The organism is Paenibacillus sp. FSL R5-0345 (genome assembly GCF_000758585.1).
GTDB lineage: Bacteria > Bacillota > Bacilli > Paenibacillales > Paenibacillaceae > Paenibacillus_AQ.
In genome coordinates, this window is the sequence record NZ_CP009281.1 from 1,095,760 (window position 1) to 1,153,430 (window position 57,671).

The 57,671-nt window shown below is 40.3% G+C and carries 51 protein-coding genes and 1 pseudogene (2 of these 52 only partly in view); 44 read left to right on the forward strand and 8 right to left on the reverse strand.

Annotated features, from left to right (window positions below; all coding sequences use genetic code 11):
• From groL to R50345_RS04820, 8 genes are all read left to right on the forward strand, one after another.
• A protein-coding gene (gene groL / locus R50345_RS04785; RefSeq protein ID WP_042124534.1) for a chaperonin GroEL crosses the window boundary here: on the forward strand, positions 1-734 show its final stretch. Its footprint begins 895 nt before the window's first position; the window shows 734 of its 1,629 coding nt (coding positions 896-1,629); its start codon lies beyond the left edge, outside the window; the stop codon is at positions 732-734.
• Between the two features lie 134 nt (positions 735-868).
• Positions 869-1,780 carry a tyrosine-type recombinase/integrase gene (locus R50345_RS04790; protein WP_042124537.1) on the forward strand — a complete coding sequence of 304 codons (912 nt, stop codon included), beginning with the start codon at positions 869-871 and terminating at the stop codon, positions 1,778-1,780.
• Positions 1,781-2,534: 754 nt separating this feature from the next.
• Positions 2,535-2,723 (forward strand): hypothetical protein, encoded by a 189-nt coding sequence (locus tag R50345_RS04795; RefSeq protein ID WP_042124540.1) that lies wholly within the window; start codon positions 2,535-2,537, stop codon positions 2,721-2,723.
• A 1-nt stretch (position 2,724) separates the two neighbouring features.
• Positions 2,725-4,020: a DEAD/DEAH box helicase family protein gene (locus R50345_RS04800; protein ID WP_052414467.1), complete on the forward strand. Its 1,296-nt coding sequence runs from the start codon at positions 2,725-2,727 to the stop codon at positions 4,018-4,020.
• A gap of 676 nt (positions 4,021-4,696) precedes the next feature.
• Positions 4,697-5,146, forward strand: coding sequence for a hypothetical protein (locus R50345_RS04805; RefSeq protein WP_042124542.1), 450 nt, complete (start codon positions 4,697-4,699; stop codon positions 5,144-5,146).
• 78 nt (positions 5,147-5,224) lie between these two features.
• On the forward strand, positions 5,225-5,941 hold the full coding sequence (locus R50345_RS04810; protein ID WP_042124544.1) for a hypothetical protein: 717 nt from the start codon (positions 5,225-5,227) through the stop codon (positions 5,939-5,941).
• The gene (locus R50345_RS04815; RefSeq protein WP_042124546.1) at positions 5,941-6,246 is read left to right on the forward strand and encodes a hypothetical protein; all 306 of its coding nucleotides are present in this window, start codon (positions 5,941-5,943) and stop codon (positions 6,244-6,246) included. The genes R50345_RS04810 and R50345_RS04815 overlap by 1 nt, the downstream gene beginning before the upstream one ends.
• An 8-nt stretch (positions 6,247-6,254) precedes the next feature.
• Positions 6,255-6,725 (forward strand): DUF2442 domain-containing protein, encoded by a 471-nt coding sequence (locus tag R50345_RS04820; protein ID WP_042124549.1) that lies wholly within the window; start codon positions 6,255-6,257, stop codon positions 6,723-6,725.
• A gap of 111 nt (positions 6,726-6,836) precedes the next feature.
• On the opposite strand, the gene R50345_RS04825 is transcribed toward R50345_RS04820, so the two are convergent.
• A complete protein-coding gene (locus R50345_RS04825; protein ID WP_042124551.1) occupies positions 6,837-7,448 on the reverse strand; it encodes a recombinase family protein in 612 nt (203 codons plus the stop codon).
• A gap of 362 nt (positions 7,449-7,810) precedes the next feature.
• Here R50345_RS04825 and R50345_RS04830 point away from each other — a divergent pair, with 362 nt between their 5' ends.
• The 8 genes and pseudogenes from R50345_RS04830 (at position 7,811) to R50345_RS04860 (ending at position 15,726) form a co-directional block, all read left to right on the forward strand.
• A complete protein-coding gene (locus tag R50345_RS04830) occupies positions 7,811-8,425 on the forward strand; it encodes a hypothetical protein (protein ID WP_042124553.1) in 615 nt (204 codons plus the stop codon).
• A gap of 920 nt (positions 8,426-9,345) precedes the next feature.
• A complete protein-coding gene (locus tag R50345_RS04835) occupies positions 9,346-10,419 on the forward strand; it encodes a type II toxin-antitoxin system RnlA family toxin (protein ID WP_042124555.1) in 1,074 nt (357 codons plus the stop codon).
• Between the two features lie 24 nt (positions 10,420-10,443).
• Positions 10,444-10,803: a type II toxin-antitoxin system RnlB family antitoxin gene (locus tag R50345_RS04840; RefSeq protein ID WP_052414468.1), complete on the forward strand. Its 360-nt coding sequence runs from the start codon at positions 10,444-10,446 to the stop codon at positions 10,801-10,803.
• 282 nt (positions 10,804-11,085) lie between these two features.
• Positions 11,086-11,229 (forward strand): annotated as a pseudogene (locus R50345_RS30650) (TCP-1/cpn60 chaperonin family protein); the annotation flags it as partial.
• A gap of 305 nt (positions 11,230-11,534) precedes the next feature.
• Positions 11,535-12,665 carry an ROK family protein gene (locus tag R50345_RS04845; RefSeq protein ID WP_042124556.1) on the forward strand — a complete coding sequence of 377 codons (1,131 nt, stop codon included), beginning with the start codon at positions 11,535-11,537 and terminating at the stop codon, positions 12,663-12,665.
• Between the two features lie 20 nt (positions 12,666-12,685).
• Positions 12,686-13,408: a 6-phosphogluconolactonase gene (locus R50345_RS04850; protein ID WP_042124558.1), complete on the forward strand. Its 723-nt coding sequence runs from the start codon at positions 12,686-12,688 to the stop codon at positions 13,406-13,408.
• A 15-nt stretch (positions 13,409-13,423) separates the two neighbouring features.
• A complete protein-coding gene (locus R50345_RS04855) occupies positions 13,424-14,335 on the forward strand; it encodes an ROK family protein (protein ID WP_042124560.1) in 912 nt (303 codons plus the stop codon).
• A gap of 5 nt (positions 14,336-14,340) precedes the next feature.
• Positions 14,341-15,726 (forward strand): family 4 glycosyl hydrolase, encoded by a 1,386-nt coding sequence (locus tag R50345_RS04860; protein ID WP_042124563.1) that lies wholly within the window; start codon positions 14,341-14,343, stop codon positions 15,724-15,726.
• A gap of 70 nt (positions 15,727-15,796) precedes the next feature.
• Here R50345_RS04860 and R50345_RS04865 read toward each other — a convergent pair whose 3' ends face one another.
• Entirely contained in the window at positions 15,797-16,780 is a 984-nt protein-coding gene (locus R50345_RS04865) for a tRNA dihydrouridine synthase (protein WP_042131871.1), read from the reverse strand.
• A 182-nt stretch (positions 16,781-16,962) separates the two neighbouring features.
• A complete protein-coding gene (locus R50345_RS04870) occupies positions 16,963-17,940 on the reverse strand; it encodes a tRNA dihydrouridine synthase (RefSeq protein ID WP_042124565.1) in 978 nt (325 codons plus the stop codon).
• Positions 17,941-18,162: 222 nt separating this feature from the next.
• Here R50345_RS04870 and R50345_RS04875 point away from each other — a divergent pair, with 222 nt between their 5' ends.
• From R50345_RS04875 to R50345_RS04895, 5 genes are all read left to right on the forward strand, one after another.
• On the forward strand, positions 18,163-19,749 hold the full coding sequence (locus tag R50345_RS04875) for a PucR family transcriptional regulator (protein ID WP_042124567.1): 1,587 nt from the start codon (positions 18,163-18,165) through the stop codon (positions 19,747-19,749).
• A gap of 123 nt (positions 19,750-19,872) precedes the next feature.
• Positions 19,873-21,141 carry a cytosine permease gene (locus tag R50345_RS04880; protein ID WP_042124569.1) on the forward strand — a complete coding sequence of 423 codons (1,269 nt, stop codon included), beginning with the start codon at positions 19,873-19,875 and terminating at the stop codon, positions 21,139-21,141.
• Entirely contained in the window at positions 21,138-22,241 is a 1,104-nt protein-coding gene (locus R50345_RS04885) for an S-methyl thiohydantoin desulfurase family protein (RefSeq protein WP_042124571.1), read from the forward strand. Before R50345_RS04880 ends, R50345_RS04885 begins: the two co-directional genes overlap by 4 nt.
• A complete protein-coding gene (locus tag R50345_RS04890) occupies positions 22,234-23,784 on the forward strand; it encodes a hydantoinase/oxoprolinase N-terminal domain-containing protein (protein ID WP_042124573.1) in 1,551 nt (516 codons plus the stop codon). The genes R50345_RS04885 and R50345_RS04890 overlap by 8 nt, the downstream gene beginning before the upstream one ends.
• A gap of 169 nt (positions 23,785-23,953) precedes the next feature.
• A complete protein-coding gene (locus R50345_RS04895; protein WP_042131872.1) occupies positions 23,954-25,156 on the forward strand; it encodes an MFS transporter in 1,203 nt (400 codons plus the stop codon).
• Positions 25,157-25,303: 147 nt separating this feature from the next.
• Here the strand turns inward: R50345_RS04895 and R50345_RS04900 are convergent, their stop codons facing one another.
• Positions 25,304-26,146 carry an AraC family transcriptional regulator gene (locus R50345_RS04900; RefSeq protein ID WP_042124575.1) on the reverse strand — a complete coding sequence of 281 codons (843 nt, stop codon included), beginning with the start codon at positions 26,144-26,146 and terminating at the stop codon, positions 25,304-25,306.
• A 237-nt stretch (positions 26,147-26,383) separates the two neighbouring features.
• On the opposite strand from R50345_RS04900, the gene R50345_RS04905 reads away from it, so the two are divergent.
• The 6 genes from R50345_RS04905 to R50345_RS04925 all read left to right on the forward strand — a co-directional run bounded on the left by R50345_RS04905 (position 26,384) and on the right by R50345_RS04925 (position 33,454).
• Complete coding sequence (locus tag R50345_RS04905) at positions 26,384-27,751, forward strand: carbohydrate ABC transporter substrate-binding protein (protein WP_042124577.1); 1,368 nt, start codon at positions 26,384-26,386, stop codon at positions 27,749-27,751.
• A 95-nt stretch (positions 27,752-27,846) separates the two neighbouring features.
• Positions 27,847-28,740 carry a carbohydrate ABC transporter permease gene (locus tag R50345_RS04910; protein ID WP_042124579.1) on the forward strand — a complete coding sequence of 298 codons (894 nt, stop codon included), beginning with the start codon at positions 27,847-27,849 and terminating at the stop codon, positions 28,738-28,740.
• A 12-nt stretch (positions 28,741-28,752) separates the two neighbouring features.
• Entirely contained in the window at positions 28,753-29,646 is an 894-nt protein-coding gene (locus R50345_RS04915; RefSeq protein WP_042124581.1) for a carbohydrate ABC transporter permease, read from the forward strand.
• Between the two features lie 9 nt (positions 29,647-29,655).
• The gene (locus R50345_RS31575) at positions 29,656-29,823 is read left to right on the forward strand and encodes a DUF6903 family protein (RefSeq protein ID WP_170880250.1); all 168 of its coding nucleotides are present in this window, start codon (positions 29,656-29,658) and stop codon (positions 29,821-29,823) included.
• Between the two features lie 17 nt (positions 29,824-29,840).
• Complete coding sequence (gene gnpA / locus R50345_RS04920; RefSeq protein WP_042124583.1) at positions 29,841-32,009, forward strand: 1,3-beta-galactosyl-N-acetylhexosamine phosphorylase; 2,169 nt, start codon at positions 29,841-29,843, stop codon at positions 32,007-32,009.
• Between the two features lie 245 nt (positions 32,010-32,254).
• Positions 32,255-33,454 carry a CynX/NimT family MFS transporter gene (locus R50345_RS04925; protein WP_042124585.1) on the forward strand — a complete coding sequence of 400 codons (1,200 nt, stop codon included), beginning with the start codon at positions 32,255-32,257 and terminating at the stop codon, positions 33,452-33,454.
• Between the two features lie 164 nt (positions 33,455-33,618).
• Here the strand turns inward: R50345_RS04925 and R50345_RS04930 are convergent, their stop codons facing one another.
• A complete protein-coding gene (locus R50345_RS04930) occupies positions 33,619-35,313 on the reverse strand; it encodes a PucR family transcriptional regulator (protein ID WP_042124587.1) in 1,695 nt (564 codons plus the stop codon).
• Positions 35,314-35,575: 262 nt separating this feature from the next.
• Here R50345_RS04930 and R50345_RS04935 point away from each other — a divergent pair, with 262 nt between their 5' ends.
• From R50345_RS04935 to R50345_RS04965, 7 genes are all read left to right on the forward strand, one after another.
• Entirely contained in the window at positions 35,576-36,442 is an 867-nt protein-coding gene (locus tag R50345_RS04935; RefSeq protein ID WP_042124589.1) for an oxamate carbamoyltransferase subunit AllH family protein, read from the forward strand.
• Between the two features lie 15 nt (positions 36,443-36,457).
• Positions 36,458-38,005 carry an acyl-CoA synthetase FdrA gene (fdrA, locus tag R50345_RS04940; protein ID WP_042124590.1) on the forward strand — a complete coding sequence of 516 codons (1,548 nt, stop codon included), beginning with the start codon at positions 36,458-36,460 and terminating at the stop codon, positions 38,003-38,005.
• A 2-nt stretch (positions 38,006-38,007) separates the two neighbouring features.
• Positions 38,008-39,435, forward strand: a complete 1,428-nt coding sequence (locus R50345_RS04945) for a YlbE family protein (protein WP_042124592.1) — start codon at positions 38,008-38,010, stop codon at positions 39,433-39,435.
• An 84-nt stretch (positions 39,436-39,519) separates the two neighbouring features.
• Positions 39,520-40,680 carry an ankyrin repeat domain-containing protein gene (locus R50345_RS04950; RefSeq protein ID WP_042124594.1) on the forward strand — a complete coding sequence of 387 codons (1,161 nt, stop codon included), beginning with the start codon at positions 39,520-39,522 and terminating at the stop codon, positions 40,678-40,680.
• A 31-nt stretch (positions 40,681-40,711) separates the two neighbouring features.
• Positions 40,712-41,662, forward strand: coding sequence for a carbamate kinase (gene arcC / locus R50345_RS04955; RefSeq protein WP_042124596.1), 951 nt, complete (start codon positions 40,712-40,714; stop codon positions 41,660-41,662).
• Between the two features lie 72 nt (positions 41,663-41,734).
• Positions 41,735-43,189 carry a cytosine permease gene (locus R50345_RS04960; protein ID WP_042124598.1) on the forward strand — a complete coding sequence of 485 codons (1,455 nt, stop codon included), beginning with the start codon at positions 41,735-41,737 and terminating at the stop codon, positions 43,187-43,189.
• 15 nt (positions 43,190-43,204) lie between these two features.
• Positions 43,205-43,657: a nucleoside deaminase gene (locus R50345_RS04965; protein ID WP_042124600.1), complete on the forward strand. Its 453-nt coding sequence runs from the start codon at positions 43,205-43,207 to the stop codon at positions 43,655-43,657.
• Positions 43,658-43,722: 65 nt separating this feature from the next.
• Here R50345_RS04965 and R50345_RS04970 read toward each other — a convergent pair whose 3' ends face one another.
• Entirely contained in the window at positions 43,723-44,595 is an 873-nt protein-coding gene (locus R50345_RS04970) for an alpha/beta hydrolase (protein WP_042131873.1), read from the reverse strand.
• 121 nt (positions 44,596-44,716) lie between these two features.
• On the opposite strand from R50345_RS04970, the gene R50345_RS04975 reads away from it, so the two are divergent.
• The 7 genes from R50345_RS04975 (at position 44,717) to R50345_RS05005 (ending at position 51,690) form a co-directional block, all read left to right on the forward strand.
• Positions 44,717-45,958, forward strand: coding sequence for a M20 family metallo-hydrolase (locus tag R50345_RS04975; protein ID WP_042124602.1), 1,242 nt, complete (start codon positions 44,717-44,719; stop codon positions 45,956-45,958).
• Between the two features lie 321 nt (positions 45,959-46,279).
• Complete coding sequence (locus R50345_RS04980) at positions 46,280-47,257, forward strand: ring-cleaving dioxygenase (RefSeq protein ID WP_042124604.1); 978 nt, start codon at positions 46,280-46,282, stop codon at positions 47,255-47,257.
• Between the two features lie 17 nt (positions 47,258-47,274).
• On the forward strand, positions 47,275-47,880 hold the full coding sequence (locus R50345_RS04985; RefSeq protein ID WP_042124607.1) for a flavin reductase family protein: 606 nt from the start codon (positions 47,275-47,277) through the stop codon (positions 47,878-47,880).
• Positions 47,881-48,044: 164 nt separating this feature from the next.
• The gene (locus R50345_RS04990) at positions 48,045-48,620 is read left to right on the forward strand and encodes a TetR/AcrR family transcriptional regulator (protein ID WP_042124609.1); all 576 of its coding nucleotides are present in this window, start codon (positions 48,045-48,047) and stop codon (positions 48,618-48,620) included.
• A 69-nt stretch (positions 48,621-48,689) separates the two neighbouring features.
• Positions 48,690-49,559: an NAD(P)-dependent oxidoreductase gene (locus R50345_RS04995; RefSeq protein WP_042124611.1), complete on the forward strand. Its 870-nt coding sequence runs from the start codon at positions 48,690-48,692 to the stop codon at positions 49,557-49,559.
• Between the two features lie 70 nt (positions 49,560-49,629).
• Complete coding sequence (locus R50345_RS05000) at positions 49,630-50,682, forward strand: LLM class flavin-dependent oxidoreductase (protein WP_042124613.1); 1,053 nt, start codon at positions 49,630-49,632, stop codon at positions 50,680-50,682.
• A gap of 39 nt (positions 50,683-50,721) precedes the next feature.
• Entirely contained in the window at positions 50,722-51,690 is a 969-nt protein-coding gene (locus R50345_RS05005) for an alpha/beta hydrolase (protein ID WP_042124615.1), read from the forward strand.
• Between the two features lie 157 nt (positions 51,691-51,847).
• Here R50345_RS05005 and R50345_RS05010 read toward each other — a convergent pair whose 3' ends face one another.
• Positions 51,848-52,387, reverse strand: a complete 540-nt coding sequence (locus R50345_RS05010) for an NADPH-dependent FMN reductase (RefSeq protein WP_042124617.1) — start codon at positions 52,385-52,387, stop codon at positions 51,848-51,850.
• Between the two features lie 280 nt (positions 52,388-52,667).
• Here R50345_RS05010 and R50345_RS05015 point away from each other — a divergent pair, with 280 nt between their 5' ends.
• From R50345_RS05015 to R50345_RS05025, 3 genes are all read left to right on the forward strand, one after another.
• Positions 52,668-53,120, forward strand: a complete 453-nt coding sequence (locus tag R50345_RS05015; protein ID WP_042124619.1) for a MarR family winged helix-turn-helix transcriptional regulator — start codon at positions 52,668-52,670, stop codon at positions 53,118-53,120.
• A gap of 11 nt (positions 53,121-53,131) precedes the next feature.
• Complete coding sequence (locus tag R50345_RS05020; RefSeq protein WP_042124621.1) at positions 53,132-54,343, forward strand: MFS transporter; 1,212 nt, start codon at positions 53,132-53,134, stop codon at positions 54,341-54,343.
• 369 nt (positions 54,344-54,712) lie between these two features.
• Positions 54,713-56,482 carry a M3 family oligoendopeptidase gene (locus tag R50345_RS05025; protein ID WP_042124623.1) on the forward strand — a complete coding sequence of 590 codons (1,770 nt, stop codon included), beginning with the start codon at positions 54,713-54,715 and terminating at the stop codon, positions 56,480-56,482.
• Here the strand turns inward: R50345_RS05025 and R50345_RS05030 are convergent.
• On the reverse strand, positions 56,479-57,671 hold the 3' portion of the coding sequence (locus tag R50345_RS05030) for a bifunctional metallophosphatase/5'-nucleotidase (RefSeq protein WP_042124625.1). The gene runs 388 nt beyond the window's last position; only the last 1,193 of its 1,581 coding nucleotides appear in the window; the start codon falls outside the window, past its right edge; its stop codon occupies positions 56,479-56,481. The genes R50345_RS05025 and R50345_RS05030 overlap by 4 nt on opposite strands.

Here is a 57,671-nt window from a genome sequence, read left to right on the forward strand (position 1 = left end):
TCACTGAGAAGCTCGGTCTTGATCTGAAGAGCACTTCCATTGAACAACTGGGTAACGCACGTCAAGTACGCGTAACTAAAGAAAACACAACAATCGTAGACGGAAGCGGCGACAAAGCGGACATCAATGCTCGCGTAAGCCAAATTCGTGCTCAACTGGAAGAAACAACTTCCGAGTTCGACAAAGAGAAATTGCAAGAGCGTTTGGCTAAATTGGCTGGCGGCGTAGCCGTTGTCAAAGTTGGCGCTGCAACTGAAACTGAATTGAAAGAGCGTAAGCTTCGCATCGAAGACGCCCTGAACGCAACTCGCGCTGCGGTTGAAGAAGGTATCGTTTCTGGTGGTGGTACAGCTCTTGTGAACGTATATAGTGCTGTTGCTGCTGTAGATGTAACTGGCGACGAGAAAACAGGCGTTAACATCGTGCTTCGTGCGCTTGAAGAGCCAATTCGCACCATCGCAGCTAACGCTGGTCAAGAAGGTTCCGTAATCGTGGACCGCTTGAAAAAAGAAGCAGTAGGTATCGGCTACAACGCTGCTACTGGTGAATGGGTGAACATGTTCGAAGCAGGTATCGTTGACCCTGCTAAAGTAACTCGTTCTGCTCTTCAAAACGCTGCATCTGTAGCGGCTATGTTCTTGACTACTGAAGCAGTAATTGCTGACAAGCCAGAACCAGAAAAACCAGGTATGCCTGACATGGGCGGCATGGGTGGAATGGGCGGCATGATGTAATAAGGCTGATTAAGCCTGTAGCATCATCTGAGAAATAGTTAAGGCTATTTTTTGCTCAGTTTGAGAACTGGTCACGTTAAAAACTATTTTCTAAAGTATAGACTACTTCCTAAAAACAGGAGGTAGTCTTTTTTATGTTATTAAAATTTGCTTTTCAGGATTTTCTCGATGACAGACGGTTTAAGAATACAACGGAAAAGAATATAAGGAACTATCAAACTATGCTTGGCGAGTTTGTGGAGTATTGTAATCAGCACGAGGTTGTAAGTGTGGAGGACATAACATATAACCATGTGCGTCAACATCTTATGGAATGTCAGGAGCGGGGTAATAAGTCAGGTTCTATTAATACAAAACTTATGCGAATCAGAGCCTTTTTGAACTATATGGTGGAATGTGAAGTTATAGCGAAAAATCCAGCTAAAAGAGTCAAAATGCAAAAAGAAGATGTTAAGATTGATGTTTTCACAGATGAGCAAATACGTCAGATGCTTAACTTCTACAGACGTATTAAGCAACGGGAAAAGAGTTACTTTGCTTATCGGGATTATATGATGATAGTGACTATACTCGGAACAGGGATTAGAAGAGGTGAGATCATTAATCTAAAATGGACTGATATTGATTTAATTAATCAAAACATTGCGGTTTTCGGTAAAAGCAGAAGAAGAGATACACTTCCGATAACTGATAAGTTAACTAAGGAATTAGCAGCATATCGTACTTATTGCTCTCAGCATTGGGGAGATTTAAGTGACTATGTTTTTGTGAAAAGAGATAATACTCAAATGACTGAAAATGCATTGATGTTGATTTTTAAGTATCTAGGAAAAAAAATGAATTTTAAAGATGTTAGGGTATCTGCTCATACTTTTCGTCATACATTCTGTCATCGACTTGCAATGTCAGGAATGAGTGCCTTTGCCATTCAAAAGCTAATGCGTCACCAAAACATTACGGTTACGATGAGATATGTTGCTATGTGGGGTAATGAACTGAGGGAGCAGAATACGAGGTTCAATCCACTTAACGATTTGGATATATAAGCAGTTCAAGTGATGAAGAAGGAGAATAAAACCTTGTTCTTTTGACTCTTTCATTACAGCTACAAGCATCGTTAACGTACTGGGGTATTGTCTATGACCATAATCAGCAGTGAACAACTATAAAAAAGTTCTTTTCAATTACCGTGGGATTTTCGCTCCCAGTCATATAACTATATATAGAGTAAATGACAAGCATAAGTTTGAAAGTGAGGTGAAGGGGATAGGTTGAAAGATGATAAATTGATATGATCTTGTGTAATCGGCTATTCACATACCCGTAGAAACCCTTATTTAGTTTTTGACGAAACGAAAGGTACAACTGCTCTCAATTGTCATTATCAGAAGAATCGTCAGAGATGCTTATCTGATGCTTTAATGGTGTTTTTAAAAGAAATTTTAATCTCTCAACCTTTGAAAGCTTTAAAAGATTTTTAAACACTTTTAAACAATTTCAAAGATATTTGATGATTTGAGCGATGAATTTCTAAAAGACTATAAAAGACTTTAAAAGACTATAAAAGACTTTAAAAGACTTTAAAAGACTTTAAAAGACTTTAAAAGACTTTAAAAGACTTTAAAAGACTTTACAAGACTTATATAGCTTATCCGAATGTTTATGCACTGCCAAATTAGTAGAATCAACTTCCCGCTTATCACTATATGAAGTGAACCACCCTCCGAGAGATACTCGGAGGGTTTTATTTTTGCTGATTACATCACAGGTTCACAAACTCACGAAGGAGAGATGATGAGAATGAATGATAAGGAATTACGTGGAGAATTATTTGGATTACAGAAGAAATATGGAACGCCAACAGTTTTCATTGCAACAAAGTGTGGGGTTTCTAGGGAGCATTTATCGAGATGGCTACACAATGAGTCATATGTGATCTCAGATGAGCTAAAGACAAGACTTAAATTATTTTTCAAAGGGGAAATGTAGAATGACAAATGTTAACGTAGTAGATGCTCCCTGTGGTTATGGTAAAACATCATGGGCAATCCAATACATGAATGAAATGAGTATTGAATCCCATAGATTCATTTATGTCACTCCCTTTCTAGATGAAGTAAAAAGAGTCCAAGAAGCTGTGTATACTCGGAATTTCCATGAACCTATATCCATAAAGGGGGAAACAAAACTAGAGGACTTACATCGTCTATTGGGACAAGGGTATGACATTTGCACCACACATGCCTTATTTCAAATGGCAAACACAGAAACAAGGGAACTAATAAAAAGTAATAACTACACCCTGATTCTAGATGAGGTAATGAATGTAATTGAGCAAGTTCCTCTCAGAAAAAATGATTTAGATTTCTTGTTTGAAGCTGATGCCATTGAATTTGATGTTAGAGATAATCGATTGAAGTTCATTAAATGGAAAGTAGATAAAATCGGCTTAGACACAAAGTATAATGACATCAAAAAAATGGCATTAACAAACAATCTTATGTACTGTGATAATTCTGCTTTAATATGGAATCTCCCTTGTGAACTGTTTTTGTTGTTTAAGGACGTATTCATTCTAACGTATTTATTTAAAGGGCAATTTCAACGCTATTATTATGATTTGCACAAAATTAAATATAGATATTTATCTGTTGCTAAAGGACAACAGGGTTATAGCTTAGTTCCATATGTGAATAGGCAAATCCATGATAAGACAGTACTCAGTGAGAGAATATCTATTTATGAAGGGCAACTCAATACAGTCGGAGAGAAAAGGAATGCACTTTCAACAAGCTGGTTTGAGAAAATTGATAATAAGGATTTGATAATTACGTTAAAGAGAAATACTTATAACTATCTATCAAATATGTGCAAGGCAAACAAAGACACAGCCCTATGGACAACTGTTAAAGGGAACAACGATAAAATTATGAAAAAAGTAAAACCAAGAAGCTTTGCTAAATGCTTTATTCCAATGAATTTAAGAGCAACTAATACTTACAAAGATAGATTTCATCTCGCTTACTTGATTAATAGGTTTATGAATCCTATCGAGAAAAAATTTTTTGAACAATATGGTGTTACAGTTGACCAAGACGCTTGGGCATTGTCAGAACTTATACAGTGGGTTTGGAGAAGTCGTATTAGGGATGGGGAACCAATTGAGATTTACATTCCCAGTAGTCGAATGCGGGGACTATTTCAACGTTATTTAAGAACTGATGAATTTGAAAGTCTACCAGACAGCACTATTACTAATGAAGTACCTAGTGACTGGCATCTTTGATATTTAGGCAAACAGATTGCCTAAGTACATCGAATAAACCCAGTGAATATAAGGAATTTCAAAGTGTTTCCTTAAAGAAAAAGATTAAAAATATTAATATATTATTCATTCACTACTTGTGGGAGAAAAAAATATTACTTTTTGCCATCGCACAACTTCGTTGTGCAACGTCTTAAAAGTAACATTTTGTTTCCCCACTTTTCTAAATAAATAGTTGTGTTATGTAACAATCACTCACAGTAAAGATATTATTTTATGCAATGTAACCCAAACGATTCGAAAAGCAGAGCGTTCGAATCGTGGACAAGGACATGGAGCGAAGCGGTGTCCGCGTCAGGCACTTTGAATCCTAATTAGAATAATACTTTATTCGGCTTTCGTAAGTATAGCAACTAACAAATAGGTTGTGAAAATGAGCGGATCATGGTATCATACCAATATATATAATTCTCAACGAAAGAGATGATCCAATATGAATCTTCATAGGTATCAGATTCCCAAGACTAACTTAAACGTTTTTGACAAGCAGAGTGGCTACTAAGCTACTCTGCTTTTTTATTTTGAAAAATTGGTAGTGTACTTTATTTAGTACCTTTAAGGGAGGTGGTATGAATGTAGTTTACTGACCCAAAACGATATGAATAACACAATTTAATCAGAGAGGATTGGTTTAAGCATGAAAACCACAAGATCAATAGACAACAAGGGTGATAACTTCCCTGTTAGTGAGAATCAAATGTTTATAGGACAAATAGCATCTTCTCCTGCTGTTGGGAAAATATTTGCTAAGAGAACTGAGTATTTGTCTGTAGTTAAGGAATTTAAGGAAGCAATTGAATTTCTCGGATTATCTAATCAAAGAAAAAACTCTACCGCTATCTTAATTTTAAAGAGTAATACTTATATTGAGATTGTTGAAAGAGAAGACTGTATTTTCCTAAATGTAAGCTTTAAAGGAGATAAAGCTGGATTCTCTGGATTAACTGATACAAAGGGATTCGGTTATAGAAAATTCTTGGAAAGTTACAAGCGACAACCCTCTATAATGGTTGCTCTGATTTGTGAAGAGACTAACGAGGAAACACTTTTTTTAGGAGTGAAAAATGTCAAACTAACGACTCTATAGGCATAGTAGGTAGCTTGATACTTTAAAGATGAGTCTGAATAAAACATCGGTTTTATTTATACCATAGGGGGTCTTTAAATGGAGAGTGAAGAACGTAGTAAGCAAATAAATGCGAAGTTCGAGAGTATTCTTCCAAAGTTATGGCAGAAGTCTCGAGAAAACGTTGAAACTTTGAAAATTGAGTATATGAAGACCCTGCATACGAAGCTTTTAGATGTTATACGAAACCAACTCACTATTCCAGCATTCTATAATTACTTCACAGGTTTTAGTATAGAAGATATATCAAGTGATGTAAGCATCATATTTGGAACCAATACTACTCTAAAAAAGGAAATATTGGAGTTTGAGTATTTGTCATTGCTAAGAACAGCGTTGACAAGCATAACAGGAGTTGATTATGAGATTTCGATTGTAGTCAATGAGGAAAACTCTGTTCCCGAATCCCTTGAGGGCAAGACTCTTGAAGAACTATGGATAATGGCATACGGAGAGAAGGATTTAGAAGAACGGAAAGCATTACATCAGAAGAGGAAGTTAAAGTCAGATTACGGTGAAGGAGAGATTAATTTAACTGATTGTCTTATGTGCGGTTGCAATGAGGTTCCAAATACTGATATAAGTATTGAACTAAAACTTGGAGGAGCATTGTTTATTGACTCCACTTTCAGGGGAGCCAAATGTACACAGTGTAATGAAATGTATTTTAATACTCCCACATCAGATTATATATTAAAACTCGCCAAAGTCTTTGATGAACTATTTCCTGAGCAGATTTCAAGAGAGGTGAAATAATGCACGAAGCACAGATGATTCAGGAGCGACTTAATCAACTTAACGAGAGTGTCAATGAATTGACTGACAATGTACTTTCAATTGTGTCTTATACAGATGAACGACTCAAAGCAATTGAAAAATTGATGTGGAAGATCGAGAGTAAATTGGTTGACCAAACTACAATCTTAAATTTGTTATCTGAAAATGAATTGATAGATCAGTTAGTAACACGGAAATATCATATGGATCGAGTTATACCTTTTCATCTCATGAGCCAAAAAGACAGATTAGAAACCATTGAAGCAATGAATGATGAGCTTTAAACAAGAATATGCCTATGAGCCGATTTGAGATAGTTTTTGGTACGAAACCAACTTATGCCTTGGAGAATGTTTTCGGAGCGGATACAACAACAGGGAAAGATTGGCTTGAAGTTCATTATGAATCAAGGATTAGAACTATATTGAAGACTATAACGAATATTGACTATAAGGTTTCATTTGTACTTAGAAGTAAAGAAAACAGAAATGAAGGGGATAAGATGTATAAAGACGTGGTTCTGGTAAGACCAGCCAACAATTTTAAACTGTTGCTCGAATTTGAAGGCAGAGAATTTCGAGTGTTTGATTTTCTAGCATATGGAAAAACTAAAAAGGGATTACCTTTGGAGATTTTAAATAACATAAACTTGTTTGAGAGCGTCAAGCTTGACGGAACAGGAACTATCTATTGGGACAATAAGTATGATCTTGCAATTGAATTTTTATATAATACAAGTGTTTTGGTATCAGAACTACTCTAAGGAGCAGAAGGTTAATGACTTCAATGGAGATTAGCTAAACTGTTATATGATAGTTGTGTAAACGTCAATAGCCCTAATCTTGTTATTAAGATTAGGGCTATTAAAGTATAATCACTTTCTAAGCTCCATCATTGACTTTTCTAGCTTCTTTAGTTCAGCGTACAATGTAGCTTTAGGTATGCCAGTGGACTTGATGATTTCGCTTACTGTCAGTCCATTTGTCTCGCGTTCGGCATACAGATTCAAAGCACGTTTGATGATGCTTGCATCCTTTGCAGGACGACCCATATGAGTACCTTTAGCTTTAGCTCGTTCTCTGCCTTCTGTTGTGCGGTCTACTATCAAGTCTCTCTCAAATTGTGCAAATGAGCCTAGCATGTTAAACATTAGTGTTTGCATAGGACTAGCCTTTTCAACAGCTTCAAAGTGTAGATTGTCCTTCAAGAACTTCACATTGATACCTCTAGCAAGCAAGTCATTGACGATCCTGTTCAGGTCGATGATGGAACGCGCTAAACGGTCGATCTTGGTTACGACTAGCGTATCGCCTTCTGACATGTCTTCTAATAGTTCTTTCAATGCAGAACGCTTCTCTGTGGATGTTCCAGTCACTTGCTCATGATAGATGTTAGCGCATCCTGCTTCTTTAAGAAGTAGCTTCTGAGTCTCTAGTCCATTGTCCTGCCCAATTGTCGATGTTCTAGCATATCCGTACATTGTCATTGTAATTACTCCATTCGTCTAAAAGTTTATTAACTTCTATACAATACATTTTAGACTATCTTCTAGACTATTACAAGTACAAATGTTTCAGACTTCTAAATTGTTTTCACCCTATGGCAAAAGTCGAAACTTATGGACAAATATACCAATAGATAATATGATTCGTAATTAAATATTTTTTCAAAATAAACAATAACATGATTTTATTGGCAACATAAGGAATGAAGAATATTACTCGAATAAAAGTTTCAGTAAAAGAATTTCAAAATAGAGTAACCAGAGTTGGATATGGGAGAAACTTATGACATACAGGAGTTTAAAACTCCGAACCAATATAAACAACAACAAGGGGATACAAAATTATGAAGAAATTACTTGCATCAGCTTTTCTTTTATTGGCTCTTACTGCTTGTAGTACCAATAATTATGCCAATACAAATACTGATATTGAAGAAGTTGTCGTTGAACCGAAGGCAAGTTGCGATACAGGAACATTAACAGATCAAATTTTCTGTTTGCTAGATGAGTCGGAATATTCAGAAGTATCATTCCGCATCGGTTACAATAACAAGCAAGATGAAAAGGTGTATAAAATGTTTAGGGATTATTCAAAAATCATGGAGAGTCCTGATGCAAGTTCCTCAGATGAGGATTTAAGAGTGCAATTATTAATGGGTAATTTGGTTGAGCAGGGTGTCTTAGATGCAAATAAAGCACTACCACATATCCAAACATTAAGTGATATGGTAATCAAAAAAACAAATGAGAGTATTGCAAAAAATCAAAAAATACTAGACGAGATGTACTATATTCCAGATATTGGTATGACCGAAGATGAAGTTCTCTCGTCTAAGTGGGGTAAACCTAAAGATGTTAATAGAACAACTACTGCATATGGAGTTAGCGAACAATGGGTGTATTATGGGGGAAGATATGTTTATCTTGAAGATGGTATTGTGACTAGCATTCAAGAATGAGAGAAAAAGAGATACTATGTTCTCAATAAAACTCGTATTTTATTTATACAGAAAGCTCTGAGATTATCTATTAGGGTTTAATATAGACAACAAGTAATGCTCTGTACAGGGGCGTTCTACTTCTTGAATTGGTCATAAGAAAAGCCCAAGGATGCTTCCTTTGGAATGTTTAGATATAATTTCAAGACATTCTATGCTATACGAGGAAGATAAGTGGAAAGCTGTAGATACAATATACAAGGATTAGTCACTCAATATGAGTGGCTTTTTGTTATGTAGGAAAGGGAGGGGATGGTTTACAGTTGGAAATTGATTGTTGTTGTAACGAAAAACTGGTACACATACAGCCAGATACTCAATAGTGTTTTGAAGTACTATTTTAGTGTTTTGATTTTCCCAACTTTCCCAAAAAAACATAAGCTGAGGGCATAGTGATACCTATAGATATAGGTGTAAGATTATATAGTGAAAAACATTATTCAAGACGGTAAAGCAAAGAGATAACAGCGGTACAGTTCATTGGTATGTTGGAACATAAAATGAACACATTCTGTAAGAACGTGAAGGAATAATGGAAACAAGCATAATAAAAAGCTGATTCCACTAGAAGCATTTTTGGTATTCTTCTTTAATTTGTCAGGCTTGGTTTTAGAGCGATATTTGGTTATAAGTGAATTTCGACAGTTTGTAAATAGTGAGAACAAAGGTACTATAAGTACCTCTTCACCTTAGCCTTCATTAAGAAAGCATTGAAGCCTGATATTCAAAATGTGTGTTAGAAAAATAATGTGAAGAGAGTGGAACAAGTGTTCTACAAACAGTATACCTGGTATAATCTATTAAACTCTTTATTTGAAAGTGTGTAAGTGATACAATAATATAGCCGTTCCATATAATAGAAAAGTTGGGAGATAGGGTTAATGAGCAATTTTCTTAAAAACCTTAACTTAGATAGGTCTAAGATAAAAGAACAGGTAGTAGAGTATTGTACAGAGGAGTTTACAACTTACTCTGTTTCAGATATTAGGCATATGAACAATACATTGTATAGATGTGATGTGAGCGGGGATACTAAAGAAATAGTGGTCGACTTTTACTTTAAGGGTAATGGAACCACTACAATTAAACCTGTTGGACAAAATCCTGATGATTCATTTAAAATTGGATTGTATCTTAAAACAAATCTTTGTAATACTAATACTGCAGGGGCGTCGTATTCAATTCAAAGTGTAGAAAATGAGGTTGTAACTGTTCTCATAGAATATCTTCTTGAATTAAATGGTGTTGCAAAAATAAATGAAGACGTAACTGATTTATATACACTTTATAAGTTTAAAAGTTTACATGGAGATAAAGTAGTAATTAAATATTTTATAAATAAGCGACTACAAATACAAGGCAAGCCATTATATTTGTATCAAGAGATTACGTGCTTCTTAGCTGAGTATTTCCCTTTTGAAGATATTGTAAAAGCACAATCCGATTTTTTTAGTGTATCAATCACAAAAGAGGATATACAAGAGGAGTTTGACAACTTACTTCCAAGTTCTAAAGACTTCTTAGGTGAACGGTTAAAATCTATTTTATCTCCTGCTTTAGCTTATAGACAAATTGACATCTCCCTTCCCGACTATACTGGTTTTGTATTTCCAGTATTGCGTGCTTTGGAGGGATATATAAAATTACTCTTCCAAACGAAGAACATAAGAATTAAAAAGAGAAATGGTTTTGATGAATATATATTTTTCGATGGTCAAAAACACTTCCTTCGACCTGAAACAACTATTCAAATAAATTGTCCTGATACTTGTCACGCAATCGAAAGGTCTTTTAATTACTTCAACGAGCATAGAAATGAACTATTCCATGCAGATGGAATAGATGCTAATATAAGACTTGTGGAAACAAAACAAGAAGCAGTACGTATAATAGATAAAACTTTTCAAATTATTGAAGAGACCTATACATCTATTCCAGTCCAATCCTCAGTCTAACTCAATCAAAGGGAGGGTTTTAACTTGAAGACATTTAAACTTCAAAAAATAGAGGACCAGTCAGTATACTCATTTTTAATCTTGTCCACAAGTTATCTCAATCCTTTAGACGACTTGGATGAACTTGAAGACACACTGGGAAATGAATTTTGCGGAAAGATTCTGTTTGATTTACTGCTCTCTAATGGAAACTCCTCTAATAGATATATTGAAGCTAACTATAATGGGAAGTCTTTTGATTACGCTAGCTTTAAAATTCCGAATACGATCGATAAGAAGGTAAGGGATATCTCAACGTATTTTTATTCTAATAATGAACAATTTTTGAATAGTAATGTCGTTAGTAATGCATTTAAGTTCCTTCTCAAAAAGGGGCTTGTATAAATAAGAAGGTCTCTAGTCTCTTTGTAACTTAGAAGAGATTAGGGACTTTTTATTTCGGATAATGACTTTATTAATAATTGTCGATGCAAGAAATAATCAGGGATTCTCACGTCTGAATTTTTCCTTGTAATGATTAAATATGCTTAATTATTCGGTTTACAGAACTATATCATATGACTACTTTACATAAACATATCACCACTTTATAATTGAAATTGCAACATTAATACGAGAAGTAGTCTATATTCTTTAGATAGTGAATAAACGTGATTATACCAATAGATGAGCCGTTCTGCTCTTCAAAACGCTGCATCTGTAGCGGCTATGTTCTTGACTACTGAAGCAGTAATTGCTGACAAGCCAGAACCAGAAAAACCAGGTATGCCTGACATGGGCGGCATGGGTGGAATGGGCGGCATGATGTAATAAGGCTGATTAAGCCTTGAAATAGGGATGGATTAGAGGCTTCTCATGAGTTCATTGAACTTGTGGGAAGCTTCTTTTTTTGTGGTGTGCCTAGAAAAAACACTTGTAAATGGCTGCATCATAAAGCAGTTTGATTTAATTTTAAGATAGAGAATAGATTAATTTAAGAAAGTTAAATAAATGCACTTGAGCTTTCACTCTAGTGAATATATAATAAATGTAAGAGGTCGTTTCAGACCTGTATTTTTTTTAATAATTATTTAACTTACTTTATTAATTAAATTAAATAAAAGTATGGAGGACCTATGAAATCATTTCTGCCCAATGATATTAAAGATGAGAACAGGAAAATAGTCTTCGATATTTTGCTTCAACATCCTGAACTGGCGAAAGTCGAGATTTCAGAAAAAACAGCAATGAGCTTTGTTACTGTAAGCAAGATTGTCACTTTTTTTGAACAGATTGGTTTATTGACTGCCACTGGTGAAAGTCGAGAAGGCTCTGGCGGCTTGGGAAGAAAACGTACGGTTTACAGATTTAATGAAAACAGCTATACGACAATCGGAATACAGATTATTGGCAATACGATTACGGCGTTACTTATTAATCTACACGGCAAGATCATAGATTCGTATTCGATTGAAACAGATATTCCGTTCCATAGTCAGCAGTTCACTTCGGTATTTATAAAGCTTGTGGAAAATTTGAAGAGTAAAGCGAAGGAAACAAATAGTGTTGTTTTAGGGATTGGTATTGGCGTTGATGGCGCGATCAATATAAGAAAGAAAACGATTCGGATGAGAACTCATCACAATAAAGAAAACGATTTTGAGTATGAGTCTATTATTGAAAATCTCAAGCGTGAAGTGAATTTGCCTATTCTTCTGGAGAATGATGTGAACGCAGCGACTGTGGCGGAATTTCGGAATCTTGAAAACTCAGATCAAGCACCGACGAGTCTCGTTCATGTAGCTGCAGGTGATGGGGTCGGGGGCGGTTTGATTATCAACAAAGAGCTGCACCGCGGCGTTAATGCAAGAGCAGGCGAGCTGGAGTATATGTGCTTTGATTCAGAATACAAGCGGACTCCATCATCAGTTGGTTGGCTGGAAAGCAGATTAGCCATTAAGTACTTGCTAAGCGCATATGATTTGAATTCAGCTAATGACGTAGAAGCTTGCATTGATTATGTTTCGAAGAATCTGGCTTTAACGATTACAAATATAATCAGCATTCTGGATATCGATCAGGTCATTATTAGCGGTAAAACGGTAGCGCTGTTCCCGGAACGTATATTGGATCGTACGAAAAGCTATGTCGAGCAATATACGGAGTGGACTCCACAAATTTCTGTGAGTGACTTACATCAATCAACAGCAATGGGAGCAGCGATACTTATTCTCCAGCAAGAGATGATGAACGTCATTTCGGATTAAACAACAAGGAAGTGAACAATATGATCAGAATCTTTGATAACGAAGAAGAAGTAGCAAATGAAATTGCCAGAGAGATGAAAGATCGTTTAATTAACGATCAGCATCCCGTGTTCTGCCTGGCTTCAGGGAGTACTCCACAAAAAAGCTATCAGAAATTTTCCAATGATGCGGACCTCCAATCGAAAATCAAAAGGCTTCACATCGTTAGCTTGGATGAGTGGGTTGGTATAGATAAAAGCTCTGAAGGAAGCTGCTATCAGATGTTGAATCAAGATCTATTTTCGCAGATTTCACTGGATGGTAGCCAGATTGAATTTTTTAACGGAACATCGCCGGATATAGAGCAGGAATGTTTACGAATGGATCGCTTTATCGAGCAGCACCCGATTACCTTCAGCTTGATGGGCGTAGGTATGAATGGACATATTGGATTAAATGAACCTGGCGGCCCAGTATTGAATCGTAGTAGTGTTGTGGAATTGTCGGAAACGACTAAGATAGTCGCCCAAAAATATTTTCTTAAGCAGACTGAATTAAAGCAAGGCATTACATTAGGTTTGGAACAGATTGCAAGTAGTAAAAGAGTTGTTGTCGTCATAACTGGAGAGCGCAAAGCCGCTATCGTAAAGGAGATTCTCACAAATCCTGACGCACAACTGCCTGCCCAGCGATTGCTTGGTTATGAGCATATAGATTTCTATTTGGATGCTGCAGCAGCTAAATATATTGATCAGTCATCATAGTTGAGGAGCGTAAATATGGGTAGCTTCGTTATTGGAGTAGATATTGGAGGAACAAATATTAGGGTTGGATTAGTGAACGAGCAACTTGAACTTGTTCGGAAGGCGTCGGCATTAACAAGAGATTTCCAAGACGCTGACGAAATTTTCAAAGCTGTCAAGGAAATGACCGCGAAAGTTGATTATGAACAGCAAGCAAGTAAGATAGGCATTGTATTGCCGATTCCTTGGAATGATCAAACACAGATTATTCGAGATATAACCAATATTCCTTGCCTAGAGAATGTGAGTATCGAAACTATCAGGGCGTTCTTTCCAAATTATGAAGTGTCTTTTGAGAATGATGTAAACGTGATCACCGTGCTTGAATCGGATCATGGAGCTGCCAAGCCTTATAAACAATCCATTTATATAACGGTTAGTTCAGGAATTGGATGCGGCATTATACTTGATAAAAAAATTATTCAAGGCGCTCATGGATATGCGGGTGAGATCGGAAGCATGATTATTTCCGACAGCAAAAGAAACCATTCAACGTTGTATAACGGTACATTGGAATCTCTATGCAGCGGCACAGCTCTTGAAGCGGAAAGTAAGCTTTTATATGGTAGCGATGCCACCTCGGGTTTGCTGTTTGAACGCTATCATAGGGGGGACCAGCAAGCGATTGAAGTGATTGATAGATGGGTGGAGTACTTTTCCAACGCAATAGTTAATTTGATGCAAATCATTGATCCGAACATTATTGTTGTCGGAGGAGCGGTCATTCATCACAACCAGTGGCTGATTGATAGCGTTATTGAAAGCGCTAAAAAGAAAGTTCTTCCACACTTAAAAGAGAACATTAAAATCGTGTTGACTGAATTTGGACCTGATGCCGGAATGATTGGTGCCAGCTATAGCATTTATAAAAAAACAAAAGGAGCTTGAAGACCATGAAAAAGTTGAAGGTTGCGTTAATCGGAGCAGGAAGTGTTTCCTTTGGACTAGGAGCACTTCAAGATCTCGTGTTATCAGAACGTTTGAGAAATCAAGTAGAACTCGAAATCGCACTTATGGATATTGTAGAAGAGAATGTGAATAGAACGTACAAGTATGCAACCGAAATGTTTACGGCATTTTCTCATCCTGCGAAGATTTGGCAAACGACGAATTTGGAAGATGCCTTAAGAGAGGCTGACTTCTCCATCGTTGCGATTGAGGTAGAAAGATATCATTACTGGTCACAAGACTTCCACATTCCGCGCCGTTACGGTAGCAAACAGCTATATGGAGAAAACGGCGGACCAGGATCAATGTTCCACACCTTGAGAAATTTAGGTCCGATGCTGGAAATTGCAAAGACAATGGAGAAGGTATGTCCAGATGCCTGGCTGATTAACTATACGAATCCGGAAGCGAAGCTAGTGGAAGCCATCTCCAAATTAACTTCAATCAAAGTGGTGGGCTTGTGCCATGGTTTAGACATGGGGATTCATCAGCTAGCTGAATTCCTGGAGATGGATAGTAAAGATATTGCAGTTGAAGGCGGCGGATTGAACCACTTTGGCTTCTTTACGAAGATCTGGAACAAGAGTACGGGAGAGGATTTATACCCTCTATTCCATGACAAAGAAAAGCAAGCTAACCGTTTGGCACATTTCGATCATATTGGATTGTCCAGAACCTTGTACCATACGTATGGCTACTACCCTTACCCCGGGACTAACCATTGTGGAGAGTATATTTCTTGGGCAGAGGATTTCTATGCTGGACTACCTTTGCAGTTCCGTTACAATCCAATGAGCGAGCAGCTGTGGAAGAAGGACTCCAGAACACCTGAATTTGTATACTGTGCAAGTGGCAGTACTTTGGATAAAGGCTTATTCGAGAATACGCTGAATCAAGAGCAGTGGTCTGAGCAGGCTTATCTATTTGATAAAGATAAGGTTCAAATTAGTAATGAATATGCAATACCAATTATTGAAGCGATTTTCTTCGACGATGAAATCGAGTTGAATGCTGTTAATATGCCAAACCACGGCGCTATTAAAGGACTTCCAGAGGATATGGTTGTTGAAACACAAGCGATCGTTAATAAAAAGGGTATCGTATTTAAGCCAATGACGGTTGAACTGCCAACTGCCATTATCGGAATGATCCATATTCAAGGTACAATCCATAAGCTGTTACTTGAGGCGTTTCTTGAAGAGTCGAGAACAAAATTGCTGCAAGCGATCCTGCTTGATCCGCAAGCACCAACCTACTATCAAGCTTGTGCGATGATCGATGAAATGTGTGAGCTGCAAAAAGAAATACTGCCAAAGCTGGAGTGGAAGTAAGACATCTTTAATAAAAACGGCCTCAGTCTGATGAAATTCAGAACTGAGGCCATTTATTTTGCATTACATATTATTCAGAATCTGCATCCAGAAAAGGTTGTACTAAACGACGTACCTCATCGGTTGCATTCGTCTCCATCAATTGATTTCTTAGTTCGTCGGCTCCGTCAAATCCACGAATATAGATTTTGAAGAAGCTTCGAAGTGGATTAAACAGACGTGGTTCAACCTCTTTTGAATATTTATCGTGAAGATCTAGATGGAAAAGTAGAAGGTTAAGAAGCTCCTCCACACTATGTTCTTTAGGTTCTAGTTCGAAAGCATATGGATTTTTGAAAATACCGCGGCCAATCATGACTCCATCAACCCCGTATTGCTCTACTAATTTCAAGCCCGTTGCACGGTCAGGAATATCCCCATTAATGGTTAGCAACGTATTTGGGGCGATCTCATCGCGTAATTTTTTGATTTCGGGGATGAGCTCCCAGTGTGCATCTACTTTGCTCATCTCTTTTTTTGTACGGAGGTGTATGGACAGATTCGCAATATCTTGTCTCAATACATTTCCTAACCAATCGCGCCACTCATCAATTTCGCTATATCCTAATCTTGTTTTAACACTAACCGGCAATCCACCAGCTTTAGTCGCTTTAATAATTTCTGCTGCCACTTCAGGATGTCGAATTAATCCAGCACCTTTTCCATTGGTTGCGACGTTTTTTACTGGGCATCCCATGTTTATATCGATACCACGAAAACCAAGTTTTTTCATATCCATGCTCATTCGTTCAAAATACTCCGGGTTATTGCCCCAAATATGAGCGACCATCGGTTGTTCATCTTCCGTGAACCTTAATCGAGTAAGCACACTTTCCTTTACCTTTAATTTAGGGTGACAGTAGTATTCTGTATTTGCGAATTCCGTGAAGAACACATCGGGTTTTGCAGCTGCACTAACCACGTGACGAAATACAACATCTGTGACATCTTCCATAGGTGCCAATATAAAAAACGGCTTCGGTAAATCAAGCCAAAAATTTTGTTCGTTACTCATAAGCTCTCCTTCTTTTGCAACATTTTGCCCATCATACATAGTATCATTTCTTTTCGTTTAATGCACAGAATTAAAAATGAAAAGCCTCTCGTAGGAAAACGAGAGGCCTTTCATTCTGTTAAGCATTAGATAGTTTTGTACTGTCTAATTGACGGACGGGGCAATTCACAGTTTAATATGCCTCATTCTAATTCTTGTTCTAAAACAGTTTTTACTAAACGACGTACTTCATCTGTTGATCTTGTATCCATTAATTGGTTTCTTAATTCGCTTGCGCCTCTAAATCCACGAACATAGATTTTGAAAAAGCGAAGAAGTGGTTTAAATGAACGTGGCTCGAGTTCATTTGAATATTTATCGTGAAGATCCAACTGTAATAGAAGTAAATTGAGAAAATCCTTTGGACTATGTTCTTTAGGTTCTTTTTCAAAAGCAAATGGATTGGTGAAGATGCCGCGGCCAATCATGACACCATCAACGCCGTATTGTTCAACTAGCTTTAATCCTGTTGCGCGGTCCGGGATATCTCCATTTATAGTTAATAACGTATTCGGAGCAATTTCATCGCGTAATTTTTTGATCTCAGGGATTAGCTCCCAGTGTGCATCTACTTTGCTCATTTCTTCTTTTGTACGAAGGTGAATGGAAAGATTCGCAATATCTTGCTTCAATATATGTGTTAACCAATCCCGCCACTCATCAATCTCAGAGTAACCCAATCTTGTTTTAACACTAACCGGCAATCCACCGGCTTTTGCTGCTTGAATAATTTCTGCTGCAACCTCAGGATGTAGTATTAATCCAGCACCTTTTCCATTGGATGCGACGTTTTGTGCGGGGCATCCCATGTTTAAATCGATACCGCGAAAACCAAGTTTTTTCATATCAATACTCATCTGTTCAAAAAATACAGGTTTATCACCCCAAATATGAGCGACAATTGGTTGCTCATCTTCTGTGAACGTTAATCGACCACGTACACTGTCTTTTCCTACAGGGTGACAATAGCTTTCTGTATTAGTGAATTCTGTGAAAAACACGTCGGGTTTGGCAGCTTCACTAATCACGTGACGAAATACAACATCTGTGACATCTTCCATTGGTGCTAATATAAAAAACGGCTTCGGTAAATCAAGCCAAAAGTTTTGTTCGTTACTCATATTCTCTCCTCTTGTTGCGATATATAAAAACATATAAGTTATAGCAAAGACCTTTTACCCAACATACATAGTATCATTTTTTTTCGTTTATTGCACAGAAGAAAGGAGAATACATATAGCGAAATCAATATACATAGCTTATAGCTTGAAGTGCTAAAATAAGATGTATAAAGCTTTATTAATGGCAACATGAGATAACAATACAGTAGAAGTGGTGAAGATATGGGGATAACTGTAAAAGATATGCTGCAACTTCCTTCCTTTCGAGGAGCAAAGGTGCTAACTGGAAATAATAATCTACACCGCACCATTTCTTCTTTATCCGTACTAGAGGTTTCAAATGCGGATTATTCTTCTCGAATTGTCCATTCCATTCAAGAAGAGTGGTATGCGGAAGAGATAGTGATCAGCTCTTTTTACTCCATTAAGGACAGTGTAGAGAAACAGTGTGAAACGATTGAGTACTTGCACGAGCTTGGAGAAGTAGGGTTGATCTTATACTATGTAGGAATTATCATTCCTGAAGTAGCTGACGAGGTACTGCAATTAGCAGAGTCCAAAAATTTCATCATCATTTGTATGCCGGAAAATGATTTTTCACTTCGTTACAACGAAGTGATTTATGAAGTGATGGAAGCGATTGTTCTGAACAATCAGACGATCAATGATAATTTTGTAAATGAAGCGTTAGAGAAAGTATCCCTTTTGCCAGAACACTCACGGAGCGTCGAAATTACGCTGAAAATATTGTCTGATCGGCTGAAAGCGAACGTCATCCTGACGAACACCCAGTTAGATATCGTAAATCAAGTAATGTGGCCCCGTAATTCATCGTTAAACGTGGGGTATATTATTGAGACCTACGCCCCCTATTTGATGAATATGACGAAAGGACAAGCAGAGCCTGTTTCAAATTGCTATGTGGAATACAAGAGTATTCATCAAAAAAACGGAGAAGCGCTGCATTTATTTTTGATTAAAGAGAACTCAAAATTACCTGCGAAGACCATCGATAAAATCAGCGAGGTTGTACAAGTAGCGATCAATTTGTGGGGGGATAAGCATAACGAGGTTAGCGAATATGCCTTGGTAAAAGCAATTATTAATGATGAAAGCGAAAAAATGCGAAGACTGGCTCATTTTCTCCACATTGATGTCTCTTCCATTCAGATGATGTGGTTAGTATATATTCACGATTTATCGCAAGAGAAACAAATTCGTGAAGAGCTGGAAGAGCATTTGTTCAAATATTATAAAACGGCGGTCATTCAAACTATCGATCATTGTATAATAGCCCTCATGGGAAATTGCTCTTACAAGTACAATGAGTATGAAATTGCAGCGGAGTATATTGACACGACGAATTCAGCTCCGCTTATATCCGAAATGGTCTATGCTCCCCGAATGAGAAATACACAAGACGTACGACGCATGTATCGGCTGGTGAACAGTGTGGGACGGAAAGTTCATCTGATGTATGAGCATCGTAAATTGTACACAGCAGCCGAGATGCGTTCTATGAAACAAGCTATTGAGTTAAGTGAACAGGGAGAAGAAATCCTTGAAGAATGGATGTCTGTGATTGATCCCATTCTAGGTGATCCAGAGTCGATAAAAACACTCATAACCTTCTTGTTAGATGCAAAGGGGAATTTTGATAACTGTGGGAAAATGCTGTTTGTTCATAAAAATACAGTAAAATATCGTATTAGAAAGATCAGTGAATTAATAGGTTATGATGTAACCGTCAACTCTGAATCTTACGATGTGTATATCGCTTGCATGATTTATCGACTCACACATAGCTAGTATAATCCGTAGTTTTTGTCGAATAAGACAAAAATCACGGATTTTTTTTTATTTTAGAAAAAGACGTAATCCCATGGTTCCTTCTATAATAAGAAAAATTACTTTTCGAGGAGGAGAACTAACATGAGAAAGGACGGAGCACCTCAGTCTTGGTTCACTCTGGGGATGGTATGGGCCGGAGCGGTGATCAGTATACCTGGCCTCCTGGTTGGGAATACGTTGATATCTGGTATGAGCTTACCTATGACATTATTGATCGCATTTTTAGGGTACGCCATTATCGTTGTCCTTATGATACTTCAGGGGATTCAGAGTACGGATCTTGGGAAAACAACCGTTCAAGTCGCAGCCCAAGTCTTTGGCAAAAAAGGCTCGCGAACGATTTTATCCATTATTCTCGCTATTGCTTGCCTCGGTTGGTTCGGGATTCAGGCTAATGTATGCGGGGCGGCACTGGCGAACCTGCTGGCGGAGTATGGAGTGATAGTCCCAGTTCCCCTTGCTTCTTTAATTAGCGGTTTGGTTATGGTGGTCTCAGCAATGTACGGAATGAAAGTGCTGAGAGTACTTAGTTATATTGCAGTACCTTTATTAATCGTGATTTGCATATATGGTTTAGTTCAAGTGTTCACTATGGATTCCGTGCAGAACATTTGGAGCTACCAGCCTGAGAAGCATATGAATTTCATGGATGGCTTAGCTGTAACAATAGGCTCATTTGCCTTAGGGGCTGTCATTGCAGGCGACTACTCTCAGTTCTCAAGAAAACGTTCTGACGTATTAAAGGCAGCATTAATCGGAATCGTTCCTTCTGGCGTACTGATGATTAGTGTGGGTGCTATTTTATCGATTGCTTACCAGACTAGCGATATTGCGGCCGTCTTTATAAATATTACAACGCCTTTTATCGGGGGTACTGTTTTGATTCTGGCTGCTTGGAAAACGAATATGGTCAACGCAATCTCGGGTGGATTTGCGCTTACCAATGTATTGCATATTTCCAAAGAAAAAGAGAAATGGGCAGTAGGGATTGCTGGACTCATCGGGACTGTACTCGCTGTGATCGGTATCTTGAATTATTTCACGCCAGTGATGTCGATCTTGTCAGCTATGGTTCCGCCGGTAGCAGGGGTAATGATTGCATCCTATTGGATCATGAATAAAGGCGATAAGAACCGTTGGAAGGAAACAGAGGGCGTTAATCCTCTAGGGGTATTTTCTTGGCTGGTCGGATCCATTATTGCTTGTATGCCCGTTGTGCTGTCCTTTTTCCCAAGCTTACCTCAATTATCAAATCAGCCATTACTCGGTATCGTCATTTCATTTGTCTTATATATTGTCTGCTACCGATTTACTGCCTCAAAAACTGTCATATTGGAGGGAAATAAATGAGATATTTAGATGAACAATCAATTGAACATATTGCCGTAGGCGCTGCATTTTTAGGCACAGGTGGAGGAGGAGATCCTTACATCGGTAAACTCATGGCTCTTTCGGCTATTGAAAAGTACGGACCTGTAAGACTTTATTCTGTGGATGAAATCGAGGATGAAGACTTTTTCATTCCTTCCGCCATGATGGGTGCGCCTTCTGTATTAGTGGAGAAATTTCCGAAAGGCGATGAGTTTGTTAAGGTATTTCAGATGCTGGCCAAATATTTGGGCAGAGATAAAATTACAGGCACGTTTCCGATGGAAGCAGGCGGAGTCAATTCGATGATTCCGATCGTCGTTGCAGCACAGCTGAATTTACCGCTTATTGATTGCGACGGGATGGGTAGGGCATTTCCTGAATTGCAGATGGTGACGTTTAACCTGGATGGCATTTCGGCTGCGCCGCTCGCAATTTCGGATGAAAAAGGAAACATTGGTATTTTTGAGACGATCGATAATAAATGGACCGAACGGTTAGCCCGTACAGCTACAGTGGAGATGGGAGCTAGTGCTTTGGTAAGTCTGTATCCAACGACTGGGGCTCAAATCAAGAACAGCGGTGTCCATAACATCGTGACGCTATCTGAGCAGATCGGAGAGATCATTTCTTCCAACAACAGAGATGCAAAAGACAAGCTTGAAGAGCTTCTAAACCTGACATCCGGTTACGAGCTGTTTCAAGGGAAAATAACAGATGTCATCCGGGAAACCAAAGGCGGCTTCAATTTTGGGGAAATGAACCTAGAGGGCATTGAAGGAAATAAAGAGGAGCAGATGAAGGTATATTTTCAAAATGAGAATCTGCTTGCCAAGAAAAATGGCCAGGTTGTAGCCATGACCCCGGATTTAATATGCTTAGTCGATTATGAAACTTTATTGCCTGTTACAACAGAGAGCTTGAAATATGGAAAACGCGTACGCGTCATTGGCTTACCGGCACATCCTAAATGGAGAACGGAAAAAGGAATCGAAACGGTAGGACCGAGATACTTTGGGTATGATTACGATTATGCTCCTATTGAAGAATTGGTGAGTAAGGCGGTGGCTAAACATGTTTAGAATTGGAATAGATGTAGGTGGCACGAATACCGATGCTATTATTTTGGACGAGCAAAGCCGATTAATTCATAGTGTTAAATCTCCAACGACACTGGATATAAAAACGGGGATTGAGACGTCACTGCGTAATGTATTGAAGGAAGCGAGCATTGATAAAACGAAAATTACACATGCGATGCTCGGGACAACGCAGTGTACTAATGCTATCGTAGAACGGAAGAAATTAGCCAAGGTCGGTGTGATTCGGTTAGGATTCCCTGCTACCGCTTCTGTTCTGCCATATACGGCTTGGCCTAAGGACATGGTAGAAAAACTATCAGGAAACTTTGCATTAGTTCATGGTGGATATGAATATGATGGTAAATTACTCAGTGAGCTCGATGAGCAGGAGATTAAAGAGCTTCTAGTCGAATGGAGAGATAAAGTAGAATCTATTGCCATCATTGGTGTTTTCTCATCCATTAAAAATGATCAGGAGCTCAAGGTTCGAGACTTAATCTGGAAAGAATACGGGGAAACTTATCCGGTTTCTTGCTCCTCCTTGATCGGATCTGTTGGCCTGATTGAACGTGAGAATGCAACCATACTGAATGCGGCTTTATGCAAAGTCATCGAGACCACTAGCACAGGTTTTGAAAATGCGTTAGAAGCAGAAGGGATTCAAGGCGCTGAAGTGTACTTATGCCAAAATGACGGTACGCTTATGTCCATTGAATATGCTAAGCAATTCCCAATTCTTACAATTGCCTGTGGACCAACGAATAGCATCCGGGGAGCTTCTTATTTAGCGAACATTAAAGATACAATGGTACTCGATGTTGGCGGCACCACATCGGATATCGGTGTCTTGCAGGATGGATTTCCAAGAGAGTCCTCTGTAGCGGTGGAAGTAGGAGATATTCGCACAAACTTTAGAATGCCGGATATCATCTCTGTAGGACTTGGCGGCGGAAGCATTGTTCGCGTAGACAATGGTCAGATTACAGTAGGGCCGGATAGCGTGGGCTATAAGATCGCAGAAGAAGCGCTCGTATTTGGTGGGAGCACCCTGACTACGACGGATATTGCGGTTCGTCTCGGGTTAGCTGACGTGGGAGACAAAAGCTTAGTAAGCCACATTGATGAAGAATTTGCCAAACAAGTCCTGTCCGTCATTTCTTCGATCATAGCGAAGGCGATTGATAAGATGAAAACTTCTTCCGAGGATGTACAGATTGTACTCGTAGGCGGGGGCGGTGTTATTATTCCAGATGAGATTCCCGGCGTAGCCAGCATTATTAAAGTAGAGAACGGTGGAGTTGCCAATGCCATCGGTGCATCAATTTCTCAAATTAGCGGACAGTATGAACAAATATATATTTATTCACGAGAGCCGCGAGAGCAGTCATTAAGAGATGCTGAGGAAAAAGCGGTGAAACAAGCGGTAATGGCAGGAGCCGATCCAACGACGATTAAATTGGTTGAGGTTGAAGAGACACCACTTGCTTATCATCCCGAAAATGCAACCCGGTTAAGAGTTAAAGTTGTAGGTGAAATGAGCTAGAAAGCATTTAAAACAACTCCATGATGTAAAACTAGAAGCTTCGCATGAGTTCTTTGAACTTGTGTGAAGCTTCTTTTTATGAGAAATAGGATTGATCAATATAGTCTAAATGAGTATTATGAGTAGGTATGTTCTTATAAAAATAGAGATAAATAGGATGGAGAGCACCATGAAAACATCACGTCAGAGCGCATTGATTTTCTCGTTTACTTTTATGGCTTTTATTCTGGGTACAACGGAGTATATTATTGTTGGTTTACTCTCAGAAATATCCTCGAGCCTCGGAGTAACGCTAGCGACAGCCGGGGGCTTGGTATCTGGTTTCGCGATCGCTTATGCCATTGGCACACCGATTATGATGTCCTTGTTCAGCCGTGTTCCGAAACGAACTACGATTCTTGTGTCACTTGTATTAATTCTGTTACTGAATTTATGGAGTGCTATAACAGGAAGCTACAGTATGCTGCTGGTGACTAGAATAGTTACTGCAGTGCTATGTGGTTTTGTTCTTTCTGTAGCCATTACAGTAGCGAATGAAGCGGTTGATCCGGAGAAGAGAGGTAAAGCGATTGCTACCATTTTGAGCGGCTTCGCTGTGGCGAATGTATTTGGTGTACCGATCGGCACTTTTGTAGGGCAGTTCTTCAACTGGCCAGCAGCATTTGTTCTGAATGGGGTATTAGCCGGAATTGCTATAGCGCTAAATTATGCTTATATTCCACGCAAACTACCGAAGCCTGTGCCCAGCTCACTCAAGGATCAGATCGAACTGCTCACGAATGGGCGTATTATTCTCGCCTTTCTCATTCCGGTTACGGCAGTAGGAGCGGTATTTGTGATGTACACTTACATTACACCATTGCTGGAGCAAGTGATGAATATTCCTAAGAGCTCGGTAAGTGGCGTACTGTTTGTTTACGGAATTGCCACGATTGTCAGCAACTGGATCGGGGGCAAGGTTGCGACTGGAAATGCGGTAAGTAAGCTTAGATTCGTATTTCTTATCCAAGCTGTGGTCTATATAGTCTTTAGTATGACCGCATCAATCTCGATTCTAGGAATGATCGTACTAATGATGCTAGCCGTAATGTCGAGTATTGTGAGCGCACCGGCCCAGCTCTATTTGATAGATTTGGCCAAGCAGTACTCACCACGCTCGAAGGATCTTGCTGCATCGTTGAATCCAGTAGCGTCTAACCTGGGAATCGCAGGCGGATCTGCGATTGGTGGAGTGGTTGCCGGGCATGGAGGGTTAATTTCCCTTCCTATAGCTGCTTCTATCCTGGCGATATCGGCATGTGTGATTGCGTTGATATGCTATAAGTTGGATCAGCAAAGCCAGGCAACGGTTATTCATCGTGAGGTAGCCTAGGCTATTTCAGCTCATCGTAAGAACTGGTCACATTAAATACTCTTATTTAAAGACAAGACTACTTCCTAAACAGGAGGTAGTCATTTTTTAACGCTATACGTTATCTACAGGATTGTCTAACGGAATTATCAAATGATGCTGCGCCCGTCATTGAACTCGTCGCTTGGTCTGAAGCCGGTAATCGCGTGGAGTTAGATTACAGCTTCGGCGGAAGCTTTGTGAGAAATAGCTTTGGGAAGAAAAACCAGTAGATTCCGCAATTTGAGAGATGGAGAGATCCGTGGTTTCTAGTAACTCCTTACTGGCACGAAGCCTGACCTCAATTAAATAATTGATGGGTGACATTCCATAATATTTTGCAAAGGTATGCACCAGATAATACTTGCTGAAATGTGCTTTTTCTGCCAGATAGTCAAGTGAAATCTCCTCTGAATAGTTAGAGTCAATATAACGTTTGATCCTGCTACATACCTTGTTAGCCTTTTGAGTAGCCACTACGGAAAATGGATGGCCAGAGTTTCTCATTAATATAGTGACTACAACCTCTAGTAAGTTTTGACAAATGGCCTCATAGTTTGCATCTTTATTTTCCGTTTCCCGAAGCATAGCGTTGAAATAGAAGGATAGCTCATCCCTCTGATTACGATAATTGATGATCTCATGATTTCGGCTAGCACTTCGATCGCCAAAGTCAAAGCTCATCCCCTCAACCGCAAGCACGACATATTCAAGTGGATCACTACTAACCGATAGCTCGGTATGCTCGACATTCGGGTTCACAATAACTAGATCGTCTTGCTTCACTGGATAGATTTCATCCTCTACAATGAAGTTTCCCCGCCCGCTTCGGACATAAAAAAGCTCGGAAAAATTATGAGAATGACGCATGCTGTACCAATCACCTTCATAAATAGAGGAACTGACATAGATTAACTTGGCGGGAATTTCTCCACGTCCTTTACCAGGTAACGAATAACGTACATTTCCCAAATAAGGTCAGTCCTTTGCGTTGATATAAGCTTACTTTACCACAATTACTAGACTGCATAACAATAAATTGAAATAGTCAATAATTTATAAATAAATTCTAATAAAGCAAGATATATAAAATGAACGGCAACATGTTTGTTGAAAGAAACTCGAACGATCAGATAAGATAAGGGAGTAAGAAAGCTCCTACGTACGCGGATTACAGCACTAATAAAAAGATAAATATGGAGGGTTATTATGAGAAAAGTTCTTAGCCTTGCACTTACAGCTGCACTGTCTCTAAGTCTTGCGGCCTGTGGTGGTAATACTGAAAGTAATTCTAGTTCCACATCTCCAGATGCCACCAACACATCGAAGAATTCTAATTCGACTGCCGAAACTCGTACTCTTAAGCTAGCCGCTTTAGAAACCGCTTACGGATCTGATGTATGGAAAGAGATTATATCTGGATTTGAAAAAGCTAACCCTGGAGTAAAGGTTGAATCAACCATCGACAAAAGTCTTGAAGATGTTATCGGACCGGGTATGAAATCAGGGGATTTTCCTGACGTCATCCATCTTGCCGTAGGTCAGCCTAAGGGTTTGACAGAAACCTTCATTAAAGACAATAACCTCACTGATCTCACAGACGTGCTTTCAATGACAGTCCCAGGTGAAAGCGTTACTGTTAAGGACAAGCTCATTCCTGGGTTTACGGATACAACCATTACGAACCCTTACGGTGATGGGAAAACCTTCCTGATGCCGATGTTCTATAGCCCAACAGGTCTGTTCTACAATGCTGACTTACTTGAGAAGAAAGGCTGGGCGGTCCCTACGACTTGGGATGAAATGTGGGAATTAGGAGACAAAGCTAAGGCTGATGGAATTGCATTGTTCTCCTATCCAACGACCGGTTATTTCGATTCATTCTTCTATGCTTTGCTTAACGAAGTTGGGGGTCCTGATTTCTTCACCAAAGCGACGCATTACACAGAAGGAATATGGCAAACACCAGAAGCAACACAAGCATTTGATATTATTAATAAGTTAGCTTCCTATACTGAAAAAACAGTTCCGGCGAATGGAAATAAAGACAACTTCACTAAGAATCAACAGCTTATTCTTGATAACAAAGCTATCTTCATGCCAAACGGTACATGGGTTGTTGGTGAAATGGGTCAAGCACCTCGTGCTGAAGGATTTAAATGGGGATTCACTGCTCTACCAGCTGTAAAAGCTGGTGGTGATAGATACTCCTACACCTTCTTTGAACAAATCTGGGTTCCTGCGAAAGCTAAAAATGCAGATCTTGCAAAACAATTTATTGCTTATCTTTATTCAGATGAAGCAGCAGGCATTTTTGCTAAAGTAGGTGCAGTCCAACCTATTAACGATATGGCAGGCAAATTGGAAGGTGACAATAAACTCTTCTATAGCATCTATGATGGTGGTGCAAAGGCAGCTATGGGGGCATTTGCTACAACAGATCCGGTTGAAGGGGTAAGTATTTCGGATACCGTATTTGGTACCGTGGATTCCCTTGTGACTAAGGCTAAGACACAAGCACAGTGGGTTGAAGCGATTACGAAAGCAAGCGATCAGTTACGTGGAGCGTTGAAATAATTAAAGGCAATGCTGGATACCAATTCAATCTGTGAACAATGGTGGCATGCGCGAAGCTGCCACCATTATTTTTACCTTAAGAAGGAGATGGACCAATGGAAATCAAGAAAGGACAAGGGCGTTTTATTTTCTTCTGTGTTGCTCCCGCCATAATCCTATTCGTTGTTTTTCTAATTATACCTACAATCAATGTATTCCGTATGTCCACGTACAAATGGGGTGGATACACAGATGACAAAACCTTTGTAGGGCTGCAAAATTTCGAGAAGCTTTTTCAAAGTGATAAATTTTATCAAGCGTTTCAGAACAGTCTTCTACTGATCATTTTAGTTACGATCATTACGTTTGCTTTTGCGCTAGTGTTCGCGTCCATGCTTTCACGAGAAAATCTAAAAGGACAAAATGTATTACGAGTTATCTTCTACATCCCGAACATTCTATCTGTTGTTGTTATCAGTGCAATATTCTCTGCAATTTATGATCCAAATAGTGGGCTGCTAAATGCATTCTTAAATTTATTCCGCGGAGCAACATCAGACCCAACACTTTGGTTGGGTGATCAGAAGATCGTTATTTTCTCACTCGCAGGCGCTATGATCTGGCAGGCTATCGGTTATTACATGGTTATGTATATGGCAAGTATGGCAAATATCCCTGAAAGCTTATATGAATCCGCTGACCTTGAAGGTGCAAGTAGGATACATCAATTCTTCACTATTACGATCCCTTTAATCTGGACAAATATCCGTACAACCCTTACCTTTTTCGTCATCAGCACAATCAATATGAGCTTCCTATTTGTTGTGGCGATGACCGGAGGCGGGCCTGACGGTTCTACTGAGGTATTCTTGAGCTATATGTACAAAGAGGCGTATACCAACTCTTCGTATGGTTATGGTATGGCAATCGGTGTAATTGTGTTCCTGTTCTCATTCGCACTAGCTGCTATCCTAAACGCAGTCACTAGACGTGAACATTTGGAATATTAAGGAGGGGACAACTTGAATAATAATAAACTCACACATCATGGAGCCGGCGATAAGTTGTATAAGGTCCTCATCTATGTTGTGCTGATCCTACTAGCGATTATCATCATCGTCCCTGTAGCTTGGGCGTTTATGGCCTCCATCAAACAGAATGTAGAATTTTATGCTAATCCTTGGGCTCTTCCAAAAGGAATTTATCTACAGAACTTTGCGGATGCTTGGCAGAAAGCTAAGATGGGCAGTTACATGTTCAACTCCGTAATCGTAACTGTGATTGCGATCGCGCTTCTGCTGGTCATTGCCTTACCTGCTGCATATGTGCTTGCACGTTATAAATTCAAGGGAAGCGTCATCTTGAATTTGATGTTTATGGCAGGATTATTTATCAATGTGAATTATATTGTTGTTCCGATCTTCCTTATGCTCAATAACGGTGACAAGGTCGCTCGCAATTTATTTGGACAGCCGATACTCCTGAATAATTTATTCATTCTGGCACTTGTCTATGCTGCAATGGCGCTTCCGTTCACGATTTATCTATTGGGGGGCTACTTTAAATCATTACCTAGGGAATTTGAAGAAGCTGCTTCTGTAGATGGTGCAAGCTATTTCCGAACGATGGTGCAGGTTATTATGCCAATGGCTAAACCTAGCATTGTAACGGTTATCTTGTTTAATTTCCTCTCCTTCTGGAACGAATATATCATTTCGATGACTTTACTGACGAAGCCAGGACTTCGAACATTACCAGTTGGTTTAATGAATCTGATGGCTGCTCAGAAATCAGCTGTCGAATATGGACAAATGTATGCAGGTCTAGTAATAGTCATGCTGCCAACCCTTATTCTTTATATGTTAGTACAAAAGAAGCTTACCCAAGGCATGACCATGGGCGGGTTGAAAGGTTAAGGTGATACCATGAGTAATCCGTTACGCAATTTGTTGATGCTGATTGTCTTCATCTTCGCGCTAGTACTCGTTATTATTGGGCAAAAAAATATTGGTGCACCCGGGCTCGGAATTATGCTACTGGGGCTGGCACTTCTAATAGGTCTTCTCTGGTTCTATAATCGGAAATTTAAATAAAGGGAGAGTTATTTAAGATGAACAAAGGACGGGTCACGATTCCAACAGATCTGGATGTTATTCCTGAAACCATAGAAGTCATGAAACGTTGGGGTGCGGATGCTGTACGTGATTGCGATGGTACTGATTTCCCAGCAGAATTGCGGGATATCGATGCTAAGGTGTATTCCACTTACTATACCACTCGTAAAGAAAATGGCTGGGCAAAAGCAAATCCGGATGAAATCCAGCAGATGTATCTTATGACGCCTTTTTATACTGCTGAAGGCACTAGTCTCACTATCCCTTTAATGAAGGGACTATATCCAGATATGCTGAAAGTGAATACTCGTGACGATATCAAGCGCTGGTGGGAAGTTATCGATCGTACCACAGGAGATGTGCTATCGACTGAGCAATGGAGCTATAACGAAGAAACGGGCAGTGTTATTATTCAAGCAAGTCCCTTTCACGATTACACGGTTAGTTTTCTAGCCTATATTATGTGGGATCCCGTTCATATGTACAATGCGGTCACGAATGGTTGGGAAAATGTTGAGCCTCAGATCACCTTTGATGTTCGCCAACCGAAGTCGCGTGAGTTCACAATGCAACGACTACGTCAATTTATTGATGAACATCCATATGTCAATGTCATTCGATTTACGACTTTCTTCCACCAATTCACACTCGTCTTCGATGAGCTTGCACGTGAGAAATATGTGGATTGGTATGGTTATTCAGCATCGGTTAGTCCTTATATTCTTGAACAATTTGAACAAGAGATAGGCTATCCGTTTAGAGCCGAATATATCATTGATCAGGGCTACTATAATAATAACTATCGCATTCCGACCAAGGAGTTCCAAGACTTTCAGGCATTTCAGCGGCGTGAGGTCGCCGTGCTTGCTAAGGAATTAGTCGATATTACTCACGAATATGGAAAGACAGCCATGATGTTTCTTGGTGATCACTGGATTGGTACCGAGCCATTTATGGAAGAATTCTCATCGATTGGGGTAGATGCTGTCGTCGGTAGTGTAGGCAATGGTTCCACCCTTCGGCTGATCAGCGATATACCTGGTGTGAATTATACAGAGGGACGTTTCCTACCGTATTTCTTCCCTGATACATTCTATGAGGGTGGAGATCCTGTACGTGAAGCCAAAGTAAACTGGGTCACAGCAAGACGAGCGATTCTTCGTAAGCCGATTGACCGAATTGGTTATGGTGGATATTTGAAGCTGGCACTGGATTTTCCGGATTTCATGAGCTACATCGAGAGTGTGTGTGATGAATTCCGTACTTTGTATGATAATGTACACGGAACAACACCGTACAGTGTCAAAACCGTTGCAGTACTCAACTGCTGGGGTAAAATGCGTGCATGGGGTAATCATATGGTTCATCATGCCCTTTATCAAAAACAAAATTATAGCTATGCAGGGATCATAGAGACGTTATCTGGTGCACCCTTTGATGTCAAATTCATTAGCTTTGATGATATTAAGAATGACCCCTCTATCCTTAAAGGAATCGATGTCATTTTGAATGTAGGGGATGGCGATACGGCCTACACAGGTGGGGATTGGTGGCTGGATACAGATATTGTAACAGCAGTGAAGCAATTTGTTCATGAGGGCGGAGGATTCATCGGAGTGGGCGAACCCGCAGCTCATCAAGCGAACGGAAGGTACTTCCAGCTTGCAAGCATCCTCGGTGTTGAGCAAGAAAAAGGATTCACTCTCGGTTATGATAAATATAACTGGGAAGAGCAGGATCATTTTATTACTGAAGACTTCGGAGTAGATGATAAAGGAAAGAAGATTATCGATTTCGGTGAAGGAAAGAAGAATATATTTGCTCTCGAAGGCACCACTGTCCTTCGTCAGGTTGATAAAGAAGTTCAACTTGCAGTGAATGAATTCGGTAGTGGACGATCTGTCTACATCAGTGGATTGCCTTATAGTTTTGAGAACAGTCGCTTACTTTACCGTGCAATCCTCTGGAGCACTCACAGCGACCACGAGCTAAATCGCTGGTTCAGTGAAAACTATAACGTTGAGGTTCATGCCTATGTTAAGAATGGTAAATACTGCGTCGTGAACAACACTTATGAGCCACAGGAAACTGTCGTTTATCGTGGTGATGGCTCTAGCTTCTCACTCAAGCTGGAAGCGAATGAGATCAAGTGGTACGAAATCTAAACATAATATCAGCACAAAGAAGCTGTACCAAAGTCATGAAAATGGCTATTTGGTACAGCTTTGTTTTTTAATTAGGATTAACGTGTTCGCTTAGGTGAACGCTTCCGCTTTTATCTCTTTGTATGCGAAACGGGTACGCCTCTTGCTACTTTATACTTTTAAACTCGTTTCTTATATGTTATAACTAATGCTACATTCTGAAGATCATTTGCGTAGCTTTGATTACTTGAGGGGAGATTTAGTTTTTGCAATCACCACAGACACAAGACAACAAGAATTCGTTATATATTATTTTACTTATTACGGGGATTGTTCTGGTAGCCTTTAATTTACGGCCCGCTATTACATCGGTTGGTCCACTAGTGGGAATTATACAAGAGGATGTAGGGCTTGCACATTGGAGTGCAGGTTTATTAATGAGTATACCTTTGATATCCTTTGCTGTTATGTCGTCTCTCGTTCCCAAAATCGCTACTCGTTTATCCAACGAGAAGACACTATTGTTAGGTTTAGTTGTTCTTTTGGTTGGTATTTGTATCCGTTCTATTTCAATGACGCTCTTTATTTTCTTTGGAACGTTATTGGTGGGGGTAGGAATAGCCATTGGAAATGTTCTTTTGCCGGTAGTTGTGAAGGAGAAATTCCCTCAAAGGTTCGGTCTAATGACAAGTGTTTATTCCACTTCAATGGGATTATTTGCATCGTTAGCATCAGGTATTAGTATTCCTCTAGCTCATGATCTGAAGCTTGGGTGGGACGGAGCTTTAATTGTATGGGGAATTCCGACAATCATAGCGATCTTGGTATGGATCGTTCTGCTTCGATTAAATCCAGCCAAAGGTAAGGCAATAAAAAGCGTAAGTGTCAGTGCTAAGCAAATCTGGCGTTCACCACTCGCTTGGAAAATAGCTCTATTCATGGGGTTTCAGTCTTCATTATTTTATATAACAATGTCTTGGTTACCTGAAATCTTATATAACTATGGCATAAGTAGAGGTACAGCAGGCTGGTTGCTATCCTTCACACAAATTGTAGGCGTACCTGCTAGCTTTCTTGTTCCTATTCTGGCTGGACGACTACGCTCTCAAGTGTGGATTGCATTTGCATTAGGCATGTGCTCCATTGTTGGTTATGGTGGACTATGGATGGGCTCATCTTACCCAATAATGATCCTAAGTATTATCTTAATTGGTATCGCTTTGGGAGGGAATTTTCCACTGGCGTTAAGTTATATCGGAATTCGTGCTCGAAATGGAAATCAAGCTGCAGAGTTATCTGGGATGGCTCAATCAACGGGATACATGCTTGCAGCCATAGGACCTATATTGATCGGATATTTATACGATATGACCCAAGTGTGGACGATTCCACTGATCACACTGTTCGTTATTTCTGGACTCGTGATGACGTTTGGAATGTTGTCTGGCCGAGATAAGTATGTCTAAGAAAACTCCCCATATAGTAGACAGGTGAAATAATGAACCCTGCTGCTGTATGGGGAGCTTTTTTTTAAAATATAAGCAAGTATAAGTTTTACACCCTACTTTATGTCTTATATTTCTCGCATAAACGCTTATCGTCCTAATAAGGACGCCGAAGGCGTTTATGCTTAAATCGTTTTGTTTAAAATGCTATATATCTTTAATGCTAATTGAATCCGCAGTAGTTCTTCTGAATGCTTTAAGTCCAGATTTAGGATTTCTTTAATCTTCTCGATTCGATAGATAAGTGTGTTTCTGTGCAAAAACATAGCCTTTGAAGTTTCGGTGACATTCAGATTGTTAATAAAGTAATTTTCTAAAGTTAACATATAACTTGTACCATGTAATTGATCATGATCAAACACCTTACCTAGACACTTTCGGAAAAATTCTTCTAAGGCTACGACTTTGATATTGGCTTCCAACAGGTGGTAAACCGAATAATCCTCGAAATGTGAGACCTTGTTTTGAAGGTTTTTTTGTTGCATTAATTTAATCATTTCGTTCGCCTCAGAAAAGCTTTTATGCAGCGAGCTGATTGTACTATATTGCTGACCAATGCCTATTAAGAGTGTTTCCTTCGTTTTTTGAATAAGTACCTCGAGTAGTTCATTCGCATATAACTTGGCATCACTAATCGAAACAGGAGGTCTTTCTTCATTTTGTCCTACTAGAATGATGACTCTGTTATTTCTATAAAAGCACTTAATTTCTCCAATCGCTTGATGCGAATAGTTATAAATGATATCCACACACTTTTTGGCAGTGGACTCCATTTTGTACTTTCCAATAATCATATCTTCAAACTTGTCTGCTTCATTCATTTCAATATTTATCACCATACTGTAATACATATAGCTCGGATTTAATCCATGAAGATAGCATAAGGTTTGCAGCGCTTCCTGCGAAGAGATTTTCCCCGAAAGTAAATCATCAATGGAGTCCTGCTTAATTCTTATTTCAAGTTCGCTAATTTCCTTTGCTTTGATCAGCTCGAGTGCCATGATGGTGGAGGCTTGCTGCAAAATAATGTAATCAAATTCGGATAACTCTTGTACCGTCTGCCAAATCACAATATAGCCATAAATATAGTTAGAAGCAGCGACAGGAATGACCCGACATTTTATTTCCGCACCTTCTGAACGATAGGTCCTCTTAATAGACTTTTTCATTTCATTTAGATTGGTGGGAATGGTATCGATGAACGCTTTATTAAAAACAGGCTGTCGATTTGAAAAATCAAGATAATACTCGAGTGGGCTGTTGTTCTTCGCATGCTCTGTGTGATGCAGTAATCGCCAATCCTTGTCTACGATGATAATAGGATTACTAATCGTTTCAGATAACATGGAGGTTATCTTTTCAATACCGCCGCCTTCAAGGGTGATTTTGAAGAACAAGTTATGTATATCTAAAGTTTTTCTATTGAGCAGATCATATCTTCCGGAAACCTTCTCATTAATGATCGAGATCATGTTAGAGAGTGTATATTCAAAAGGCAGTTCCAGAAGGGGTAAGCCGTACTTATTGGCTTCATCAATCATGTTCTGTGGAAGCTTGTCAAAGTACCGTTTCATTTTCACAACCAATCCTGAACAGTTGAGCTCTGCAAGCTCCTTAATTATTCGGTTTTGTAATTCTGCATTATTTTTAAAGATATAGCCTGTCGATAAGAGTAGTTCGTTAGGTGAAAGCCAGTCAAAGGCATCAGGATTCTCTATAATGTTAACGATGGATATGGATTTATCAATTCCTGTTTCTCCAGCCACAATTTTGATTCCCTCTATAGCCTTGATCTTCATTAAGTCTTTAACGGTTAGCAATTTTTGGCACGCTCCTCAGACACACTTTTAACACATTCCCTTGTATAACATGCACAAATAGGATGCACTCTTTTTGGTTCGCTTAAACGATGACGATCCCTACCAGTATATTATATATTAAGTGCGTAAGGTAGTTACGCTCTAAGTTACCTTTGTACGATGTAACCAAATGATATTATCCAATCCATTTATCAATCTTTAGACGTGTAAAGGAGGTCAATCACCTTTTTTAAAATAAGGAATTAAAACAGAGGTGACGCTAGTGAGATTTGCAAAATCCGGTGATGACGATTTTATTCAGCAAATCAATCATCATAAGTTTCATGGTTTTGTTCATAGCACGTTTAATCGTACACTCAATATTCAATGTTTGGATAGTGGTGATTTGTATACTATTGCGTGTAAGGGAATCGATAATGCGCCTAATACACTTATTATTGACTTAGAAGACTTTGAAGAAGCAGATATTAAGGTGAATGACCTTGTAAGTTCGGATCATTCGGTTCTGTCGATTACTAATAAGATGTCTATAACAATAGAAGGTATTAAGAATTGGACTTGTATATTGCCCGAGTACCCTTCAGTAGCGGATGTCTTAGAAATGAATTTATCCACCATGAAGCAATATATCAAACTTCACGGAAATAACAGCAAAATTGAAAGGGCTTTCAAAAGTGGCAATCCTTTTGACGATGAAATGTCTAGAATGCTTCATGAACGGACGCAGTTACTTGTATCGGAATTGCAAAATAAGCGAATGGCTACTGCAATCATACATGCAGCTTCGCTCATAGGCCTTGGACCAGGCTTAACGCCAGCCGGTGATGATTTCTTGGTGGGATTGTTTACCGTCTTTAACATCGAGAATCATCAATACTTTTCACACCATTCGTTTTGTGAAGAAGTCGTCTTACATGCGAAAGCTTTAACCAATGATATCAGCTATATGGCATTAGCAAAAGCAGCCGCAGGCCAGGTAAGAGAGTCCATTATTGATTTAATGGAGGCTTTATTTAGAGGTAGTGAAGAAGAATTAATCTCATCTTTACGAAGGGTATTGGCTATAGGCTCCACGTCGGGTACAGATATAGCCCTAGGAATTATTGCAGGGCTGGAAATGAACATGTAAATGGGAGGTACAAATATGACTGTACAAGTTTTAGTAAAACCAAACACTTATATCGATTCCGTATCTTTGATGTCACTCTCAACAAAAGCGAATCAGATCGAAATCGTAGAACAAGCCATTATTGCAATGGGTACTGAAATGAATAAAGAGGTCATTAGAAATGTGGGCTTGATGACCCCTGAAGTAGAAAGTGCCAAAACAAGTGACTTAGTGATTATTGTGAAGGCTGCCTCTGAAGAGCTATGTGAGCGTGCTTTCGAAAGTATCAATGTATTATTAACGAAAAAGAAAGATTCCTCTAAAGGAAAGAGTGAAGTTAAATACTCAACAATTACCTCAGCTGTAAACGGTACTCCTGATGCTAACTTAGCGATTATTGCGGTAAATGGGAGTTACGCTCCTAGAGAAGCAAGAAAAGCGCTTGAAAATAATCTTCACGTCATGTTGTTTAGCGACAATGTAAGTATTGAAGATGAAATTGAATTAAAAACTTTAGCCCAAGAAAAAGGCTTGCTAATGATGGGGCCAGACTGTGGTACTGCAATTATTGGTAATGTCGCTTTGTGTTTTGCAAATGCCGTGAGAAAAGGCAATATTGGGATCGTCGGCGCATCAGGAACAGGTAGCCAAGAGGTAACGGTTCGTATTCATGAATTTGGCGGTGGAATCACACAGTTGATCGGTACGGGCGGTAGAGATCTAAGTGAAGAGGTTGGCGGCATTATGATGCTGGCTGGAATTAAAGCTTTAGAAGAGGATGATGCAACGAAGGTTATTGTTCTCGTATCTAAACCACCAGCACCAAGTGTAGAAGAGAAAGTACTAGCACAAATTAAACAATGTAAGAAACCAGTTGTGGTTTGGTTTGTGGGTGGAAATGAAGAAAAGGTCACCCAAGCTGGCGGTCATTTTGCAAAAATGTCAAAAGAAGCGGCACTTAAAGCGGTGCTTTTAGCTGGAGCAGACGAATCGAAGCTTAACAAACGTGCGTTAAATCTTCCGCTTATTGAAGAAGTACGTGCAAAGTTAAAGCCTGAGCAAAAGTATATCCGTGGACTATTTAGTGGCGGTACGCTTTGTGATGAAGCGATGCACATTGCTATGGAGAAATTCGACAATGTCTACAGTAACATTCAGAGAGATCCTGAATATCGCTTAAAAGATGTTAGAGTAAGCCAAGATCATACCTTTATAGACTTCGGAGATGACCAATTTACACAAGGTAAACCACATCCAATGATAGATCCATCCACTCGGATTGAAAGATTTATTCAAGAAGCGAAAGATCCTTCTGTCGGTGTTATTGTGATGGACTTTGTTCTAGGCTTCGGAGCACACGAAGATCCTGTAGGCGCAATGCTTCCAGCAATTATCGAAGCGAAGCAAGCCGCGGAAGATGAAGGAAGACATCTAGAGATTATTGGATACATTCTTGGAACCGAGCTAGATAGTCAAAATATTGAAGGTCAAATTAATAAATTGTTAGCTTCTGGTGCTACACATGCTAGCAGCAGTCAGAACGCAGGTCTACTAGCAAGAGAATTCGTTGTGAAAGGAGAATAGTCATGAGTAAAATCAATGAACTTTTTACGAATAAACTAAATGTCATTAATGTAGGCATTGAGAACTTTAGAGATGATTTGTTAAAGCAAAACGCGAATGTAACTCACTTGGAGTGGATGCCGCCAGGGAGAGGGAACCCAGAATTAATTGCTGCGCTGGATAAGCTTGAAGATCCAAGTGTTACAGATAAGATTGAAGCTGCTAACAAAGAGGCTGTCGAGCGAATTATTAATTCCCAGCCGGTACTAATTGGCTTTGACCAAGCGATCAATGTGGTTCCGGGCATGACGAAAAATACGATTTTACATGCTGGCCCGCCAATCACTTGGGAACGTATGAATGGTCCGATGAAAGGTGCGGTAACAGGAGCCATTGTATTTGAAGGCCTTGCCCCAAATATTGAAGAAGCCGCTGAACTAGCTGCATCTGGAGAGATTACCTTCTCGCCATGTCATGAACATAACTGTGTAGGCTCCATGGCTGGTGTCACATCCGCTTCCATGTTTATGCATATTGTTGAGAATAAAACTTATGGCAATATTGCTTATACAAACTTAAGTGAGCAAATGTCCAAAATCCTTCGTATGGGTGCCAATGATGAGAGTGTTATCCAGCGTCTGATTTGGATGCGTGATGTCTTGGGTCCTATTTTAAGAGATGCGATGAAACTAAATCCAAATGGCATTGACCTGCGTTTAATGCTATCCCAAGCCCTTCATATGGGGGACGAGTGTCATAACCGAAATGTAGCTGGAACAACCCTGCTCATTCAAGCGCTAACGCCTTATATTATCCAAACCGATTTTACCGTTGAACAGAAAAAAGAAGTGTTTGAATTCGTTAGCAGCAGCGACTATTTCTCGGGTCCAACATGGATGGCGCTTTGTAAATGTGCCCTTGATGCTGCGCACGGCATTGAGAATAGTACCATTGTTACCACAATGGCTCGTAACGGAGTGGAATTTGGTATTCGTGTGAGCGGAATAGCTGGAAACGTGTGGTTTACAGGTCCTGCACAACAAGTAATTGGTCCTATGTTTGCCGGTTACAAACCAGAAGATTCTGGTCTTGATATAGGTGACAGTGCGATCACAGAGACCTATGGCATTGGCGGATTTGCTATGGCAACTGCACCGGCGATTGTGTCGCTTGTGGGTGGTACCGTTGATGATGCAATCAGCTACACCACAAAAATGGCGGAAATCACAACCACTGAAAATCCGAACGTGACGATTCCAATGCTTGACTTTATAGGGATTCCTACAGGTATTGATATTCAAAAAGTTATTCAAACTGGAATTATGCCGATTATTAATACAGCTATTGCACATAAAGATGCCGGGATTGGAATGATTGGTGCAGGTATCGTTAACCCTCCAATCGAAGCATTTGAACAAGCATTACTTGCATTAAGTGAAAATATTAAATAAGAAAAGGGCTAACTTGTTTAGCCCACCATTCTTATTTCGAACTAGACGGACATCTCGTGTTAGGTTGTGAAGGAGTGAACAATTTTGGATAGTCTATCCTTGAATACAAAACTTATTGAGGCGAGTGAACAGGGAGAACTCGCTTCTGTTGAGAAACTATTAGGCGAAGGTGCCAGTGTTGATTATAAAGATGCTGCTGGGCGAACAGCGCTAATGGCGGCAACACAAAACAATCAAATCGCGATTGCTAAAAGATTAATAGAAGCAGGAAGTGACGTAAACACCAGAGATATTACCCAACTCTCACCGTTTATTTGCTCGGCAGCAAATGGATTCTATGAAATTCTGCGTCTCATGATTGCTGGTGGTGCTGATTTGAAGAGCGTGAATCGATTTGGAGGAACAGCGCTGTTACCATCGAGCGAAAAGGGCTACTTAAAAACCGTAGAAGCGTGTATTGATGCTGGGGTGCCAGTGAATCATGTCAATGACTTAGGCTGGTCAGCCCTGCTTGAAGCAGTCATATTGGGGAATGGCGGACGACTATATTCTGACATTATTGAAGCGCTTGTTCATGCAGGGGCAGATGTGCATTTGCCTGATCGAGATGGGCTCTCATCCCTACAACATGCCGAAGAGAACGGTCAGCATAAAGTCGTGAAGATTCTAGAACATAGCTTCCAAGAAAATAACGAAGTTGTGAAGCAGGCAAAGGCTCTCGCTAACAGCGATCAATATGAAGAAGCTATATCTGTCATGGACAGGGCGCTGGAAGTGGATGCTGACAACCTGGATTTCATCTATTATAAAGGTTATTTCTTGCAGGAATTAAAGAGATACGAAGAGGCACTTCAATGCTATGAAAGCGTTTTATCTATGGATCCTGCTAATTTAGAATTCTATTTCTATACAGCGAATTGTTTAAGACTATGGAAAAAACCTGAGGAGGCTCTTCAGGAATATGATAAAGCCTGTGAGCTGGCACCTAATGAAACGTTCTATCGTTACCACAAATCAAATTATTTAAGAGAGCTTGGGAGACACGAAGAAGCAGTTATTGAGATGGATAAGCTGCTAGCTCTTCAGCCGAATAGATATGACTTCTCCTTCCATAAGGCGAACAGTCTAAGATCACTTGGGAAGCATAAAGAAGCCATTGAAGCCATCGAAAACGCAATAAAGAATGACCCAACGAACCCGTTATACCATTCACACAAAAAGCAATCTATTGGGTTACTCGGTTAGAGCATAAGAATTGCAACATAGGAGGCACCAGATGAAAGAGACTATAATCGTTGCTATTGGCGGAAACTCATTGGTCAAGGAAAATGGCTTGGATTCGATTCATGACCAATCTGAAGCAGTAAAAGAAGTGGTCGTCAATATTGTTGATATGGTGCAAGAAGGCTACAATGTCGTCGTTACTCATGGTAACGGGCCACAAGTAGGGTTTGGACTAAGAAGATCTGAGATTGCACATGAGATTGCCGGTATGTCTCCTGTTCCACTAGTGAACTGTGGAGCTGATACACAAGGTGGAATCGGTTATTTAATTCAACAAGCTTTAATTAATGAATTTGCAGTTAGAGGGATCCATAAGAATGTGGCTACGGTTATCACGCAAGTTGAAGTAAGCTCAGAAGATCCTAATTTTAAGAATCCGACGAAGCCGGTGGGATCTTTCTTTTCCCAAGAGCAAGCTGAAGAAATGAAACAAGAGCATCCTGAATGGAGCTTTGTAGAAGACTCTGGCCGAGGATACCGTAGAGTGGTTCCGTCCCCAAGACCTATAGATATTGTGGAGAAAGACGCAATTAAGTCATTAATCGATGGGGGATTTGTCGTTGTCGCTGCAGGCGGTGGAGGTATCGCAGTCGTGAAGTCTGATGATAACACGTACAAAGGTATCGATGCAGTTATCGATAAGGATTTTGCCACGAGTCTTTTAGCAGAACAAATCCATGCGGAGACATTAATTATTACAACGGGAGTGTCTAGAGTATGCATCAACTATGGTAAGCCGAATCAAAAAGAGCTTTCCAAAATGACGGTTGATGAGACTAAACAATATGTACTGGAAAATCACTTCCCAGCAGGAAGTATGCTGCCTAAAATCGAGGCAAGTTTAAGCTTCTTAGAGAACAGCGGAACGCGGGTTATTATTACGAATCCGGAAAGCTTGAAAGATGCGATTAATGAAAAGGCAGGCACTCATATCGTAAAGTAAATTTAAGATTTTAGTTCCTCCAGACTTCCGTAGTACACCTAATAACTATATTAAGAGGCGGGAAGTGTAGACATGGATCAAGCAAAATTGGAACAAAATTATGATAAGTACAAATCATACGGTTACGGTGAGGAATTACTGCCTAAAAAGCCTGACCAAAGAGACTGGGGAATGTCCAACTATATAACACTCTGGATGGGCGCTGTTCATAATATTATGTCGTATATGACAGTAGCAGGTTTCTTCGTCTTAGGGTTGAACACAACACAAGTGCTTTTTGCCGTCATGCTTTCAGCCATCATTGTCTCCGCATTTTATGCTTTAAATGGGTATTCTGCTTCCAAATACGGGCTGCCATTCGCGATGTTGCTTCGTGATTCGTTTGGGGTAAAGGGAGCGATTATACCTGCATTAATACGAGGCCTTGTTGCCGGATTAGTATTCTTTGGAACCACTACTGTTGTAGGTGCAGAATCGCTAAATGTTATATTTGCCAGATTTATTCCGAATTATATGGATTTAGGCGGTGGCTTTACATTATTCGGGTTAGCATTCCCGACAATGATCTCTTACGCAATTCTTTGGACAGCAACGGTTCTGTTGTTCTTAGGCGGAATGAAAACATTAGGTAAGTTCGGTAACTGGTCATCTCCAGTAGTGTATGTGTTTATTATTGGTGCTGCTGTTTGGGCGATCAAGATTGCTGGAGGGTTCGGACCGATTTTAGAGTATGTACCAGCGAATCCAAGTTCCAGTCCGCTAGTCTTTATCGCTTGCGTGAGTGCATTGGTATCTAACTGGGCGGGTCCTGTGGTGAATATGTCAGACTTCACGCATCGTGCGAAATCACCAAAAGCGGCTATGATTGGATTGCCTGTAGGGTTTATCTTGTCTTATATTCTTTTTGCCATCACTTGTGTGGCTTTAATCGCGGGTACTGAAATTGCCTTTGGTGAACCGATCTTTAATATCGTTCATGCCATTGATAAAATTGAAAACACTTTCGCGGTTGTTGTATTGATTCTTGCGCTAAACGTAGGAGCAATCGCCTTCGTAGTGTTTGCAAACTTATTACCAGCGGGCTTGCAAATGTCATCCCTTTTCCCGAAAAAATTCACTGTAAAGACTGCAGGTGTCTTAACAGCTATTGTTGGAACTTTGATTTTGCCATGGAAGCTTGTAGAAAGTACGACGACCTTATTTTACTTCTATAGCTTTATCGGGTCCATCTTTGGTCCAATTGCGGGTATTATGCTTTCAAGCTTCTTTATTCATCGGAAAAGAGTATTAAATCTTGATAATATCTATGTCCCAACAGGCAGCAACGGTGAATATAAGAATGGTTACAATCCTGTTGCGATGGCTGTTCTAGCAGTCAGCTTCATCCTTCCTATGTCAGGTGCATTTCTTAAGGGTATCCCCTTCCTAGTTAGGATGAATGATTTTGCTTTCTTTAGTGGTTTAATTGTTTCGTTTGTTCTATACACCATCTTTAGCAAAACACTAAAATCATCCCAATTAAACTAGAGGAGGAATTTTGAAATGGATTACATGAAATTGGCGGTAGATGCAACGATCGAGGGTATGAATAAGAAATTTGGGGGCCCGTTTGGTGCAACGATTGTTCGAGGCGATGAAGTAATTGCAGCGGTTAGCAATACGATGATGAGAGATACGGATCCTTCTGCACATGCGGAAATGGTAGCCATCCGAGAAGCCTGCAAAAAGCTAGACACCATGGACTTATCGGATTGCGTAATATACGCAACCTGTGAACCCTGTCCAATGTGTATGGGCGCTATCATTTGGTCAGGTGTTAAAGAAGTTCATTATTGCAGCACAAGAGACGATGCGAAAGAGCATGGCTTCTCTGACATCCACCTTCGTGAATATTTTGTGGGTCATGATGAGAGTGTTGTCAATATGATCAAAGTGGAAGCAAGAGAAGATTGCGATCATTTATGGACGCATTTCCACGAATTAAACAAGAAATAATTCAGGCGGTATCCTATATTTTCCGGCACTATTTTAGTGCCGGATTTTCCTGTTCTTTTACAGAACTACTCAGTAAGATGAAGCTGAAGGAAATCAATCACCTGATGAAGAGCTTTTTGCACTACAGGATTATTGAAATCTTTTTCAAATACATGCTCTCCGTTAGGAATGGTTATAAGCTTTGCGGGTACCCCTTCTTTCACTAGCGCAGCTCTCATGAATGCTGATTGTTCATAGGGTACATCTACATCATTTGTTCCGTGCAATAGCAATGTAGGGGGGAATTCCTTAGTTACATGATGAATAGGACAGAATTTGAGGAGTTCTTCCTTATGTAGAGAAGGATTCAAACCCGTCACTTCTTGTATCCACTGACCGGATTGTCTAGCATATAAATAGAGAAGAAAACGTTCGTCAACGGTTGCGTTCGTAATGATTTGATCGGACACCGTACTTTTTGCAATCTCCATAGAGACGATATCTTTTTCACAATAGAATTTACTAGGTTCTAGTGCCCATTGTGCACTAATATCGCCATATCCATAGAAGGAGACAATCGCACGCGGCTTATGGGTAAACATTCCTGTGCATAGCGCAAGGAAACCACCTGCGGAGCTTCCCACCACAGCAATCCTTGAGGGATCAATGGAGAATTCCTTGGGTCCTTCATTCACTAACCAAAGAAGGCCGTCTTGGACATCTTCAAGGATGTCAGATAGGGTTGATCTAGGAGCTAATCTATAATCAATCGAAAACAGCGCAAAGCCATTATTGGTGTAGAGTTGTATCATTTCCTCGGATAGATCTTCTCGATCACCCCAAAGTAGGCCGCCTCCGTGAATGTATACAATAGCAGGGGCTTGGGAACGGTTTGTTTCATAAAAATCAGCTTTAATTGTAAATTGATCATTTTCTTTAAAAATAACGGTCTTCTTCATCACTATCCAATACACCTCATCAAGTAAGTAATTTTTAAAGATTAGCACTACCTCTATTGTATATCATTCACGAATTTTGATGAAACCATAATCATGAATACCCAGGATTGGAGATACTGGCATGGATAGAAAGAGCAGATATCAGGCATTATTTGATAATATTAATCAATACAATTCGGGTGAGAAGGGCATCACTAGAATTGCCTATACAAATGAAGAGCAGACCTGTACGAGTGCTTTTATGCGGATGTGTAAGGCTGAGAATTTAGATATTCGGATGGATCATTGCGGAAATGTGATTGCTAGAAGAAATGGGAAGATAGAAGGGCTTCCACCCGTTGTAATGGGCTCTCACTTGGATACGGTATACCAAGGAGGGAAGTACGATGGTGTGGTAGGTGTAACGGCTGCCTTGGAAGTAATCAAACGTTTAAACGAAAAAGGGATTGAAACGGATCATCCGATCGAAGTTATTTCATTTGCCTGTGAAGAATCCTCGCGGTTTGGTATTTCAACAGTAGGCAGCAAAGTAATGGCAGGGTTATTTCAGAAGGAGAAATACAAAGGTTTAAAGGACAAAGATGGGATTACCATGGAAAAAGCATTTTCGCTATGCGCATTAGATTATAACAGTATTGATCAGGCGAGTAGAGGGGATGAAGAACTAAAAGCGTTCTTCGAATTACATATTGAGCAAGGTCCCGTCTTAATAAACAATAATAAAAAAATAGGAATTGTGACTGGAATTGCTGCACCCGTGAGACTTCATATTCAAATATCAGGGAAAGCATCCCACTCTGGAACGACACCTATGAATATGAGAAAAGATGCTTTTCTAGGTGCGTCAGAAATAGCACTTGAGCTTGAAAAAGCAGCTAAACTCGAGCAAGAATATGGAACGGTTGCGACCCTTGGGGTGATAGACATCTTAAATGGTGCTATGAACGTGGTTCCGGGAGAAGTTGAAATTAAAATTGATATCAGATCTACTTCAGTGGCATCCAGACAACGTGTGTTAAGCCATTTATATCAAACGATATCCTCAGTACAAGCAAGCAGACAACTTGAAATTGCGAGTACGGAGATCATTTCGGAGGAACCTGTCCTATTATCAGATGAGATCAGTCATGTTCTAGAATCCATTTGTGAAGAGAAGGGGATATTGAGTCAACGGATGATCAGCGGGGCAGGACATGATGCTATGAACATGAACAAACTTTGCCCAGTAGGGCTTATCTTTGTTCCTTCTGTAGATGGACTAAGTCATCATCCTAATGAATATACAGATATGGACGATATCATTATGGGGATTGATATCTTAGAAGAAGCTGTTCTTCGTTATGCGTTTGTAAGACAAGCGTAGGTTCATCTTTCACTGAATTTATTAATGGCAGAGGTAATTTGAAACCGAACAGCCTTGTGATTCTTCACATCCTGAACAAGGCTGTTCTCTTTTATAGTGTTTGGTTGACAATAACAAAGGAGTGTGTTAAATTTATCTTAAGTTAAAGATAATTAATGTAAAGATAGTTTGAAAATTAGTGTTCTATGAAACATAGGAACAATGTTGGAAAACATTTTTTTTGGTCGATATCTTAACATTAAGATAATTCAATTCAATTAATCTTTCTGGATTTTGGGGATTATAGTATGAAATCAAACTAAATTTTAGGAGTGTATAATAATGAGAAATCTAAAAGGGATTCACCACGTAACAGCCATCACCAGCAGCGCAGAGAAGAATTATGAGTTTTTTACTTACGTATTAGGAATGCGTCTAGTGAAGAAGACCGTCAACCAAGATGATATCCAAACGTATCACTTGTTTTTCGCGGATGATAAGGGCAGTGCCGGAACAGATATGACGTTCTTTGACTTCCCTAACATTCCTAAAGGGGTACACGGTACCAATGAGATTGCTAAAACATCCTTTCGAGTACCAACAGATGCTGCATTAGACTACTGGGTAAAGCGTTTTGATCGCCTTGATGTGAAGCATTCCGGAATTAAAGAGCAATTCGGCAAAAAGACATTATCCTTCGTAGATTTTGATGACCAACAATATCAACTGATCTCGGATGAATTTAATGAAGGAGTCAAATCAGGCACACCATGGCAAAAAGGACCGATTCCTTTAGAGTTTGCGATAACGGGTTTGGGACCGGTTTTTGTACGTATAGCTGATTTTAGCTATTTTAAAGAAATGTTGGAAAAAGTCATGTTGTTCAAAGAAATCGGCCAAGAAGAGGCTTATCACTTGTTTGAAGTCGGCGAAGGCGGAAATGGTGCGCAAATTATTGTAGAGCATAATGAGGACTTACCGAATGCGCGTCAAGGCTTTGGTACCGTTCACCATGCTGCCTTCCGTGTAGAGGATCGTACCATGCTAGATGAGTGGACAAAGCATTTTGAAGAATTTGGGTTCCGTACCTCAGGGTATGTAGATCGTCATTTCTTCGAGTCGCTGTATACACGTGTTGCTCCACAAATTTTGTTCGAGCTTGCAACAGATGGTCCCGGGTTTATGGGGGATGAGGAATACGAAACGGTTGGAGAGAAACTCTCACTGCCACCATTCCTGGAGCCTAAGCGGGAGCAAATTGAGAAGTTAGTTCGTCCAATTGATACGGTAAGAAGCACGATCGATTTCGTGAAAGAGTGAAGAAGGAGCTGGGGAGATTGATTTCGATTGATCCGAAGCAAAATAGTGAGCGGGAAAATTATAAATTATTAATTGGTACTGTAATTCCTAGGCCCATTGCCTTTGTCACCACACAATCAGAAGATGGTATTTTGAATGGTGCACCGTTTAGCTACTTTAATATCGTCTCTTCTAATCCTCCGATGGTTTCACTGTCTATACAAAGACCAGCAGGGCGATTAAAAGATACAGCCCGTAATATTTATAACAATCATGAGTTTGTTGTGCATATTGTGGATGGTGAGAATGTTGGGAAGATCAATCAAACCGCAGCCTCATTGCCAAGAGGAGAAAGTGAAATTGAACTAGCTAATCTTACACCGGTCCCAAGTGAAAATGTAACTGTACCTGGAGTATTGGAAGCAAAGGTTCGAATGGAATGTAAGCTTGTACAAGCGATACCTCTAGGGGAAGAAGAACCTGGAAGTGATCTATTCATTGGCGAGATTGTTCAGTTTCATATCGATGAATCGATTTATCAGGAGGGACGGATTGACCCTAGAGCCTTAAATGCAGTGAGTCGTTTGGCGGGATCAAATTACGCTACGATTGGTGAGATTTTTGAAATTGAAAGACCGGAATAATAAACTAAGACCTGTTCGTAAGCGATGAAGCCTACCGAGCAGGTCTTTTTGTGGGCTATTTATAGTCATCAGCTATGCCAAGCAAACAGTAAGGTTATCTCTCGAAGTTTATCTGGACTGATCGTTCCAGATATGTTATATTGCCATTACAGGAGGTGTTACTCATGGCAAGGACAAGAGAGTTTAACGAGGATCAAGCACTACATCAAGCGATGCTGTTGTTTTGGAAAAAGGGTTATGAGGCAACAAGCATACCGGACTTGCTGCAGGTTATGGGCATTAGCCGATCTAGTCTTTACGATACTTTTTCTGACAAGCAAACGTTGTACATTGCCGCACTGGAACATTACAAAAAGGTTAGCTTCAATAAACAGGTCATTCTTGAACGGGCATCAAGCGTTAGAGCAGGGATACAACAATTTTTTGAGCAACATATTACTTCAGCGTACGATACGAGCCTACCCGGCGGGTGTTTTGTAACGAATGCAGCTACAACACTAGAGTCGCGGGATGAAAAAATAAATGAATTGATAAAGACTAGTTTTTTGAATTTAGAACAGGCTTTTTGCGAGCTTTTGGAAAAAGGCCGACAATCAGGTGAAATTGATAAAACCACTGATGTCAAAGCGTGGTCTTATTTATTGCTGAATCTACATCAAAGCATAAATATTATGGCAAAAGCAGATCAAGATCAGCAACGTGCCAAAGAGATGATAAACTTTGTAATTGCAGAAATATAAATTTTTTTTGGTTATTCTGGAACGATCGTTCCGTTATTGTAAAACATCCTTAATGCGGAGAAGAGACTTATGAAAATATCGTTTATCGGGCTTGGGAAAATGGGCTTTCCAATGGCCCAAAATTTGTTGAAAGCTGGTAATGAATTAATCGTTTTTAATCGTACTCGTGAAAAAGCGCAACCCCTAATAGATCAGGGAGCGCATTATGCCGAGACACCATTGGAGGCAGCAAAAAATAGCGATATGGTCATAACCATGCTTTCTGACGATGCTGCTTTGGAGGAGATTGTTGAGGGTCCGAATGGAATTTTGAATGGATTATCAGAAAAAGGAATTCACATATCTGCCAGTACGATCAGTGTAGATCTGGCTCGGAAATTATCCGCGGCGCATGCGGAGAGAAAGCAATACTTTGTGTCTGCCACAGTGCTGGGGCGTCCGGATGCCGCTAAAGCAGCTAAATTGCGCATCATTTTGGCAGGTCCGGAGCAAGCCAGACAACAGTTAATTCCTGTTTTAGAACAATTAGGTCGGGAAATATTCGAGATTGGGGATTATAGCGAAGAAGGAAATGTTGTGAAAATAGGTGTAAACTTTTTAATTGCTTCTATGCTGGAAGCTTTATCAGAAACGCAGCTGATGGTAGAAAAGTATGGCATAGAGCCAGCCCGTTTTATGGATGTGGTGAATGCTCTTTTTCAATCTCCCTTATATCAGAACTATGGAGCCATAATGACAGAACAGCGGTTTGAACCAGCTGGTTTTAAAATGAAGCTAGGGCTGAAGGATGTTGCACTGGCTATAGAGGCAGCGCAGTCCGTCCAAGCTCCTCTACCTTTGGGCCAACTTATCCATCATCATTTATCTGAAGGAATAGCCCGTGGTTATGGTGAGATGGATTGGACCGCTTTAATCCGTTGTCTAGAGCATTCTTCTTAAAAAAATAGGTTTGCCCCAAATCTCTGTTGGTTGTAGTGCAGGAGAAAAATTAAAAGAGGTGTGATAAAGCATGGAAATAGGTGTTACTTCGTTCGTAGAAACAAAGCCGGATATTGAGACTGGAATTGTAATGAGTCACGCACAGCGATTACGAGAAGTAGTCGAAGAAATCGTACTTGCGGATCGGGTGGGACTTGATGTTTTTGGCATAGGTGAGCATCATCGTGAAGATTATGCAGCTTCTTCACCAGCAATCGTGTTGTCCGCTGCTGCGTCTTTGACTAAACGGATTCGCCTGGCTAGTGCTGTGACGGTCCTTTCATCTGCTGATCCTGTACGTGTGTTTCAGGATTTTGCTATGCTTGACGGCATCTCCAATGGACGTGCCGAGATTATAGCGGGCAGAGGTTCATTCGTTGAATCCTTTCCGTTGTTTGGTTATGGCCTACATGACTATGAGGAGCTATTCAATGAAAATATCGAACTGCTTATGAAAATACGGGATTCCGAGAAAGTAACATGGAAGGGAGGCCATCGGCCAGCAATTCATAATTTGGGCGTATACCCGCGGCCCGTCCAAAACTCTTTACCTATATGGATTGGCAGCGGAGGTACGCAAAGCTCTGCCGTTCGTGCAGGACTTTTGGGTCTGCCATTGATGTTGGCGATCATTGGCGGGAATCCAATGAATTTTGCTCCGCTTGTAGAGCTGTACAAGAAGGCGGCGGCCCGCGCTGGACATGATGTATCGCAGCTTCAGGTGGGATCTCATTCGATTGGATTCGTCGCAGAAGATACGGAACGGGCAGCAGATATCTTTTTTCCATCTACCCAATATGGCATGAACAAGCTCGGGAAAGAACGAGGATGGTCGTATTACGACCGTTCCAGCTATGATGCGGCCCGAAGCTTTGATGGCGCATTGTACGTTGGAGATCCAGAAACAGTTGCTCAGAAGATCATTCATCTACGGAAGCATGTAGGTATTACACGCTTTATGATGTATGTTCCACTAAGCACGATGCCACATGAGCAGGTGTTGCGGGCTATAGAACTGCTCGGAACGGAGGTTGCTCCACGAGTACGAGAGGAAATTGCCAAGTGGGAAGCTGAGAAGGAATAGGGATTATACAAGCAATCATTATTGTATTGGAGGATTTTCATGAGTATCGATAAACGTATACTACCAGAATTAAGAGAGGCATATTCACAATTTCCAGGGTTTCAATTGGAAGAGAATTTAGAGTGGAGCAGAAGTTTAGTGTCGGCTCCGCCAGTGAAGAAATCAGAGCATGTAAACACAATCAGTCGAAAAATTCCGGGTGTTGCAGGGGAGATGCTGGTAAAAATTTATGAACCTGCTGGGCGAAATGCTGACAAGCTTCCAGCTATGCTGTGGATTCACGGGGGCGGATACGTGTTAGGACATCCTGATATGGACGACAAGTTGTGTGAACGCTTTGTTCAGACGGCTAGATGTGTTGTCGTGTCGGTTGATTATAGGCTGGCACCCGAGCACCCCTATCCAGCTGCAATCGAAGATTGTTATGCTGGTTTAGTATGGATGACGGAAGAGGCGGAATCGCTTGGCATTGATGAGAATCGGGTTGCAATTGCTGGTGCAAGCGGTGGCGGCGGGCTGACAGCAGCACTTGCACTGATGGCACGAGATAAAGGTGGACCCTCCATTATCTTTCAGATGCCGTTGTATCCGATGCTCGACAACCGTAACATTACGCCATCAAGCCATGAGATTACGGAAGAAGGTGCAATCTGGAACCGGACGGACAATTTAACGGCTTGGAACATGTACCTGGGCGAGGAGAACGATGCCAGTAGGATATCTTCCTATGCGGTACCAACGAGAGCGGAGAACTTAGCAGGACTGCCACCAACCTATACATGTGTAGGTCAGCTTGATCTATTCCGAGATGAGACGATCGAATATGTAACACGACTTGCGCAAGCAGGTGTAGATATCGAATTTCACCTGTATCCCGGATGTTTTCATCTTTTCGAAATATTCGTTCCAGAAGCGGAAGTGAGTCAGCGCGCCGTTCAGCGCTATATAGATGCGATGGCCCGGGCACTTCACCCCAAACACTCGCCCTCCCCAAGCGAGAGCTGTTAATAATGCAAGCACAAACCATATGATCATTGCTCCTTGTTCTAGGGTGGTCATTTCATCACACACAAAAAATACACCCTTAGAATCGACCGGATAACCCATAGGTTTATCCAATGTCTATTCCAAGAGGTGTATTTCATAAGATTAAAGCAGGTTAATCTTAACGCAATGTTTTGAGCGCACCGCTCCAAGCCAATACTTGATCAAGCATGCCGTTTACATTGGTCAGGTGAAGATCCGCTGGTTTGAACACAGAACCGTTCTCGAAATCAGTGAACAGGGACAGAGCCGGATGTACACGAACGTCTGCTACTGACAGTTCTCCCAAAATTCCACGTAAATGCTCAGCTGCACGAGCGCCACCTACGGAACCATAACTTACGATACCCGCTGCTTTGTTGTTCCAAGCTTCACGTGCGTAATCGAGTGCATTTTTCAGTGATGCGGAAATACTGTGGTTGTACTCTTGAACGATAAATACGAAACCGTCTAATGTAGCTAGCTTTGTATTCCAAGCAGTTGCTTGTTCAGTGGCATCAACTTCTCCCATTAGTGGAAGTTTGAAGTCCGCGATATCTACGATCTCATAATTAGCATCTCCACGTGCATCAGCAACCTTTTTAACCCATTCTCCTACTTGTGGGCTTAAACGACCTTGACGAGTACTTCCCAGAATGATTCCGATGTTTAATTTTGACATTGTTTGTTCCTCCTCGATTTTTGTTCTACCAAATAGTTTGTCTAGAAATCCCATGAATTACACAACCTTCAAATAAATAATATTAAGCGTGTTACGCTCTAGTTGTCTTTAAGTTAAGTATCTTTAACATGAGATAATAATACTTCATCAAGTTTACTTTGTCAAGCAACTTAATAATAGTTAGCATATATTTTTGTCTCACCTTTACAAAATTAGTTGTCTAGAATATAATTGTTTAAGCAACTATTTAAAATGAGCTGAAATGAGAAGAGGGCTGATCATGACAACACAGCATAACCAATCCGAACTTACGTTAGGGTTTATGATGGGAACGACCTATCGTAAATTAAGTGCGTTATTCCAAAATGGGCTAAAAGAATATGATATTACACCTGAGCAATGGTCAGTTCTTTTTCAAGTCGATAGAACGGAAGGGCTGATTCAGAAGGACATCGCGAAGCGTTCAGGTAAGGATAAACCAACTACGACGCGAATTCTGGATCACTTGGAGGGAAAAGGACTGATCTATAAAAGAACGGGAGAGAATGATCGGCGTTCTTTTAAGGTTTATATTACCGAAAAAGGAAGAGCTTTGATTAAGGAGACCTTTCCTATTGAGGATCAAGTCACAGATGAGATTATGAACTGTATTTCTAGTGATGAATATGAGCTGCTCATGGGATTGCTGCTAAGAATAAACAATCATATCGATCAAATAAATGATGGAGAGTAGGAACGTAAGTTATGCCAGAACAACTAGAACTACGTACGAAGCTTTGGACCAAGTCTTTTATTGCATTAACGATTAGTGCTTTATTTTTATTTATGAATTTACAGATGCTGCTATCTTCATTTCCGTCTTATGTAAAAAGTGAATTTCAAGCCGGAGATATTATGGTCAGCTTGGTTACAAGTGTATTTGCGCTAACTGCGATTGCTTCACGTTTTATGACTGCTTTTCTGATGCGGAGGGTTAGCCGCAATGTACTATTATATATTGGGTTAGCTATCGCGGCCGCCATAACCGGTCTTTATGTGGTAGCAGACTCCATCGGTTCACTATTGCTGATGCGGGTAGGCTATGGGATTGGGTTCGGGATTGCCAGCACGATTATTCCCACGATTGTTTCACAGATTATTCCTAGCAAAAGAATGGGCGAAGGGATCGGCTATTTCGGCTTATCAACCAGTCTTGCAATGTCCATTGGTCCTATGATTGGTTTGAACGTAATGAAGCAATCGGGGTTTGGAACACTGGCGATGATGGGAACATTTACCTTGCTTCTTGCCTTTCCAGTTCTGTTCTTCTCACGTTCGCTTCCTGCTGTACCGAAAAAACAGCCTATTGAGCGATCCATTGCACCATCCAAACCACTCAAGGTTCCTTTTAATACAAAGTTAGTATTGCCTGCAATATTGAATGTCCTGATCGCGATCACTTACGGGGGATTGCTTAGCTTTATCGCTTTGTTCGGTGAATCGGTGCATTTAGAGCAAGTAGGGCTGTTCTTCTTATTTAACGCGATTACGATCATCATTATTAGACCTATCTCCGGCAGACTATTTGATAAAAAAGGACCCGCTGCTGTTCTGATTCCTGCAGCGGTTTGTGTTGTCGCGAGCTTAACGGTGCTCTCGTATACGACATCCATGCCAATGCTCATTGTATCCGCACTGCTGTATGGACTCGGCTTTGGAGCCATTCAGCCAACTATACAGGCTTGGATGCTTCGGACGTCTACACCTGCACAGTATGGTATGGCGAACAGTATGTTTTATAACTCTACAGATTTAGGGGTAGCCAGTGGGGCCATTATTCTTGGGGCAATCTCGGCGGCATCCGATTATGGGATGATGTATCGTTATTCTGCTGGGTTCATGGTGCTGTTCCTAATGATTTATATTGGGATTCAGATTACTAAGGCCAGAAATAACCCTTCAACTTTAAGTCAATAAGGGATGATTTCAGATTAAGCTAATCTTTAGGTACTATTCATATCGTTTTAAGCTAAGAGGGTTATAGTAATCACATACCCCCCTTAAATATAGACCTTGACCCTGCCGGACGTTGGCAGGGTCCTTTTTTGTTAATGAAGAGGGCAGGGATCTTTAGTTTAAGCCAATCTTTATCTACTATTCATATTCTTTTAAGCTAAGAGGGTTATAGTAATCACATAACCCCCTTATAATATAGACCTTGACCCTGCCGGACGTTGGCGGGGTCCTTTTTTTGTGTGAAGAGAGGAAGTACATTATGTCGATGCACTTTTCTGTCGTTATGGATTATGCTTAGAAGAAAGTAATTGATGGGGAAGAGGTTTGCGAATGAATATGACATGGAATTTGGATATCTTATATCCTTCCTTTGAGTCAGAGAAGTTAAAAGGGGATCGTGAGCTACTGAGTCAACATATACAAGATTTAAAGATGTGGGCTGAGAATCATTTGAAAGCGACAGCTGTTACGGCTGCACCTGTGGAGAACTTTTTAAGACTCTACAATGATTATAAAAGCGTATATGTATGTTTATTGGCCTATGCAGAGTTAACGCTTAGTGCAGACAGCAGTTGTGAGGAAGCTATGAATCTTGCGGATGATATTGAACATATAAGCTCAGAGATTGCTGGAGTAGTTGCGGGTTTTAACCGTTGGATTAGTACTTGTGATCACATAGATGAGCTTATCGTTAGCTCAACTTATCTTTTGAAGCATCGATTTTATTTAAAGGAGCTTCTTCTGCAATCCCGTTATGTATTAAATGAGGAAGTGGAAGTTGCAATTGCCAGAATGCAGAGCACGGGTTCTAAAGCGTGGGGAAGGCTCTACATGGAGAGCGTATCGAGTACACTAGCAGATGTGGTAGTACAAGGGGAAACTAAGAAAGTAACGCTTGCGGAACTAAGGAGTATGGCCTATGAGAATAACGCTGCATTAAGAAAAGCGGCTTATGAAGCCGAGGCTGAAGCTTGCAGCCGTATTGCTGGGGTTTGTGCAGCTTGCATGAATGGAATAAGCGGTGAGGCGCTAACGGTTTATGGCATGCGTGGATATCAATCTTCTCTGGAAAAGGTGTTAGTGGCATCGCGAATGGACAGTGAAACTTTATCGGCAATGCTCGCCGCTCTTCAGGAGAGTCTGCCAGCTTTTCATACCTATTATCAAAAGAAAGCCGAATTGCTGGGACATTCTACAAAGCTGCCTTTTTACGATATTTTTGCACCGATTGGCGAAGAAAGTGTAAAAATCTCTTATGAAGATGCTCAAAAAACAATTGTTTCTAGCTTCGGAACCTTTAGCGAGGAATTGGCCAGTTTAGCGCAAAAGGCTTTTGATCAGCAATGGATTGATGCAGAACCTAGAGCGGGTAAGGGTGGATATGGGCTCTGCATTGATATTTTTCCGATAGGCGAGAGCAGAATCATGACCCAGTTCACCGGAAATGCTATAGATATTAGTATCCTTGCCCATGAGCTCGGCCATGCGTATCATAGCTCCTGTCTGGGGAATGAAACGATGCTGAACACAGATTACCCGATACCGATTGCTGAAACGGCTTCGATCTTTTGCGAGACGATTGTAAATCAGGCACTACTCACTAGTTCGACCAAGAAAGAAGCGCTGCTTCTATTGGAAAGAAGTATTTCCGATGCTGGGTATTATCTTGTAGACTTCTATGCTCGTTATTTATTTGAGCTTAAATTATATGAGAGAAGAGCCTTAGGTCCGCTTCCTGTTCAAGAGCTGAACGAATTGATGATTACTTGTATGGTGGAAGCTTACGGTGAGAGCATTGATCCTGACACGATCCATCCTTACATGTGGATGAACAAGGCCGGCTATTTTATGGCTGGTTATGAATTTATGAACTTCCCGTATTCTTTCGGACTATTATTCGCTAAAGGACTCTACGCAGAATATTTAAAAAAGGGCGAGGGATTCGTCGCCCGGTATCGTCAGTTCCTTAGTGCTACCAGCAAGCATAATATTGCAGATGTAGCAAAGTTTATGGATATTGATGTACATTCCATTGATTTTTGGAGAGGGGCTTTAAAGCTGATAGAAACCGATATTAAGGCATTCATCAGCACAACTTAAACCACTCTCCAGTTGTGATCACAGGTAGCTTCAATTTGACCGCGTTTTTCAATGTAATTCGTGACAATTTCAGACATGTCGATCAGTACTTCTTTGACAATCGGCTTGCCCTTATACATCTCATAATCTCCACCGCCGCTTGCTCTATAGTTGTTCATAACAACATCATATTCCTTAGAGTCCTCTACAGGCTGTCCACGATACAGCAGATGGAGGACTCTTTTGCCTACAGGTTTATGGACATGAAGCTCGTAGTGGATGCCTTCCCACATATCATAATTGTAATGTTGCGATTTAGGTTCTACATAAGCAGGGTTAACCATTACATTTCCCTCTATATCCTTTTGAAAATAATTGGCGGTTTGTTCCAGTGCCTCTTTTATATCTCGCCCGGTCAGTCTTAGTACAGTTAGCGTGTTAGGGTAAATGAAGTTAGAAAGAATGTCTCTCCGTGTAATGGTGTTACTGAAACCCTTGCAATCGTTACTGAGCAAAGCTGATGTTGAGATTTCTACACCGGTAGCCTCCATTTGTACCTTATTCATGAATTCTATAAAGGGATGGTCAGCCATTCGGCATTCATCTGCACTAGAAATAGATAAATCACCGATAACTGTACCTATTCTCTCATCCAGCCAGATTTCTGTTTCTGATTCAAGAGTACTGCTAAGCTCTAGAAGTGCATCATCTACAGCGGTCTTGTCGTCCACAGCAAGGAGTTCGGCTTGTTTACTCTTAATCTTCCAATGCTCGTTTTCTTTTTGAAAGATTACTGAAATCTTACCTAGGGAATGCCCATTACAACCAGGCTGTATGATCGTCACACCATTTAGCTCACTAGCTATGAAGCGATGCTGATGTCCGGTAATTAACACATCTAAGCCTTCAACCTCTGTGCACATTGCGTAGGCTTGATTCTCCCCGGTTAGTCTCTCTACAGGTTCACCACTAATGAGGTCGCGCTCAAATCCGCCATGATAAGCTACAACGAGTAAATCGGGCTGTTCTTCTTCTCGTATCGTGGCACACCAAAGTTTTACAGTCTCTAACGAATCCTTAAATTGAAGTCCTTCTATATGGACAGGATTCTCCCAGTGGGGAATGTAATGTGTGGTAACCCCTAGAATGGCTACCTTGATTTTTTGGTCTACCCACTTGATGATATAAGGTTTACCAAATGCGGGCTTAC

Bases quoted from the DNA above. Each gene is read 5' to 3' on its own strand.
- R50345_RS04790 (WP_042124537.1), top strand. From the start codon at position 869: ATGTTATTAAAATTTGCTTTTCAGGATTTTCTCGATGACAGACGGTTT.
- R50345_RS04795 (WP_042124540.1), top strand. From the start codon at position 2,535: ATGAATGATAAGGAATTACGTGGAGAATTATTTGGATTACAGAAGAAA.
- R50345_RS04800 (WP_052414467.1), top strand. From the start codon at position 2,725: ATGACAAATGTTAACGTAGTAGATGCTCCCTGTGGTTATGGTAAAACA.
- R50345_RS04805 (WP_042124542.1), top strand. From the start codon at position 4,697: ATGAAAACCACAAGATCAATAGACAACAAGGGTGATAACTTCCCTGTT.
- R50345_RS04810 (WP_042124544.1), top strand. From the start codon at position 5,225: ATGGAGAGTGAAGAACGTAGTAAGCAAATAAATGCGAAGTTCGAGAGT.
- R50345_RS04815 (WP_042124546.1), top strand. From the start codon at position 5,941: ATGCACGAAGCACAGATGATTCAGGAGCGACTTAATCAACTTAACGAG.
- R50345_RS04820 (WP_042124549.1), top strand. From the start codon at position 6,255: ATGCCTATGAGCCGATTTGAGATAGTTTTTGGTACGAAACCAACTTAT.
- R50345_RS04825 (WP_042124551.1), bottom strand. From the start codon at position 7,448: ATGACAATGTACGGATATGCTAGAACATCGACAATTGGGCAGGACAAT.
- R50345_RS04830 (WP_042124553.1), top strand. From the start codon at position 7,811: ATGAAGAAATTACTTGCATCAGCTTTTCTTTTATTGGCTCTTACTGCT.
- R50345_RS04835 (WP_042124555.1), top strand. From the start codon at position 9,346: ATGAGCAATTTTCTTAAAAACCTTAACTTAGATAGGTCTAAGATAAAA.
- R50345_RS04845 (WP_042124556.1), top strand. From the start codon at position 11,535: ATGAAATCATTTCTGCCCAATGATATTAAAGATGAGAACAGGAAAATA.
- R50345_RS04850 (WP_042124558.1), top strand. From the start codon at position 12,686: ATGATCAGAATCTTTGATAACGAAGAAGAAGTAGCAAATGAAATTGCC.
- R50345_RS04855 (WP_042124560.1), top strand. From the start codon at position 13,424: ATGGGTAGCTTCGTTATTGGAGTAGATATTGGAGGAACAAATATTAGG.
- R50345_RS04860 (WP_042124563.1), top strand. From the start codon at position 14,341: ATGAAAAAGTTGAAGGTTGCGTTAATCGGAGCAGGAAGTGTTTCCTTT.
- R50345_RS04865 (WP_042131871.1), bottom strand. From the start codon at position 16,780: ATGAGTAACGAACAAAATTTTTGGCTTGATTTACCGAAGCCGTTTTTT.
- R50345_RS04870 (WP_042124565.1), bottom strand. From the start codon at position 17,940: ATGAGTAACGAACAAAACTTTTGGCTTGATTTACCGAAGCCGTTTTTT.
- R50345_RS04875 (WP_042124567.1), top strand. From the start codon at position 18,163: ATGGGGATAACTGTAAAAGATATGCTGCAACTTCCTTCCTTTCGAGGA.
- R50345_RS04880 (WP_042124569.1), top strand. From the start codon at position 19,873: ATGAGAAAGGACGGAGCACCTCAGTCTTGGTTCACTCTGGGGATGGTA.
- R50345_RS04885 (WP_042124571.1), top strand. From the start codon at position 21,138: ATGAGATATTTAGATGAACAATCAATTGAACATATTGCCGTAGGCGCT.
- R50345_RS04890 (WP_042124573.1), top strand. From the start codon at position 22,234: ATGTTTAGAATTGGAATAGATGTAGGTGGCACGAATACCGATGCTATT.
- R50345_RS04895 (WP_042131872.1), top strand. From the start codon at position 23,954: ATGAAAACATCACGTCAGAGCGCATTGATTTTCTCGTTTACTTTTATG.
- R50345_RS04905 (WP_042124577.1), top strand. From the start codon at position 26,384: ATGAGAAAAGTTCTTAGCCTTGCACTTACAGCTGCACTGTCTCTAAGT.
- R50345_RS04910 (WP_042124579.1), top strand. From the start codon at position 27,847: ATGGAAATCAAGAAAGGACAAGGGCGTTTTATTTTCTTCTGTGTTGCT.
- R50345_RS31575 (WP_170880250.1), top strand. From the start codon at position 29,656: ATGAGTAATCCGTTACGCAATTTGTTGATGCTGATTGTCTTCATCTTC.
- gnpA (WP_042124583.1), top strand. From the start codon at position 29,841: ATGAACAAAGGACGGGTCACGATTCCAACAGATCTGGATGTTATTCCT.
- fdrA (WP_042124590.1), top strand. From the start codon at position 36,458: ATGACTGTACAAGTTTTAGTAAAACCAAACACTTATATCGATTCCGTA.
- R50345_RS04945 (WP_042124592.1), top strand. From the start codon at position 38,008: ATGAGTAAAATCAATGAACTTTTTACGAATAAACTAAATGTCATTAAT.
- arcC (WP_042124596.1), top strand. From the start codon at position 40,712: ATGAAAGAGACTATAATCGTTGCTATTGGCGGAAACTCATTGGTCAAG.
- R50345_RS04960 (WP_042124598.1), top strand. From the start codon at position 41,735: ATGGATCAAGCAAAATTGGAACAAAATTATGATAAGTACAAATCATAC.
- R50345_RS04965 (WP_042124600.1), top strand. From the start codon at position 43,205: ATGGATTACATGAAATTGGCGGTAGATGCAACGATCGAGGGTATGAAT.
- R50345_RS04970 (WP_042131873.1), bottom strand. From the start codon at position 44,595: ATGAAGAAGACCGTTATTTTTAAAGAAAATGATCAATTTACAATTAAA.
- R50345_RS04975 (WP_042124602.1), top strand. From the start codon at position 44,717: ATGGATAGAAAGAGCAGATATCAGGCATTATTTGATAATATTAATCAA.
- R50345_RS04980 (WP_042124604.1), top strand. From the start codon at position 46,280: ATGAGAAATCTAAAAGGGATTCACCACGTAACAGCCATCACCAGCAGC.
- R50345_RS04990 (WP_042124609.1), top strand. From the start codon at position 48,045: ATGGCAAGGACAAGAGAGTTTAACGAGGATCAAGCACTACATCAAGCG.
- R50345_RS04995 (WP_042124611.1), top strand. From the start codon at position 48,690: ATGAAAATATCGTTTATCGGGCTTGGGAAAATGGGCTTTCCAATGGCC.
- R50345_RS05000 (WP_042124613.1), top strand. From the start codon at position 49,630: ATGGAAATAGGTGTTACTTCGTTCGTAGAAACAAAGCCGGATATTGAG.
- R50345_RS05005 (WP_042124615.1), top strand. From the start codon at position 50,722: ATGAGTATCGATAAACGTATACTACCAGAATTAAGAGAGGCATATTCA.
- R50345_RS05010 (WP_042124617.1), bottom strand. From the start codon at position 52,387: ATGTCAAAATTAAACATCGGAATCATTCTGGGAAGTACTCGTCAAGGT.
- R50345_RS05015 (WP_042124619.1), top strand. From the start codon at position 52,668: ATGACAACACAGCATAACCAATCCGAACTTACGTTAGGGTTTATGATG.
- R50345_RS05020 (WP_042124621.1), top strand. From the start codon at position 53,132: ATGCCAGAACAACTAGAACTACGTACGAAGCTTTGGACCAAGTCTTTT.
- R50345_RS05025 (WP_042124623.1), top strand. From the start codon at position 54,713: ATGAATATGACATGGAATTTGGATATCTTATATCCTTCCTTTGAGTCA.